General features: G+C 54.9%; 55 protein-coding genes (2 of these 55 cut by a window edge). 28 read left to right on the top strand and 27 right to left on the bottom strand.

Annotated features, from left to right (window positions below; translation table 11 throughout):
- The 8 genes from yccS to ACUVOF_RS20045 all read left to right on the top strand — a co-directional run.
- On the top strand, positions 1-908 hold the final stretch of the coding sequence (gene yccS / locus ACUVOF_RS20080) for a YccS family putative transporter (RefSeq protein ID WP_447046028.1). The gene continues 1,282 nt to the left of window position 1, outside the view; only the last 908 of its 2,190 coding nucleotides appear in the window; its start codon lies off the left edge, out of view; the stop codon is at positions 906-908.
- A 174-nt stretch (positions 909-1,082) separates the two neighbouring features.
- Positions 1,083-3,209, top strand: coding sequence for a type VI secretion system tip protein TssI/VgrG (tssI, locus tag ACUVOF_RS20075; protein WP_447046027.1), 2,127 nt, complete (start codon positions 1,083-1,085; stop codon positions 3,207-3,209).
- A gap of 3 nt (positions 3,210-3,212) precedes the next feature.
- Positions 3,213-3,986 (top strand): DUF4123 domain-containing protein, encoded by a 774-nt coding sequence (locus ACUVOF_RS20070; RefSeq protein WP_447046026.1) that lies wholly within the window; start codon positions 3,213-3,215, stop codon positions 3,984-3,986.
- A 3-nt stretch (positions 3,987-3,989) separates the two neighbouring features.
- Positions 3,990-4,190 (top strand): hypothetical protein, encoded by a 201-nt coding sequence (locus ACUVOF_RS20065; RefSeq protein WP_447046024.1) that lies wholly within the window; start codon positions 3,990-3,992, stop codon positions 4,188-4,190.
- Positions 4,147-4,494, top strand: coding sequence for a DUF3304 domain-containing protein (locus tag ACUVOF_RS20060; RefSeq protein WP_447046023.1), 348 nt, complete (start codon positions 4,147-4,149; stop codon positions 4,492-4,494). Before ACUVOF_RS20065 ends, ACUVOF_RS20060 begins: the two co-directional genes overlap by 44 nt.
- 3 nt (positions 4,495-4,497) lie before the next feature.
- A complete protein-coding gene (locus tag ACUVOF_RS20055; RefSeq protein WP_447046022.1) occupies positions 4,498-5,004 on the top strand; it encodes a DUF3304 domain-containing protein in 507 nt (168 codons plus the stop codon).
- Positions 5,001-6,887, top strand: coding sequence for a DUF2235 domain-containing protein (locus tag ACUVOF_RS20050; RefSeq protein ID WP_447046021.1), 1,887 nt, complete (start codon positions 5,001-5,003; stop codon positions 6,885-6,887). Before ACUVOF_RS20055 ends, ACUVOF_RS20050 begins: the two co-directional genes overlap by 4 nt.
- Before the next feature lie 95 nt (positions 6,888-6,982).
- Positions 6,983-7,360, top strand: a complete 378-nt coding sequence (locus tag ACUVOF_RS20045) for a hypothetical protein (protein WP_447046020.1) — start codon at positions 6,983-6,985, stop codon at positions 7,358-7,360.
- A 35-nt stretch (positions 7,361-7,395) separates the two neighbouring features.
- Here ACUVOF_RS20045 and recG read toward each other — a convergent pair whose 3' ends face one another.
- Both recG and ACUVOF_RS20035 read right to left on the bottom strand, forming a co-directional pair.
- Complete coding sequence (recG, locus tag ACUVOF_RS20040) at positions 7,396-9,474, bottom strand: ATP-dependent DNA helicase RecG (RefSeq protein ID WP_447046019.1); 2,079 nt, start codon at positions 9,472-9,474, stop codon at positions 7,396-7,398.
- Positions 9,471-10,400 (bottom strand): hydrogen peroxide-inducible genes activator, encoded by a 930-nt coding sequence (locus tag ACUVOF_RS20035; protein WP_447046018.1) that lies wholly within the window; start codon positions 10,398-10,400, stop codon positions 9,471-9,473. Before ACUVOF_RS20035 ends, recG begins: the two co-directional genes overlap by 4 nt.
- A 183-nt stretch (positions 10,401-10,583) precedes the next feature.
- On the opposite strand from ACUVOF_RS20035, the gene ACUVOF_RS20030 reads away from it, so the two are divergent.
- Positions 10,584-11,465: an SDR family oxidoreductase gene (locus ACUVOF_RS20030; protein WP_447046017.1), complete on the top strand. Its 882-nt coding sequence runs from the start codon at positions 10,584-10,586 to the stop codon at positions 11,463-11,465.
- 10 nt (positions 11,466-11,475) lie between these two features.
- Here ACUVOF_RS20030 and ACUVOF_RS20025 read toward each other — a convergent pair whose 3' ends face one another.
- The 4 genes from ACUVOF_RS20025 to gmk form a co-directional block, all read right to left on the bottom strand.
- Positions 11,476-11,865: a RidA family protein gene (locus ACUVOF_RS20025; RefSeq protein ID WP_113270167.1), complete on the bottom strand. Its 390-nt coding sequence runs from the start codon at positions 11,863-11,865 to the stop codon at positions 11,476-11,478.
- A 97-nt stretch (positions 11,866-11,962) separates the two neighbouring features.
- The gene (locus ACUVOF_RS20020; protein ID WP_447046016.1) at positions 11,963-14,092 is read right to left on the bottom strand and encodes a RelA/SpoT family protein; all 2,130 of its coding nucleotides are present in this window, start codon (positions 14,090-14,092) and stop codon (positions 11,963-11,965) included.
- Between the two features lie 32 nt (positions 14,093-14,124).
- On the bottom strand, positions 14,125-14,382 hold the full coding sequence (gene rpoZ / locus ACUVOF_RS20015) for a DNA-directed RNA polymerase subunit omega (RefSeq protein ID WP_113270169.1): 258 nt from the start codon (positions 14,380-14,382) through the stop codon (positions 14,125-14,127).
- Positions 14,383-14,499: 117 nt separating this feature from the next.
- A complete protein-coding gene (gmk, locus tag ACUVOF_RS20010; RefSeq protein ID WP_447046015.1) occupies positions 14,500-15,132 on the bottom strand; it encodes a guanylate kinase in 633 nt (210 codons plus the stop codon).
- Between the two features lie 137 nt (positions 15,133-15,269).
- Here gmk and ACUVOF_RS20005 point away from each other — a divergent pair, with 137 nt between their 5' ends.
- Positions 15,270-15,965: an extensin-like domain-containing protein gene (locus tag ACUVOF_RS20005; protein WP_447046014.1), complete on the top strand. Its 696-nt coding sequence runs from the start codon at positions 15,270-15,272 to the stop codon at positions 15,963-15,965.
- Positions 15,966-15,984: 19 nt separating this feature from the next.
- On the opposite strand, the gene ACUVOF_RS20000 is transcribed toward ACUVOF_RS20005, so the two are convergent.
- Entirely contained in the window at positions 15,985-16,236 is a 252-nt protein-coding gene (locus ACUVOF_RS20000) for a hypothetical protein (protein WP_447046013.1), read from the bottom strand.
- 91 nt (positions 16,237-16,327) lie between these two features.
- On the bottom strand, positions 16,328-17,539 hold the full coding sequence (locus ACUVOF_RS19995) for an MFS transporter (protein ID WP_447046012.1): 1,212 nt from the start codon (positions 17,537-17,539) through the stop codon (positions 16,328-16,330).
- A 232-nt stretch (positions 17,540-17,771) separates the two neighbouring features.
- Here ACUVOF_RS19995 and ACUVOF_RS19990 point away from each other — a divergent pair, with 232 nt between their 5' ends.
- On the top strand, positions 17,772-18,383 hold the full coding sequence (locus ACUVOF_RS19990; protein WP_447046011.1) for a DNA-3-methyladenine glycosylase family protein: 612 nt from the start codon (positions 17,772-17,774) through the stop codon (positions 18,381-18,383).
- A gap of 3 nt (positions 18,384-18,386) precedes the next feature.
- Here the strand turns inward: ACUVOF_RS19990 and ACUVOF_RS19985 are convergent, their stop codons facing one another.
- From ACUVOF_RS19985 to ACUVOF_RS19975, 3 genes are all read right to left on the bottom strand, one after another.
- Entirely contained in the window at positions 18,387-19,262 is an 876-nt protein-coding gene (locus ACUVOF_RS19985; RefSeq protein ID WP_447046010.1) for a pirin family protein, read from the bottom strand.
- A 245-nt stretch (positions 19,263-19,507) separates the two neighbouring features.
- Positions 19,508-20,548, bottom strand: coding sequence for a zinc-dependent alcohol dehydrogenase family protein (locus ACUVOF_RS19980; RefSeq protein WP_447046009.1), 1,041 nt, complete (start codon positions 20,546-20,548; stop codon positions 19,508-19,510).
- A gap of 59 nt (positions 20,549-20,607) precedes the next feature.
- Entirely contained in the window at positions 20,608-21,180 is a 573-nt protein-coding gene (locus ACUVOF_RS19975; RefSeq protein WP_447046008.1) for a histidine phosphatase family protein, read from the bottom strand.
- An 84-nt stretch (positions 21,181-21,264) separates the two neighbouring features.
- On the opposite strand from ACUVOF_RS19975, the gene ACUVOF_RS19970 reads away from it, so the two are divergent.
- The 7 genes from ACUVOF_RS19970 (at position 21,265) to ACUVOF_RS19940 (ending at position 30,798) form a co-directional block, all read left to right on the top strand.
- The gene (locus ACUVOF_RS19970) at positions 21,265-22,311 is read left to right on the top strand and encodes a PDDEXK nuclease domain-containing protein (protein WP_447046007.1); all 1,047 of its coding nucleotides are present in this window, start codon (positions 21,265-21,267) and stop codon (positions 22,309-22,311) included.
- A gap of 115 nt (positions 22,312-22,426) precedes the next feature.
- Complete coding sequence (hsdR, locus tag ACUVOF_RS19965; RefSeq protein WP_447046006.1) at positions 22,427-26,035, top strand: type I restriction-modification system endonuclease; 3,609 nt, start codon at positions 22,427-22,429, stop codon at positions 26,033-26,035.
- Positions 26,035-27,192 (top strand): hypothetical protein, encoded by a 1,158-nt coding sequence (locus tag ACUVOF_RS19960; protein WP_447046005.1) that lies wholly within the window; start codon positions 26,035-26,037, stop codon positions 27,190-27,192. Before hsdR ends, ACUVOF_RS19960 begins: the two co-directional genes overlap by 1 nt.
- 157 nt (positions 27,193-27,349) lie before the next feature.
- Positions 27,350-28,489 carry an ImmA/IrrE family metallo-endopeptidase gene (locus ACUVOF_RS19955; RefSeq protein WP_447046004.1) on the top strand — a complete coding sequence of 380 codons (1,140 nt, stop codon included), beginning with the start codon at positions 27,350-27,352 and terminating at the stop codon, positions 28,487-28,489.
- On the top strand, positions 28,486-28,977 hold the full coding sequence (locus ACUVOF_RS19950) for a DUF4411 family protein (protein ID WP_447046003.1): 492 nt from the start codon (positions 28,486-28,488) through the stop codon (positions 28,975-28,977). The genes ACUVOF_RS19955 and ACUVOF_RS19950 overlap by 4 nt, the downstream gene beginning before the upstream one ends.
- Positions 28,978-29,168: 191 nt before the next feature.
- Positions 29,169-29,480, top strand: a complete 312-nt coding sequence (locus ACUVOF_RS19945) for a helix-turn-helix transcriptional regulator (protein WP_447046002.1) — start codon at positions 29,169-29,171, stop codon at positions 29,478-29,480.
- A 19-nt stretch (positions 29,481-29,499) separates the two neighbouring features.
- Positions 29,500-30,798 (top strand): type II toxin-antitoxin system HipA family toxin, encoded by a 1,299-nt coding sequence (locus ACUVOF_RS19940; protein WP_447046001.1) that lies wholly within the window; start codon positions 29,500-29,502, stop codon positions 30,796-30,798.
- 25 nt (positions 30,799-30,823) lie between these two features.
- Here ACUVOF_RS19940 and ACUVOF_RS19935 read toward each other — a convergent pair whose 3' ends face one another.
- A complete protein-coding gene (locus ACUVOF_RS19935) occupies positions 30,824-31,702 on the bottom strand; it encodes a YicC/YloC family endoribonuclease (RefSeq protein ID WP_447046000.1) in 879 nt (292 codons plus the stop codon).
- Between the two features lie 75 nt (positions 31,703-31,777).
- The gene (locus ACUVOF_RS19930; protein ID WP_447045999.1) at positions 31,778-32,821 is read right to left on the bottom strand and encodes a substrate-binding domain-containing protein; all 1,044 of its coding nucleotides are present in this window, start codon (positions 32,819-32,821) and stop codon (positions 31,778-31,780) included.
- A gap of 330 nt (positions 32,822-33,151) precedes the next feature.
- Between ACUVOF_RS19930 and ACUVOF_RS19925 the strand changes: the two genes are divergently transcribed.
- The 6 genes from ACUVOF_RS19925 (at position 33,152) to rph (ending at position 40,112) form a co-directional block, all read left to right on the top strand.
- Positions 33,152-34,135 (top strand): substrate-binding domain-containing protein, encoded by a 984-nt coding sequence (locus ACUVOF_RS19925; protein WP_447045998.1) that lies wholly within the window; start codon positions 33,152-33,154, stop codon positions 34,133-34,135.
- Positions 34,110-35,699, top strand: coding sequence for a sugar ABC transporter ATP-binding protein (locus ACUVOF_RS19920; RefSeq protein WP_447045997.1), 1,590 nt, complete (start codon positions 34,110-34,112; stop codon positions 35,697-35,699). The genes ACUVOF_RS19925 and ACUVOF_RS19920 overlap by 26 nt, the downstream gene beginning before the upstream one ends.
- Positions 35,692-36,690 carry an ABC transporter permease gene (locus tag ACUVOF_RS19915; protein WP_447045996.1) on the top strand — a complete coding sequence of 333 codons (999 nt, stop codon included), beginning with the start codon at positions 35,692-35,694 and terminating at the stop codon, positions 36,688-36,690. The genes ACUVOF_RS19920 and ACUVOF_RS19915 overlap by 8 nt, the downstream gene beginning before the upstream one ends.
- On the top strand, positions 36,687-37,679 hold the full coding sequence (locus ACUVOF_RS19910) for an ABC transporter permease (protein ID WP_447045995.1): 993 nt from the start codon (positions 36,687-36,689) through the stop codon (positions 37,677-37,679). Before ACUVOF_RS19915 ends, ACUVOF_RS19910 begins: the two co-directional genes overlap by 4 nt.
- A 12-nt stretch (positions 37,680-37,691) precedes the next feature.
- Positions 37,692-39,248 (top strand): FGGY family pentulose kinase, encoded by a 1,557-nt coding sequence (locus ACUVOF_RS19905; RefSeq protein ID WP_447045994.1) that lies wholly within the window; start codon positions 37,692-37,694, stop codon positions 39,246-39,248.
- 114 nt (positions 39,249-39,362) lie between these two features.
- Complete coding sequence (gene rph / locus ACUVOF_RS19900) at positions 39,363-40,112, top strand: ribonuclease PH (RefSeq protein WP_447045993.1); 750 nt, start codon at positions 39,363-39,365, stop codon at positions 40,110-40,112.
- A gap of 60 nt (positions 40,113-40,172) precedes the next feature.
- Here the strand turns inward: rph and ACUVOF_RS19895 are convergent, their stop codons facing one another.
- The 11 genes from ACUVOF_RS19895 to ACUVOF_RS19845 form a co-directional block, all read right to left on the bottom strand.
- Positions 40,173-40,517, bottom strand: a complete 345-nt coding sequence (locus ACUVOF_RS19895; protein WP_089701344.1) for a RidA family protein — start codon at positions 40,515-40,517, stop codon at positions 40,173-40,175.
- Positions 40,518-40,559: 42 nt separating this feature from the next.
- Positions 40,560-41,678, bottom strand: coding sequence for an NAD(P)/FAD-dependent oxidoreductase (locus ACUVOF_RS19890; protein WP_447045992.1), 1,119 nt, complete (start codon positions 41,676-41,678; stop codon positions 40,560-40,562).
- On the bottom strand, positions 41,678-43,066 hold the full coding sequence (locus ACUVOF_RS19885; protein WP_447045991.1) for an FAD-dependent oxidoreductase: 1,389 nt from the start codon (positions 43,064-43,066) through the stop codon (positions 41,678-41,680). The genes ACUVOF_RS19890 and ACUVOF_RS19885 overlap by 1 nt, the downstream gene beginning before the upstream one ends.
- On the bottom strand, positions 43,063-43,368 hold the full coding sequence (locus tag ACUVOF_RS19880) for a (2Fe-2S)-binding protein (RefSeq protein ID WP_447045990.1): 306 nt from the start codon (positions 43,366-43,368) through the stop codon (positions 43,063-43,065). The genes ACUVOF_RS19885 and ACUVOF_RS19880 overlap by 4 nt, the downstream gene beginning before the upstream one ends.
- Positions 43,343-44,461 carry an NAD(P)/FAD-dependent oxidoreductase gene (locus tag ACUVOF_RS19875; protein WP_447045989.1) on the bottom strand — a complete coding sequence of 373 codons (1,119 nt, stop codon included), beginning with the start codon at positions 44,459-44,461 and terminating at the stop codon, positions 43,343-43,345. Before ACUVOF_RS19875 ends, ACUVOF_RS19880 begins: the two co-directional genes overlap by 26 nt.
- A gap of 10 nt (positions 44,462-44,471) precedes the next feature.
- Entirely contained in the window at positions 44,472-45,266 is a 795-nt protein-coding gene (locus tag ACUVOF_RS19870; protein ID WP_399841154.1) for an ABC transporter permease, read from the bottom strand.
- 11 nt (positions 45,267-45,277) lie between these two features.
- Complete coding sequence (locus ACUVOF_RS19865) at positions 45,278-46,180, bottom strand: ABC transporter permease (RefSeq protein ID WP_447045988.1); 903 nt, start codon at positions 46,178-46,180, stop codon at positions 45,278-45,280.
- On the bottom strand, positions 46,173-47,237 hold the full coding sequence (locus ACUVOF_RS19860; RefSeq protein ID WP_447045987.1) for an ABC transporter ATP-binding protein: 1,065 nt from the start codon (positions 47,235-47,237) through the stop codon (positions 46,173-46,175). Before ACUVOF_RS19860 ends, ACUVOF_RS19865 begins: the two co-directional genes overlap by 8 nt.
- Positions 47,238-47,330: 93 nt before the next feature.
- Positions 47,331-48,365 (bottom strand): ABC transporter substrate-binding protein, encoded by a 1,035-nt coding sequence (locus ACUVOF_RS19855; RefSeq protein ID WP_447045986.1) that lies wholly within the window; start codon positions 48,363-48,365, stop codon positions 47,331-47,333.
- Between the two features lie 165 nt (positions 48,366-48,530).
- A complete protein-coding gene (locus tag ACUVOF_RS19850; RefSeq protein WP_447045985.1) occupies positions 48,531-49,460 on the bottom strand; it encodes a LysR substrate-binding domain-containing protein in 930 nt (309 codons plus the stop codon).
- Positions 49,453-50,382: a LysR family transcriptional regulator gene (locus ACUVOF_RS19845; protein ID WP_447045984.1), complete on the bottom strand. Its 930-nt coding sequence runs from the start codon at positions 50,380-50,382 to the stop codon at positions 49,453-49,455. Before ACUVOF_RS19845 ends, ACUVOF_RS19850 begins: the two co-directional genes overlap by 8 nt.
- A gap of 102 nt (positions 50,383-50,484) precedes the next feature.
- On the opposite strand from ACUVOF_RS19845, the gene ACUVOF_RS19840 reads away from it, so the two are divergent.
- A complete protein-coding gene (locus tag ACUVOF_RS19840; protein ID WP_447045983.1) occupies positions 50,485-51,597 on the top strand; it encodes an NAD(P)/FAD-dependent oxidoreductase in 1,113 nt (370 codons plus the stop codon).
- Positions 51,598-51,662: 65 nt separating this feature from the next.
- Complete coding sequence (locus ACUVOF_RS19835) at positions 51,663-52,412, top strand: transporter substrate-binding domain-containing protein (RefSeq protein ID WP_447045982.1); 750 nt, start codon at positions 51,663-51,665, stop codon at positions 52,410-52,412.
- A gap of 119 nt (positions 52,413-52,531) precedes the next feature.
- Here the strand turns inward: ACUVOF_RS19835 and ACUVOF_RS19830 are convergent, their stop codons facing one another.
- A complete protein-coding gene (locus ACUVOF_RS19830) occupies positions 52,532-53,299 on the bottom strand; it encodes an exodeoxyribonuclease III (protein ID WP_113270179.1) in 768 nt (255 codons plus the stop codon).
- 141 nt (positions 53,300-53,440) lie between these two features.
- Between ACUVOF_RS19830 and pyrE the strand changes: the two genes are divergently transcribed.
- Positions 53,441-54,106 carry an orotate phosphoribosyltransferase gene (gene pyrE, locus ACUVOF_RS19825; RefSeq protein WP_447045981.1) on the top strand — a complete coding sequence of 222 codons (666 nt, stop codon included), beginning with the start codon at positions 53,441-53,443 and terminating at the stop codon, positions 54,104-54,106.
- On the opposite strand, the gene ACUVOF_RS19820 is transcribed toward pyrE, so the two are convergent.
- Positions 54,107-54,577, bottom strand: a complete 471-nt coding sequence (locus ACUVOF_RS19820) for a tRNA (cytidine(34)-2'-O)-methyltransferase (RefSeq protein ID WP_447045980.1) — start codon at positions 54,575-54,577, stop codon at positions 54,107-54,109.
- Between the two features lie 99 nt (positions 54,578-54,676).
- Here ACUVOF_RS19820 and rep point away from each other — a divergent pair, with 99 nt between their 5' ends.
- A complete protein-coding gene (gene rep / locus ACUVOF_RS19815; protein ID WP_447045979.1) occupies positions 54,677-56,746 on the top strand; it encodes a DNA helicase Rep in 2,070 nt (689 codons plus the stop codon).
- A gap of 89 nt (positions 56,747-56,835) precedes the next feature.
- Here the strand turns inward: rep and ACUVOF_RS19810 are convergent, their stop codons facing one another.
- On the bottom strand, positions 56,836-56,966 hold the final stretch of the coding sequence (locus tag ACUVOF_RS19810; protein WP_447045978.1) for a c-type cytochrome. The gene runs 751 nt beyond the window's last position; 131 of the gene's 882 nt are visible here — the last part of the coding sequence; its start codon lies off the right edge, out of view; it ends in the stop codon at positions 56,836-56,838.

Genomic DNA, 56,966 nt, shown 5'->3' with positions numbered 1-56,966 from the left:
TTGTCTGCCGACCCAACTTTGCTACTACGCGTCGTTTCTTATCACAGCGGATACTGGGCACCGTACTGGGCTTAGTGATGGGTTGGGCATCCATCAGCCTCTTCCCGCAACCGCTGGTACAGAGCATGATCGCCGTGGCCGCTGGCGTGTCATTCTTCGCTAACCGCGAAAAACATTACGTTATCGCCACTGCTTCGATCACGCTGTTGGTGTTGTGCAGCTTCAACCAAGTGGGCGATGGCTATAACCTGATTTTGCCCCGCCTATTCGATACCTTGATAGGTTCGCTGATTGCGGCCTTAGCAGTATTTTTTATTCTGCCCGACTGGCAGGGGCGTAGGCTTTACCGCGAAGCCGCCAATACACTGACTAACCATCGCCGTTACCTGGAGGAGATTATCCACCAGTACGAGGAAGGCAAGCAGGATGACTTGGCCTATCGCCTAGCGCGGCGCAATGCCCATAACGCCGACGCGGCGCTCTCCACCCTGCTCACCAATATGCTCCATGAACCGGGCCACTACCGGAAGCTGGATGCGGATAACGGGCTGCGTTTTCTGGTGCTCTCCAATACCTTGCTGAGCCATCTCTCTGCGCTAGGGGCTCATCGTCATCAGCTGGCAGAGGATGAAGACGACGCTACGCTGGTGCCAGTAGCAAAACGCATTGGGGAACTGTTAGGCCAAATTGCCGAGCGGTTAAACAAGCGCCAATCGGTGGAGGCGCTAACCGATCAAGCCGCTGAGCTGTTAGCCCAGCTAAATGAACAAAACGTGATAGCCGAAGACGAACAGGCGGTTTCGCTCTATCGTCCTATCCAGAGCCAGCTACGCCTGATCACTGAACAGCTAGCCCCGTTGGGCGAAGCGGCGAATCGGCTAACCAATTCGTCTGCGATAAGCAAATAGTTGCCCAAGTGGCTTGTGCGTAAGCATTACTCATCATTTTGTAAGCCATATCTTACAAGCGTGTAAGAGATCCCTGTGACTTGCCCTGCAACCGCCTTTTTGGGGTTGCGCTGCGCTTTGGGCTCGCTACCCTAATCGTTTTTATTAGCATTAGACGATCCACGGAGCGCGGCGATGGCAGACAATACGGGGGCGAGTACTGGCCTGCAGTTCACCCTAACGCTACCCGGCGTTGATGAAATCGCGGTGATCGACTTTACCCACCGCGAAGCGCTCTCCCAGCCTTTTGAGCTGTCGCTTAACCTGGCCAGCAAAGACGGCAACCTTGATGCTGCCGAGCTGCTGGATCGTGAAGCCACCCTGACTATTTGGCAGGACGGCCAACCGCTGCGGCGGGTCCATGGCATTGTTGCTGAATTTGGCCGGGGCGACCGTGGCCACCGCCGCACCTTCTACTCCCTGGTATTGCGCCCGGCGTTATGGCGACTCTCCTTGCGCCAAAACTCACGGATTTTTCAGAAGGTCGATCCGCTCACCATTATTAATACCCTGTGCGACGAACGGGGTATTACCGATGTGAGCTTTGCGGTTAAGCGTGAACTCGCCGAACGCGAGTACTGCGTGCAGTACCGCGAGACCGATCTCGCCTTTATCGAGCGCCTGGCCGCAGAAGAGGGCCTGTTCTACTTCCATGAGTTTGCTGAACGCGGTGAAGGCAGCGATGGCGGTGCCCACCGCTTAATCTTTGCCGATGACCCTCAGGTACTTACCAGCGTTGGCGAACGCCCCTACAACAGCCGCGCCGGGGGTACTGCTCCCACCCGCCATGTACGCAAGCTAAGCCACAAGGCCCGCGTCGCGGCCGCCTCCGCCACGCTGAAGGATTACAGCTTTAAAAACCCCGCCTATGCACAGCTGCATGAGCACCTGGGCCGCGACGTAGAAACCCATGGTCAAAACACCGACTACGAGCACTACGACTACCCCGGCCGTTATAAGCAGAATTCTTCTGGCGACCCCTTTACACGGATTCGTTTAGAGCAGCTGCGCCGCGAGGTTATCACCGCCCATGCGGAAAGCGACCTGCCTGAGCTGGCCCCCGGCCTGCGCTTTACCTTGACCGATCACGATACCGACCGCCTCAACCGGGACTGGCAGGCCATTAGCGTCAACCACCACGGCGAGCAGCCCCAGGCGCTGGAAGAAGACGGGATGACCCAGTGCGATGCTCACCTGCAGGGCCGGGCAGGAACAGAAGCAATGACCCGCTACTATAGCCAGCTCACGCTGATTCCCGGTGATACCCCCTGGCGGGCCACCCCAACCCCCAAACCTAGGGTAGATGGCCCGCAAGTGGCCTTCGTGGTTGGACCCGAAGGCGAAGAGATTCACTGCGACGAGCACGGCCGGGTCAAAGTGCAGTTCCCCTGGGATCGCTACGGCGAACCGAATGAAACGGCGAGCTGCTGGGTACGGGTCGCCCAAGGCTGGGCAGGGGGCGGCTACGGCAGTATTGCCATTCCCCGTATTGGCCATGAAGTGATTATTTCATTCTTAGAAGGCGACCCCGATCAGCCACTAATTACCGGGCGCACCTACCACGCCGTCAACACAGCCCCTTACTCACTGCCGGAACACAAAACCCGCACCGTTATCCGCACCCAGAGCCACAAGGCGGAAGGCTTCAACGAGCTGCGCTTTGAAGACGAAGCTGGCGAAGAGCAAATCTGGCTACACGCCCAGAAAGATTTAGAGCTGTTAACCCTGAACGACCGCACCGAAGAGATCCAGCGCGACAGCCACCTTAAGGTACACAACGACCGCATCAGCGAGGTCGACAATGATGACCACCACACGATGCATCAAAATCGCCACACGAAGGTAGACGGCGACGACAACCTGATGATCGGCGGCACCCGCCATGAGAAAGTCGGCCAGGCGCAGTTGTTAGAAGTCGGGCAGGAAATACATCAAAAATCAGGTGGCAAAACGGTCATCGCTGCCGGAGCAGAAATCACCCTTAAAGCCGGAGGAAGCTTCGTTAAGCTCGACCCCAGCGGCATTACGATTGTCGGAGTGCAGGTGAAGATCAACTCTGGCGGCAGCCCAGGCGTGGGGAGTGGGCAACAAGCCCAAGGGCCAGTGTTACCGGGACGGGCAATATCTGAAGCGCATCAGCATGCAGACGGCGTGACACAAGAGGCTCTGCTGACGACACGCCTTAAGGTGCCGGAGGTATGCGAGGAGTGCTGGCAGGCGGCGCTGGCCTCGGGGCAAACAATGATTCAGGCAGGGGAATAGCCGATGGTCGAGGTCGCTCATATCCCCTCCGATTGGCAACTCACTCCCTGGCCAGCGGATAAGGCATTAAAACGCACGGCCCTGATTGAGCTGGGCCTTCTTAAACCGGCGCTACGTACTGCACTATTCGAAACAGATGGCGTCTCGGCCTGGCCGTTGCTGCGGGATGATCAGCAGCCACATCTGACCACCGAAGGGCCTTGGCTTTTCGAGATAACATTCGATGCGATAACCGAGATAGCAGCGCAGGCAGCGCAGGCAGCGCTTGGCTGCGCTCTGCATGCCTGGATTGAGAGCCGTACAACAACCCAGCAGTTGGCCACTCAGTTAGCCCCCGCCATGGTAGCGTGCCCTGTGGATGAGCCGCCTTCCCTGCTACGTTTTTACCTGCCCCGGGTGATCACGCAATTACATGCCGAGACCCACGCTGACTGGCACCGCTCACTTTTCGGTGGCATCGAACAGTGGTGGCGACCAGACGCTGAACAGGGCTGGCAGACCCTGGGCGCCATGCCGACTCAGGCCCCAGATGAATCTCCATGGCAGTTGACACTGTCCTCCTCGCTTTACCATGCGCTGCAAGGCGACCCCGAGGTTAGCTCCTTTACCCGGCTGCTGACCCAGCAACACCCAGAGCTGTTTGCTGGTGTATGCACCTGCACTCGACCACAGCGGGTGGAGGCCGCGCTCCTGGCCACAACTGAAGCGGGCCTGGTTGAAACGGGCGAGCGGCTGGCCTATGTGTATCGTCGATTGTTAGCCCGCAGCCAGGAGTAACCCATGCTGGTGAGATGGATCTGGAACTGGTTGTTTAATCAAATGTGGGACGGCCTGCCCAAGAAAGCACGCTGGGTCCTAGCGGTGCTTTTAGCGGGTTTCCTTATATGGCTGTTCTTTATGCCCAACCTGCACCCAATGCCCACGGATACCTCCATACGTGGGCATAGTCATATTGATCGGCCTGTCTCGTTTCTGGGTTAATGAGCGTGGTGGAGGAAACCTAGGAGCTTATGGAGGCGGGAGCACAATATGCTGCCAGCGAATCATCAGTGATACCGCCGAGGTGGAATGGGTTTATGGGCGAACCGTAGAGGGGTTCGAGCGTGGCGATGAGCCTGAGAGTCACAGTGTCACACTGCCGATGCCCGAACGTAGCCGGGAAGACCGTTACCTGCATGTGCATTTTCTGCCCAATAACGAAGTCAAGCTGGGCTGGAGCCCAAACCTAGTATCGCCCTATGACCATTTGCCAAAGCGCCTCGATGTGGCCCGCTATCAGGAGTAACCCATGCTGGTGAGATGGATCTGGAACTGGTTGTTTAATCAAATGTGGGACGGCCTGCCCAAGAAAGCACGCTGGGCCCTAGCTGCGTTTTTAGCGGGTTTACTTATATGGCTGCTCTTTATGCCTAACCTGCACCCTGGCCCAACTAGTGCTTCCATCGTAGGCCATAATCACACGGAACGACGAATTCATAGTTTTCGCGTTAACGACGCTGCTGGTGGAGACTTAGGGCCTAATAGCGGAGGTGGAAGCATTGTTTGCTGTCAGAGAGTTGGAGGAAAGACTGCTGAGGTGGCTTGGACATATAGCAGAACAGTGGAAGAGTTTGAACGTGGCGATAGTCCAGAATCTCACACAGTAAATCTATCTATGCCTGAGCGTGAACGTCAGGAACTATACTTACATGTACATATTTTATCGGACAAAGAAGTGAAATTGGGGTGGAGCCAAGGCTTGGAGTCACCTTACAGCGAGACTTCATTGGCCACTGTCGGGGGTGAAACTCAATGACAGAGCAAGAAATCATAGCTAACTGTGAAGCATTGAACGCGATTAACGAAGATCTCACGCAGGAAACCAGTCTTGTTTGTCAGAGCACATTGGAAGTCGGTATTTTTTTCGATGGCGTAGGGCGAAATCTATTTCATGATGAGACCGAAGGACGCCTTAGTAATATCGCGCGACTACACCGTGCATTTCCTGGCCCTGAGTATGATGGAGCGGGTAAGCGTTTTCGTAAACTCTATCTTCCCGGTCTAGGTACGCAGTTGGAGATCGATGCGTCCGAGAGCATGGCCACCGTGGGGCGTATGGCCCCCGGTGAAGCCCGTAGCACGCTCGAAGGGCATATCAGTGGTAGCGCCCGCGAAGCGGTGGGACGCGGGCTGCTTGAAGAGAGCGGACGAGCCTGGTGGGAGACCTCTCGACGCACCCTGGCGCAGCAGTTCAGTTCGCTCAAAGGGTGGGTAAAGGCACCCCGCGACGCCGTTTTACGCCTTGGCATAGAGTCATGGTCGCCGCTACGGGACACCCCCTTGATGACCACACTACTGACCAGCGGGGCGGCCTCACGTCTAACCAAAGCAATGAGTGATTTTGAGCGTTTGGTGGCGCAAGCAAATTCAGGCGATATGCCGTTACGCACGATTCGTGTCTCGGTATTCGGCTTCGATTTTGGCGCCGCCCTGGCCAAGGCTTTTATCCGCGAGCTGCTCGATGAAACCTGTGACCGCGAGGGTGACACCTACCGCTACCAGGGTGCGGAAATAGTCGTCGCCTTTGCCGGGCTGTTCGATTGCGTGCACCGCACCCACCCGGATATGGGCCCGCTGGAAGCCCTGACACCGGCCGTCACGGAAATTGATGACGGCGGCCCGCTGCATCTCGCCTGCCGCCGTGCAGTGCACCTGATTGCTGCCCACGAACGCCGGATTACCCGCCGCTGCCGCCCCCTTGGCGGGGAGCAGGCCAACTGGCGCGAGGAGTTGCTGCCTGGCATTAGTGAAGATGTAGGCGGTGGCCTAAAGTCCGGCGAGCAGAAGGTCAGCGCCGAGCTATCGCGCTATGCATTGCACCGGATGTATCGCATGGCACATCGAGCCGGTGTGCCCATTCCAAACCTGGAACAACTCTACCAGCGCAACCCTGATGTGGCGGCATATTTTATGGTTGATGATTTAATAGAAGACCATACGCTCCCTTCACTGGCTCAGGCCTATGCAGAGGCAAGCCAGGGGCACCGGACTCCAAGTGTCGAGAACTTCCGCTTTCATAGCGAGCTGTACCTCACCTGGCTGGCCAAACGCTACCTGATGTACCGGGATACCAAGGCTGCGTTGGAGGCCCGGTTCGACGAGCTGCCCAGCCGACCGAGCGGCGTATTGGGCGTTCCCACGGCCTCGCTGACCCGGCCTGCCGAATGGGGAGATATCACCGCTACTACCGAGGAAGTTGAACAGGCGTTGGCTGAACTGGAAGCGCAATGGGGCTGGTTGAAAGAGGTCAGCCAAGAGGCGCGCACGCTAATTAGCCAGCACTATGGGGCGCCCAATGAGATAGCTAGCCACGCCCAGCGGCACTTGGCCACCGAAGGCAAGTGGGCAGAACTATGGATGGCCCGAACCAGCGGCGAGTCCGCGCGTAGCGAGATGGAAGCAACCTTCGAGCACAGCCCTGGCGTCGCCTATCTGTTCCGCTATGGCATCCATGACCGCCATGCTGAAGATCAGGCGCGGAGCTTTCAGGCCGGGGGCGCGAACGCCAGCGTAGGTAGCCGACACTACCGCTATTTCGCCTGGCGCGGCGTGGATATGCCTAGCGACGCAACCAGCTCATCAACGGAACAGCCTTCCCAGCACCCCAGGGAGGCCATGGCAGGTTGGACTATGCGTTGAGCGGGCGTTTACTGCTCGAATGCTTCATTCATTAACGGTTACCGCTGCCTGAGCTGGCGCGGATAGAAAAGAAAACGAATTATTAGGAGATATCCATGCGTCATTTCATCGCCATGACATTTGGTGGCCTTTCACCGCGTTATTACCTTCGCCAGCTACTCTTCGGAGCTGGCTTGTCGGCATTACTTCTGTTTACTGTGGTACAAGGGGGAGGGCAAATACGAATAGATCAAGTTGTATTGCTGCTCGCCAATGCCATGCTTTATCCCTACTCACGCTTTGTCTATGAAGAAGTGATAGGCTTCCTAATGGGTAATAACGTGTTCTTTGTCAACGCTTTATTCATGCTGATAGTGAAGTTATTCACCATCACGCTTTGCTGGGGGTTTGCCATTTTTATTGCACCACTAGGGCTTGCTTACCTGCTTTTTTATCATCGCCGTGCACAACGTAACGACGGTATCGAAGGCTAGGAGATGACCCGGTTGGCCTGGACTTTGCGCCGACCCTAAACCTGCCCATAACGCCCTGCTGCCTCACCTAACCAGCGGCGCACCAGCACGGCGGTGACGTCGGCGTTGCCCTGTAGCGTTTGGGCAAGCGCTGTTACCCGCTCTAACAAGTTAGCATCCCGCTCCAGGTCGGCGATTTTCATCTGCGCCAAGCCGGTTTGGCGGGTGCCGAGCACTTCGCCCGGGCCGCGAATTTCCAAGTCTTTCTCTGCAATACGGAAGCCATCGGTGGTTTCGCGCATGACGGCCAAACGCTGGCGCGAGCTTTTGGACAGCGGCGGATGATAAAGCAGCACGCAGAAGCTTTCCGTGCTGCCACGCCCTACTCGCCCGCGTAACTGGTGAAGCTGCGAAAGCCCCAGGCGCTCGGGGTTTTCGATAATCATTAAGCTGGCGTTGGGCACATCGACCCCCACTTCAATCACCGTGGTAGCCACCAGCAAATCCAGTTCGCCCGCTTTAAAGGCGGTCATTACCTCGGCTTTCTCGCTCGACTTCATGCGCCCGTGCACCAGCCCTACCGCCAACTCAGGAAGCGCTACGGTTAGCTCATCCCGGGTGACCTCGGCAGCCTGACACTGCAGCACTTCGGATTCATCAATCAGCGTACACACCCAATAGGCCTGACGGCCTTCGCTACAGGCCAGCCGAATACGCTCGACCACTTCCGGGCGCCGCTCGTCGGGCACTACCACGGTTTTCACCGGCGTACGCCCGGGGGGCAACTCGTCGATCACCGAGACATCCAGATCCGCGTAGGCGCTCATGGCAAGAGTACGTGGAATAGGGGTAGCGGTCATGATCAGTTGGTGCGGAGTAAGCCCTCCGGCTTCGCCCTTCTCGCGTAGCGCCAAGCGCTGGTGCACACCAAAGCGATGCTGTTCATCAATAATCGCCAGCCCTAAACACTGGAAGTGGACATCATCTTGAAATAGCGCATGGGTGCCGACCACCATGCGGGCACGGCCATCGGCTATCGCCGCTTTGGCATCCAGCCTCGCCTTGCCTTTGAGTTTGCCCGCCAGCCACGCCACTTCGATGCCCAGCGGCTCAAACCAGGCTTTGAACGAGCGGTAGTGCTGCTCGGCGAGAATCTCTGTGGGCGCCATAATCGCCGCCTGGCAGTTACCCGCCAGGGCGCTCAGCGCAGCCATAGCGGCAACCACGGTTTTACCAGAACCCACATCGCCCTGGATCAGCCGCAGCATGGGTGCCGGGCGGCTTAAATCGTGGCTGATTTCCTCCAACACGCGACGCTGAGCACCAGTTAGCGCAAACGGTAGTTGGGCCAAAAAGCGCGCCTGCAGGCTGCGTCCAGACGGTAGCGTTGGTGCGCCATCGGCCTGAATGCGCAGGCGAACCTCGCGCAGGCTGAGCTGATGGGCAAGTAACTCTTCCAACGCTAGCCGCCGTGTAGCCGGGTGCTGGCCACTGGTCAGTTGTTCGATATTCACATCGGGCGGAGGTTGGTGAAGCAAATGTAAGCTGGCGTGAAGGCCAGGTAACTGAAAGCGTTGGAGTAGCGTATCGGGAATCACATCGGGCAGCGCCTCGGGGGCGTTATCCAGCAGCCCGAGTGCCTGCTGCGCAAGGGCACGTAGCCGCGGTTGGTTGAGCCCTTCGGTAGTGGGGTAAATAGGCGTGAAATACTCTTCTACCGGCGTTTCGCTGCCGCCACTGAGCCGGTATTCGGGATGATAAATCTCTAACCCGGTGGCACCGGCGCGCGCTTCGCCAAAGGCGCGCACCGTGGCGCCAGGGCGCATCTGTTGCTGCTGCGCGGGCGAAAAGTGAAAAAACCGCAGACTCAAGATACCGCTGGTATCGCGTAGGCGTACTAACAGGCTGCGGCGACGTCCTTTTACCACATCGCAGGCGGTCACTTCGCCCTCAATGACCGCTTCTTGGCCCGATCTCAGCAGGCCTATTGGCGTCAGCCGCGTGCGGTCCTGATAGCGCAACGGCAGGTGAAACAGCAGATCGCTGACCCGCTCGATCCCCAACCGGCCAAGTTTCAGCGACAGCGCTTCGCCCACGCCTTTCAGCGCCGTAATGGGCGCGGCGAGATCGCTCATGGGGCGCTTTTCACGGCCTGAGCAGGCTGCTGACAGTGGCTGATCGCCTGGATGAGCGCTTCAATGGCTTTGGGCCGCGGAAAACTCGCCCGCCAGGCAATCGCCACGGTACGCGATGGCGCCGGGTTAACAAACGGCCGACTCACTAACATGGCATTCTCATACTGATTAGTGCCCAGCGCCGACTGCGGCAATACCGTAATGCCCAACCGGGAAGCGACCATATGGCGAATGGTTTCCAGCGAGCCGCCTTCGGCAATCAAGGTGTTGTTGGGGCTGTTAAGCTTTTGGGTAATCGCCGGACAGGCTTCCAGGATCTGATCACGGAAGCAGTGCCCTTCACCCAGCAGTAGCAGGCGCTCTTCGAGTAAATCCTCTTTATTGATCGCTTCGCGTGAAACCCAGGGGTGATTGGCGGGCATCAATACTTCAAAAGCTTCATCGTAGATCGGCTTGGTGACCACATCGGTTTCGGTAAAGGGTAACGCCACAATGATGACATCCAGCTCACCGCTTCTTAGCTTGGCGCGCAGGGTGCCGGTCATGCCTTCTTCAATATACAGCGGCATCTGCGGCGCTGCGCTGGCCAGCGCAGGAACCAAATGGGGAAACAGATAAGGACCAATCGTATAAATCGCACCAATGCGCAGTGGGTTGGCCAGTTGATCTTTACCCGTGCTGGCCAGCTCAAAAATCAGCGTGCTCTGTTCCAGCACACGCTGCGCCTGGGCAACAATCTTTTCCCCCAGCGGAGTAACCTGTACGGTGGACTTGGAGCGCTCAAACAACGGCGTTTCCAGTTCCTCTTCCAACTTTTTCACCGCGACGGAGAGCGTGGGTTGTGAAACGTGGCAGCGTTCCGCCGCACGGCCAAAGTGACGCTCCTGGGCGAGGGTTACGATGTAGCGAAGTTCTGTTAAAGTCATAGCGGTGCCAGTGGCATCCTCTCGTAGCAGCTCGTGACTAATATCATGGCGGTCAGCGGGATGGAAAAGGACAAGCAAGCTCTGCCGACGGTTTTCTCATCTGACGTGTTCTAAAACGACAATGTCACATTAGGTAGAGACTTTGCATCTAATAGGGAATATTAATCAAGAGGAGTGAGCACGGTGAAGCTAACCGTACTGATTATCGGCTGTGGCGATATTGGGATCAACCTTGGGCGTGAGCTGCTTGAGGAAGGGCACCAGGTGATTGGCTTACGTCGCAATGTCGAGGCTTTGGAAGGCACCGGTATTAAACCGCTAAAGTTGGATTTAAACGACCTCGAAGACGCCGAATCCAGCAGCCTTCCCCAAGCTGACTATGTCGTCTATACCGTCAGCGCTGATCGTTTCGAGGAGAGCGCCTATCAAAGTGCCTACCCCGAAGGCTTAAAGCGTGTGCTGCATATTATGGAACAGCATAAAACGCCCCCCCGGCGGGTATTTTTTGTCTCATCGACCAGCGTGCATGGCCAGCAGGAAGGCGAAGTGGTCAATGAAGAGAGCCCGACGGACCCCAGCAGCTTCTCGGGCACACTGATGTGCGAAGCCGAACAGGCGCTGATCAAACACTCATTGCCCGGCACGGTCGTTCGCTTTTCTGGCATCTACGGCCCAGGCCGCGACCGGCTCATTCACCAAGTCGCTGAGGGACGCGTGGCCGCGATCACCCCGGTCATCTACTCCAACCGCATTCACCGCGACGACTGCACCGGCATCATTGCTCACCTGATTCGCTATCAGGAGAGCGGCGAAACGCTGGCGGACATTTACTTAGGTAGCGACTGCGAGCCCGTTACCATGCATAACGTGATGATGTGGCTTGCCAAGCAGCTGAACGTAGAAGCCTCTGAAACGATGCAGTCTCCATTGCGCCGCCGGGCCAGCAAGCGTTGCGATAACCAGCGCATTGTTAGCACTGGCTATCAGTTCCGCTTTCCCAGCTATCGCGAAGGGTATGCACAGGTGCTGAAAGAAGGCGGCTTTTTAGCCCTCAATAACGTGTAACCCGACCCGATTAATCGCCGATCACCATAACCGCTTCAGCTTCCACCTGGCTGCCTTTGGGGAGCGCTTTTACACCGACAGCAGCACGGGCGGGGAAAGGAGCGGTGAAGAACTCTTCCATGACTTGGTTAACGATCGCAAAGTTATCCAAGTCCACTAAATACAAATTCAGCTTCACGATATCGCTTAACGAGCCCGCCGCTTCTTCACACACTGCTTGCAAGTTAGTGAAGACTTGGCGTGCTTGAGCTTCGAAATCCTCAGAGACAATCGCCATGGTCGTGGGATCTAGCGGGATCTGCCCGGAAAGATAAACCGTGTTACCTGCTTTAATGGCCTGGGAGTAAGGGCCAATCGCAGCGGGGGCTTTGCTGGTGTTGATAACGGCTTTATTGCTCATGCGGTGTTTCGCTCCTTAATGGGTATTGCTTAATTTCTTAATATTTATGAATAGCGTGCACTGCCGATTTTTTATCAGCATGTCGTTGTGTACGGTGTTAGTTGGCGAGTCGGGTAATTTTGCTAACGCTGGGTAAATTACGGATGCGTTTAATGATCCGTGCCAAGTGCACACGGCCTTTCACTGACAGTGTTAGATTGACGGTGGAAAGGTGGGCATCGCGCTCTTCAATGCCAATCCGTTCAATATTGGCATCGGCATCAGTAACCAGCCCGGCAAGCTCGGCGACCAATCCTCGGCGGCTCTCAATTTCGATACGCAGCGCAACCGGAAAATCTTCATCAATAGTGTCCGACCACTCAAGCGTGAAGAGTTTATCGGGATCGTTCTTATCAGTAACGTTCTTACACTCGGCGCGGTGAACGACCAAGCCTTTGCCCACAGAAAGATGGCCCACCACAGGGTCGCCTGGCAGTGGATGACAGCAACGGGCAAAACTAATCACCATGCCTTCGCTACCACTGATCACTACCGCCCGACTCCCCTCACCCTCATTTTGCTGTTCGTAATTGTCGCCGTGCGCGGCATCCACTAACCGACGCGCCACGACATGAGTCATGCGGTTCCCTAAGCCCAGCGACTCTAACAGCGACTCTTCAGAGGAGACGTCCAACTGCTTAAAGGCACGTTTGAGTACACTCTCATCGAGTTCTTCCAGACTGGTGTCGAACGGCGCTAACGCTTTATTGAGCAACCGCCGTCCCAGCATGACCGCTTCGGTCTGCTGCTGATGTTTAAGAGCATGACGGATCGCCGAGCGCGCCTTCGCCGTAGTGACAAAGTTAAGCCAGGCGAGATTAGGTCGTGCGCCGGGAGCGGTGATAATTTCCAGCGTCTGACCACTCTCTAAACGCGTTGAGAGTGGCGCCAAGTGGCGATCGATACGACAAGCAATACAGTTGTTGCCAATATCGGTATGCACGGTATAGGCGAAGTCTATTACGGTAGCTCCCTGAGGAAGTTCCATAATGTCGCCTTTGGGCGTAAACACATAGATATCGTCGGGAAAAAGGTCATTTTTAACGTGTTCGATAAACTCTAACGAGTCACCGGCATGGCGCTGCATTTCCAGTAGGCCCTTCACCCAGGCACGAGCACGGGCATGGCTACCCTCGGCAATCGGATGAGAGGTCTGGCCCGCCTTATAAAGCCAGTGGGCGGCAATGCCGTTATTGGCCATCGCCTCCATTTCGCGGGTGCGTATTTGCACCTCAATGGGCATTCCCCGGGAACCAAACAGGGTGGTATGCAGGCTTTGATAACCGTTGGCTTTGGGAATCGCAATGTAGTCTTTAAAACGTCCCGGCACTGGCTTATAGAGGTTATGTACTACGCCCAGAATACGGTAACAACTGGCCACGTCTTCGGTGATGATGCGAAAACCAAACACGTCCATAATTTCGGCAAAGGGCTTACGCTGGTCGCGCATCTTTTTATAGATCGACAGTAGATGCTTTTGACGCCCAATCACCGTGCCGTTGAGCGCGTCGTCATCCAGACTCTTTTGCAATGACGATTGGATTTCGCGCATCGTGCTGCGCCGATGCCCTCGCGCTTTAGCAACCGCACGCTTAATGCGCTCTGAACGCATCGGGTGAATCGCTTGAAAGGAGAGATCTTCGAGCTCAATGCGGATGGTGTTAATACCCAACCGACCGGCAATGCGAGCGTAAATTTCCAACGTTTCACGGGCGATGCGGCGCTTCTTATCTGGCCGCAGCGCACCCAGCGTGCGCATGTTATGCAACCGATCGGCAAGTTTGACAATAATGACGCGTATATCGCGCGACATCGCCAATACCATCTTCTGGAAGTTTTCTGCCTGAGCAACGGCTTTGTCTTCAAAGGTGATTTGGGTAAGTTTGGATACCCCATCGACCAGCTCGGCCACCGGTTTGCCGAACTGGGCCTCAAGGGCTTTTTTGGAAACGCCGGTATCTTCGATAACGTCATGCAGCATGGCAGCCATCAGGCTTTGATGATCCATGTGCATGTTGGCAAGGATATTCGCTACCGCGAGCGGGTGGGTAACATAAGGCTCGCCGGAACGCCGCCGCTGGCCATCGTGGGCCTGCTCAGCGTAGTAAAAGGCACGTTTGACCTGCTGGATTTCATCCGGTGGTAAATAGCCGCCGAGTCGATCGGCCAGGTCATCAATGGTGAACATCTACCGCGCCTCTATCGGTGTCGTTGTAAACGTTAGTCGTCGATATGAGTTGGTGCCATCGCGGGGCGCGGACGGACAGCGGCTTCAACGGGCTCGTCCAGCACCGTATGATCAACCAAGCCTGCGGCAATTTCACGCAGTGCCATCACCGTGGGCTTGTCGTTTTCCCACGGCAGTAGCGCATCACGGGAGCCGCGTGCTAGCTGGCGAGCACGCTGAGTGGAAATCATCACCAGCTTGAAACGGTTTTCAACATTATCAAGACAATCTTCAACGGTTACGCGAGCCATGGGAGCCTTCCTGTTATGACGGAACCGGGCCGACACCGTTATAAAAAAGCCAACGGAGCCGACCCAGCGAAAAAACGCATTTAAAACTGTACTAAAAACACAGTAGAACCGAATAGATTACTCGACCGCAGGCGCCTGTGACAAGAGCGCAGCTAATAGCGGCGCGTGACGCTCGCTCATTACCGGGCGGCTTAAGCGTCGGCTGATCACCAATGACTGTAATTCCTGCAACGCCGTGGTGAAGTCATCATTCACTACCAAGTAGTCATATTCATGATAATGGGCCATTTCACTCACTGCATCGCGCATACGTCGGGCAATCACCGCATGCTCATCGGTGCCACGGCTCGCAAGGCGTCGTTCCAGTTCATCGCGCGAAGGCGGTAAAATAAAAATCGACACGGCTTCAGGCATTTGATCACGTACTTGCTGGGCGCCCTGCCAGTCGATCTCTAGTATGACGTCTTGCCCTGCTGCCAATAATGCCTCTACTGCCTTACGCGAGGTGCCGTAGTAGTTATCAAAGACATTGGCATATTCAAAAAACTCACCACGCGCGATCATCGCTTCAAACTCAGCCACATCAGTGAAGTGATAATTCACACCATTCACCTCGCCCTCGCGCTTGGCGCGCGTGGTGTGCGACACAGAAACCTGAATCCCATCCAGGCTTTCAATTAGCTCGCGTACCAAGCTAGTCTTGCCTGCACCCGACGGGGCAGAAACGATAAAAAGCGTACCTTGGGACATGAAGCGCTTTCCCTTCAGTTAGCGACAATAAGCCATGAAAATAAGTAGAGCGACTGCAGCAGAGCAGCAAGGCTGCGCAGTATCGCACACCCATCGCGATGACTGTAGCGTTGGCGGTGACATACACGGAGGTAGACATGCGCAGTACGCTTTTTATTTTAGGCCTAATTGCATTGGGCGTAGCCCTACAAAAAGGCATTATCGAGATTCCCCGCCACTGGGCGCCCTGGGCACCGCTGCACATTGATGACCCCATCACGCCCGTCACTCAACTCAAGCTAAACCGCTTGGCGGATGATCGTGCTGGCTGTTTAGCTGCGTTAGATACGGTTCCCGAAGAGGAACTGCGTTACACACCATTGGCGGATTACTCACCTACGACAAGCTGCCCGCTGTCCAACATCGTGCGCATGGAATCTAGTGGCGTTGCATTTAATCAAAGTTTTGTAGCGTCCTGCCCTATGGCGCTGGCATGGGTAATGTATGAGCGGCACGCATTACAGCCTGCCGCAGAGGAAATAATGGGCAGCCGGGTGAGTCAGGTCAACCATGTGGGCAGCTTTGCCTGCCGCAATGTCTATGGCCGTGAAACAGGTAGGCGTAGCGAACACGCCACCGCCGAAGCGCTGGATATCGTGGGGTTTATGTTTGAAAACGGCCAGCGCGTTACCCTGATCAATAACTGGGATGATGAAGGCGAAACGGGGGAGTTTTTACGGGCCGCACGTGATGGTGCCTGCAATACCTTTGGCAATGTATTAGGGCCGGATTACAACGCCGCGCATGCCGATCACTTCCACATGGGCATGCGCGGGTTTCGGCTATGCCGCTAACGAATCAACCAGCATTTACTTAGTCGAGGCTAATATCGTCTTCATCCGTGGCGGCGCCTGTGGCAGCACCTACACCACCACCAATAACGGCACCTTGGGTTACGCTACCGCCAGTTGCTGCGGCAGCACCCGCGCCGACGGCAGCGCCAACACCGGCACCGCTAGCGGTACGTTCACCTGTCGTTGAGCCGCAGCCCGACAAACCGACGGTTAGCGCCACCAACGCGCCTAGAGTCACTATACGTGTCGTTTTTAATAAATGAGTGTGCATGATCATCTCCATATGGGTTGCAACCCTTACACACTAGAAAGAATTCGACATAATTGCCACGTTAATTATCACTGTTCGATAACTAAAAAAGCTAAGCACGCTGTGCCACAGCACTGTCAGTGCGCTTTTCCAGCCAGCGACCACCCGCAAAAATCACCAACCCACAGAGCGCTAAGCCAGCACCGACTAACCCCGTACTCGACCAGCTAAAACCAGCGCTGATCGCCAGCCCCGCCAACCACGCGCCTAAGGCATTCGCTCCGTTAAAGGCCGCATGATTGAGCGAGGCCGCCATCGTTTGGGCATCTTCGGCCACATCCATCAAACGGGTTTGCAGTGAGGGCGCCAACGCTATGCTGGTCCCCACTAAGCCGACAAACAAAAGCCCCGTCCAAACGTTATTCGCGGCAAAGTAAAACAGCCCTTGAATGACCCCGCACCACAGCAGAATAATCGGAATGGCGCGCATCAAATTTTTATCCGCCATGCGCCCGCCGATTAAGTTACCGGCGATAGAACCCAAGCCAAAAATCACCAACACCAGCGGCCCCAGCGCCTCACTCATGCCTGCCTGCAGGGTTAACGTTGGCATCACGTAGCTAAAAATAGCAAACATTCCGCCGCAGCCGATGCAGGCGAGAGCCAACGTGACCAACACACGCTGTTTAAGCAGCGCGGACAGCTCACGCATGGGACTGGCTAGCGTATCAACTGGCTGGACCGGCACATAAAACCTGATCAATAGTGCGGTGAGTAGCGCAATGCCCCCGACCCCCACAAACGCAATTTGCCAGCCAAATAGATTTCCGGTCCAGGTGCCCAGCGGTGCTCCTATCAGAATCGCCACCGTTAAGCCCATCATCACTCGTGAGATAGCCCGTGCCCGCTGGTCGACCGGCACCGCCCCCGCCGCCACCAGCGCGGCAATGCCAAAATAGGCGCCATGGGGTAAGCCCGCCAGAAATCGCAGGCCAACAAATGACCAGAACCCCGGCGCCATAGCACTGGCAATATTGCCGACCGCAAACACCAGCATCAGCACAATTAATAGCAACCGCCTGGGGGCTCGCGCGGCCAGCGCTGAAATCAATGGCGCCCCCGCTACCACACCCAAGGCGTAACTACTGATGGCATAACCCACCTGGGGCACTGTCACGGCTAAATCACCCGCCACACGGTTCATCAAGCCCATGATGACAAACTCGCTAGTGCCAATCCCAAAGCCACCCAGCGCCAACACAAATTCTGCCAGACGCGGGTTACGCGCCAGCCCTTGAGTCGACGAAGCTGTCGAATCCTGCATGCTTATCTCCTTGGGATACCGTACTTGTGGGTATCTCGCTTAGCGCTAAATGATCGCAGGATTAGACGAAAGTAGAAACATGCTGCGTTTAAAAAGTTAGCAAGCAAAATGCATAGGTCCCCTAAACCAAGTACCTGGCCGTCATTGAGCTTTCTCAACGAGTCTGGGCACAATGCTCACTCAATATGCGGCTCACTTAACACACTGTTTAACAAACCAGCACGAGGTCGCCATGACGCCAGAAACAATCGAACAGGCCATGCTGGCGTTAGCCGAGGCCGACCCCGATATCGCCCGCGCTCTACCACTGGTGGGCGCCCCCGGCCCGCGCCAGCGTGACCAAGGCTTTGCTACCTTTTTTGGCACCATCGTTAGCCAGCAGATCTCTACCGACGCCGCTCGCGCCATTATGGGCCGCGTCAATACGCTGCTACCGGCATTGCATGCCAAAGCGGTCATGGAAGTGGAAAGCCAAGCGCTGCGCGATGCGGGGCTCTCCTGGCGCAAGATTGAGTACGCCAAAGGGCTTGCAGAGGCGGAGCTGGCAGGCACCTTTAGCGCCGATGGGCTTGAGCACCTTAGCGATGAGGAGGTGATAACGGCGATTACTGCGCTACGCGGTTTTGGTCGCTGGAGCGCCGAAATCTATCTGATGTTTTCACTCAAACGCCCGGATGTCTTCCCCGCGGATGACCTTGCCCTGCGAGTAGCGCTGGGCCGCCTAAAAGGCATGGACGACAAACCCACGCCCAAACAGGCGCGCCAGCTAGTCGAACACTGGGCGCCCTGGCGTAGCGTGGGTTCGCTGTTTCTGTGGCACTACTATCGCGGCGAGCCGCTTTAAATATTAAGCATCCAGTCCGCCAAATTTGCCGTTCTGGTAATCGTCGACCGCTTGAACGATCTCTTCGCGGGTATTCATCACAAACGGTCCGTGGGAGTAGACCGGCTCGTCGATTACATCACCGTGACCAAACAGCAGACGCGCATCGCTGCTGGCTTCGATATCTAGGCGATCGCCGTCGCGATCTACTTCGATCAGATGGTGGGGCTGCACCGGCTCACCGCCCACCTCAACGTCCCCCTCTACCACGTAGAGAAACACCTGCCGCCCGGGGGCAACGGACAGCTGTTCATGGGCGCCGGCAGGCAACCTTAGCGTCGACATGAACACGCCGGTGAGCGTCTCGATAGGGCCAGCCTGGTCCTGCCACTCACCGGCGATCAGGTTCAGCTCACCGCCGCCAAGTAGCGCAATGGCAGGTATGTCCGCCTGCTGCAGCCCCACATAGCGCGGCTCACTCATCTTCAAGCGCGATGGCAGGTTGACCCACAGCTGAAGAATTTCCAGCGGGCCACCCTCGCGCAGAAACTCGGGCGGAGAGATTTCCGCATGCACAATGCCGCTGCCCGCGGTCATCCACTGCACACCGCCCGCATGGATCACGCTTTGATGGCTGGCGCTATCCGCATGAGCCAGCGAACCTTCCAGAATAAAAGTGACCGTCTCAAACCCCCGGTGCGGGTGCGGACCAAACGGCAACCCTCGGTTATTGGCCGGATACGTCTGTGGTCCGTGATGGTTAAGAAACAGAAACGGATCGAGCTGTTCAAGCTGCGGCCCCGGCAGCGGGCGCCGGGTAACTAAATCGCCGATATCATCGCGCTTGGCTGGATGCTGGGCGATCACGCGGCGTGCTGATTGAATAGTGTCTGATGGCATAACTTACTCCTTATCAATACGCCCAGCGTAAAACCTCAACCCGCAGATGAGGAGCGAATAATTTGCCTCGTTTCGTTGAAGGAAATTGTTACCAAGCGTCTCAAAGAGGCTCTGATTAACGTGATGAGCGCAGACCAGACAAGGCAAAAATCAACGAAGAAGCGGAGTTTACGGGTTGTAAATGAGCATTTTGAGGCGATTTTTAACGCCGTATGGTCAAGCGCAATAGTTAATCAGCGGTTTCCTCAAAACTCGGTCACCACCGTCACGCCCGCCCCTTCAACTTTATCCATATTCATCAGCGCATCAATCGACTGCTCAAGGGAGATGCGTTTGCCGATTAGCTTTTCAGGCGCCAGCTTTCCTGACTGGATCATCGCCAGCATGGCGTCATAGCGATGCGCCTGCATACCATGACTGCCCAGTATTTCAAGCTCGTGGGCAATGACTTTACTCATGGGAATGGCCGGTGTGCTGTTCTCAGCCAACATCAGCCCAACCTGAACATGCTTGCCACGTTTACGTAGGTTACTGATGGAGTTAAAGCAGGTCGTCGGGTGCCCTAACGCATCCAGGGATACGTGAGCGCCTCCCCGGGTTATTTCCGCAACCGCTTCAACCACATTGGCCACCTTGGCGGCATTCACGGTGGCAGTGGCGCCCAATTGACGGGCCAGATTCAGCGCGTCTTCCGAAATATCGATGGCGACAACGTTAGCGCCGATAGCATTGGCAATCATCACCGCCGATAGACCTACACCGCCACAGCCGTGAACGGCCACCCATTGGCCTGGCGATGTTTTGCCTTGATCGACCACAGCCCGAAATGAAGTAACGAAACGACACCCCAAGCTGGCCGCCGTCGCAAAATCGAGCGTCTCGGGTAGAGCGACTAAATTGACATCGGCGTAGTGAATACTCACATACTCGGCAAACGAACCCCAGTGAGTAAACCCGGGCTGAAACTGACTATCGCACACCTGATGATTGCCAGAGTGGCACTCTGGGCAAATGCCGCACCCACCCACAAATGGCACCGTGACGCGGTCACCAAGGCGCCACTTTTTGACGTCTTTACCCACGGCTTCCACAACGCCAGCAAGCTCATGCCCCGGCACATGGGGAAGCTGGATATCCGTGTCATGCCCTACCCAGCCGTGCCAGTCGCTGCGGCAAACGCCGGTCGCCCTGACGTTCACTACCACCCCATGCGGCTCTGGGGCGGGATCAGGTAATTGCTGAATGCGGGGAGGGGCGGAAAATTGCTCAAATACAACGGCTTTCATAACGAATCCCTCACCTAAATCTTTTTACTTTATAACGGCTCCTGCGGAGAAGACGCAACTTACTGGCCGCTAACGCTTAATCGCCCCACGACCCGAAACGAATCATCCGCTGGACGCACCACGATCATCTCCCCCGAACCAACGCCGCCTCCAATCAGTGCGGTGATATTTACCTGATGAGTGACCAGCAACAAATTACCCGGCCCCTGCCAGGCGGCAATCTGCTCTTGGGCGGTTTGGGTGATGGACGCCTGATCACCGCGCCCACTAAAGAACGAGTCCAGCCAGCGGGTAGGCGTTACAGGCCCCAGCGCCATCAGCTCAGCAGTATCCAGCGCCCGGCACCAGCGCGATGAATACACTGCCGCAATGGGAATATCCCGCGCACGAAACGCACGCCCGGCGGCGTGTGCATGGGCGCGACCCTGGGCCGAAAGATTGCGCTGGGTATCATATTGGGAAATCTCAAAACCCGGCGGGTCACCAATGCCAGGGGCCAGGGAGTGACGCATAAGAATCACCAAGCCGCCTTCTTGGAGTGCTTGCCAAGTGGTGGGGTTGGCTTGAGCGATGGGGAGCATACCCAGCACACCGAGCAACAAGGTTAAAGTGAGATGGCGTAGGGTGGGCATGGGGAGGCGTCCTTAAATCGGCAAAATTTGATATGGTTAAGCCTAAGCCAACTGACATTACTCTATGACGCCAAGGGTAAGCTTATGACCGAGCAGAGCCCAATCGCCTTTAGCAGCCTTGTTAGCGCGATTACCCAACAGATAGAGCAAGCACGCGGGCAGGTTCGCCAAGCCGTCAATACGGCTATGGTACAAAGCTACTGGGAAGTAGGCCGTTTGATTGTCGAGCACGAACAGCAAGGCAATCGTCGTGCAGAGTATGGTAAGCAGCAGCTTAAGCAGCTTTCGAAACAGCTTACCGAGCGGCTGGGAAAGGGATTTGATGTCACCAACTTGCGCAATATGCGCCAGTTTTATCACGCCTTTCCAATTCGCGACGCAGTGCGTCTCGAATTGAGTTGGACTCACTATCGCACCCTTCTGCGAATAGAAAACGCCCAAGCCCGCGCCTGGTATTTGCAAGAAGCGATCAACCAAAGCTGGAGCGCCAGAGCTCTAGAACGCCAGATTAGCACCCTCTACTACGAGCGCCTGCTGACCAGCCAGGACAAATCCCTGGTTGAACAGGAAGCCAAAGAAAACACTCAGCCACTGGCGGAAAGCGCCAAAGACTACCTGCGTGATCCCTACATTCTGGATTTTCTTAATCTGCAGGATAAAACCTATCAGGAAAGCCAGCTAGAGCAGGCCATTATCAGCAACCTGCAGCAGTTCTTACTTGAGCTGGGCAAAGGCTTTGCCTTTGTGGAGCGCCAGCAGCGCATCCGCTTTGATGACGAGGATTTCTATATAGACCTGGTGTTCTACAACTTCAAACTGAAATGCTTTTTACTGGTGGATCTAAAGCTCGGCAAGCTCAGGCATCAGGATATCGGCCAGATGGATACCTACGTGCGCTTATACGATGAGCAGCGCAAGGGCAGCGACGATAACCCCACCATCGGCTTGGTGCTGTGCAGTGAAAAAAGCGAAGCCGTGGTGAAGTACTCAGTGCTGGCCGAGCAAAAACAGCTGTTTGCGGCGAAATACCTGCCCTATTTACCCTCAGAAGATGAGCTGAAACGCGAGTTAGAGCGTGAACGGGCTCAGGCAGTGGAACAGCTTCAGCAGCAAGAGCTAAGCGATGAGTGATAAATAGCACGCCCCCAAAAGTAGACTTAGCTAAGCACACTCTATTTCATTAGTATGGATGGTGATGAAGCAGCCGCGACAAAGCCAATTGGCAAAGATGTGGAGAGTAAATGTAATGACATCGACCTATCCTCCCAGCAACTTTGGCTTTTTAGCAGAGCATGATGCGCTATTTGTCGAACTGGCCACCGCTGCCGAACACGCCTTTGTTAGCGACCCCAACACCACCTTAATTAAGCTGCGCCAATTGGGAGAAGCGCTTGCCCAGCATATGGCGGCAATCTCCGGGATCGAGTTTGATAACCAAACCAGCCAAGCCGACTTACTCTACCGTTTAAATCGCGAGCTGCGCCTCGAACCTCAAGTAAAAGAGCTATTCCACACTCTGCGTATCGAGGGCAACAAAGCCACCCACCAGTTTCGCACCCGCCACAAAGAAGCAATGGATGGCCTGAAGCTTGCCCGCGAACTGGCGATCTGGTTCCACCGTTCGTTTGGCAAGGCAGGCACTGCCTTCAAGCTTGGCCCCTTTGTACCACCCGCTGACCCCAGCGCGCAGTCGCGCCAGCTTCAGGCCGATATTGAAAAGCTCCGCCACGAGCTTCAACACGCCAACAAGGCATTGGACAGTAGCCAGCAGCTTAGCCGACTGGTCGAGCAAGAAAAACAGGAATACGAGGCGCTGGCCTTGGCCATGGATGAAGAGTCCCGGGCCCTGGCAAAACAGGCACAAAGCCACGAACAGGCACTAGACCAGCAGCAACAGGCTTACGAAGCCAAAATCCGCACCCTGCAAACACAACTCACCACCCAGAGCGAAAGCAGCGTTAATCAGCAGCGCCAGCAGGTCGCCAGTAAAACCAAAGCCGCCAGCGATATATTAGTGCTGAGTGAAGAGTTAACACGAATACTGGTTGATCAGCAGCTCAATGAAGCAGGCTGGGAAGCCGACAGCCAAGAGATTACCTATCAAAAAGGGGCTCGCCCCGCGAAAGGCACCTACCGCGCTATTGCTGAATGGCCCACTCAGCCAGCGCATCAAACCAATGGCCCAAAGGAACGAGCAGATTACGTGCTTTTTTGCGGCTTAACGCCGATTGCCGTGGTCGAAGCTAAAAAAGAGAACACCAATGTGGCGGGCAAGATTGATCAATCGGAGCGCTACAGCAAAGGCCTAAGCATTGAACCACCGCTGGTCGGCGCCTGGGAACTTGCCGGGCGAACCATTGCATGGCCTGCGGATGAAGAAGGACACTTTAAGGTACCTTTCGTGTACTCCTGCAACGGACGCCCCTATCTACCACAGCTGGCAGAACAGTCGGGCACCTGGTTTCGAGATACACGAGAACCCAGCAACACCCGCCGCGCCTTACCCCGCTTTCATACTCCCGGTGGCCTATTAAACCTGCTGGAACGTGACAGGGAAAACGCCGACAAGCTGCTCAAACAAGAGCCTTTCGGTTACCTGCGGCTCAGGGAGTACCAGCAAAAGGCGATTCTGGCGACGGAACATGCATTGGCCCACGGCACCCGCTCTGCGCTGCTAGCCATGGCCACCGGTACCGGCAAAACCCGCACTATCATCGGCCTGATGTACCGTTTTTTAAAAACCGAGCGTTTTCACCGCATTCTATTTCTGGTTGACCGAACAGCCCTTGGCGATCAAGCCATTGACGCCTTCAACGAAGCCCCGTTAGAGCAGAACCAAACCCTAAGCAAGATCTACAACGTGGCGGAACTGGGCGATATGGCAGCGGAAGCGGAAACCCGTGTGCAGGTGGCCACCGTGCAGGCCATGGTGAAGCGCATTTTTATGAGCGACCAGCCGCCGCCCATTGATCAATTCGACTGCATCATTATCGACGAAGCCCACCGCGGCTACACGCTAGATCAGGAAATGACCGAAGGCGAGCTGGCCACCCGCGACGCTAGCCAGTACCTTTCCAGCTATCGCCGGGTACTTGATTACTTCGATGCGATCAAAATCGCGCTCACCGCTACCCCGGCCAAGCACACCAGCGAGATTTTCGGCAAACCGGTGTACACCTACTCCTACCGGGAGGCGGTGGCGGACGACTGGCTGATCGACCACGAGCCGCCCATCCGCTATGAAACCCTGCTGACCCAAGAAGGCATCCTGTTTGAGAAAGGTAAACCCATCGAGATCATCAACACTCAAACCGGCGAAGTCGATACCACCGAATTAGAAGTTTCGGGTAACGGTCTTGGTTTCGGCGTTATGTTGCATTACGAATGGGATTTGCGACACGATATTGATGTGTTGGCTCGTCATGATGCACTCTTTAATTACTCTGGGTTGGCAGAATTTCAAGTCCGTATAGAACCTATTGGTCGTATCTACGTTGCGGTTCGTCAGGGCGGTGATTGGTTTCCATTGGATGATGAGAGCAACATCCCAATACCCCAGGTAGTGGGTTACGCCTCTGGCTTGAACGAGAATCTGCAGCGCAGTTTCATGAAGAATGCAGTACAACAATTCGAAGTTCGCCGTGTCAGTGCAAAGCGACAAAAGGAGCTCTCTGGCAAGATTGATGAGAAAAGAAGAGCTGATATTAATCAACAATATGTAGAGAAGTACCCGCACATTTTCAGTTCAGTGTCTGGTGAAGCTTTCGATCAAGGGGGATACCTTGACGTGATAGAGATGAGCCAGAAAGCCAGTCAACTTATTTATATCGATTATGACAACATGGGTCTTCTACTGTTAAGCCTTGCAGTTCTGGAGCACCAAGCAGTACAGAATTTATTCAGTGAAGTGGCCTTCAATCGGCTGCACAAAGCGGTTATCCGCTATGACCTTCGCACTGGGATAATTGAAGAGGATGCAATCCGTGATGTGAAAATGTTGATTCGCATTGCAGGTGAGGAGCGAGTCCACCGTATTGGGCAGCCAACTACTGATGCCCAATATGAAGTATATGAACTGAACTATCTTGCAGGAGAAATTACGCTTGATCTTTTTGACCAAGAATTATTGGAAAAGCTGAGAGAAACGAATTACAGCGATCCACTAACCTTTTTCAAGCGGCTGTATAATATCCAGCAGCTTGGAATTAAAAATTGGGGCTATTCGGTACGGCAAGAGCTTCGCAGGTGTGATTTTTTTGGGGCTGTTAAAAAGCCTCTGAAAACAAAATTGCCTTTGAGTATCGTAGAATTATTACTGGAAGATAACAGTGGGAATACGGTAAGCCTGGATGATCTTTCGGACGGTGAAGCCCAACTAATGCAGATTATGGCTGCTGCTTTTATTTTCAGCAGGTCTCAAGCACTTTTCCTGTTCGATGAGCCAGAGACGCACCTTAATCCCTCATGGCGCACATATTTCCATAGCCATCTCACAAGAGCTATCTCTTTAGGAGACAAAACTGATAGGCCGTCACAGATTTTTCTTTCAACTCACTCGCCTTTTATGATTTCATCGCTTAAACGGGAAAATGTAAGGTTCTTTGAGCGCGACAGTGACAGCTTAATTTCGATGGTGCCTGCTTTTAGTCAAACATATGGATCACCGTTTGATGTGCTAATTAAAGAGTACTATGGGCTTCGCTCCTTGATATCCCAATCAGTAGTTGAAGATATTAGACGGCGACTTCCGGCGGATAACCGATCAGATGACGCTGCTAAAGCTAGTCGCTGGATTGAGGAAAATTTAGGGGACTCCATGGAAAAAGCATATTTATTAAGGAAGTTAAAAGAATAATGTTATTTCCACTTCACCCCCAGACTCCCCTTTGTAATGTATTTATTTTGCTAAACAATGAGTTCTTACACTTCTTGCAGGAATCTATTCAAGGCAATGTGTTCTCGGAAGCTCTATTCACAGAACACACCTGCCCGGATGGTAACGTTCGTAGTGTTTGTTGGACTAATCTTGAAACACGTGAAAAATTTCATGATCTTTGGAGCGTTTTACCGACTGGGGTGGATGCACGGAGAAATTTATATAATTTGGTAAGGCGATGCCAGAACATCGAAATCTTTTTTGATGACATCGACGAAGACTTACCTTTGATTGAGCCAGAAGAGCTATTTAGCGCCGTAAAAGCATTAACTACACATCTGTTCTTACGAACCAAAAGTCTTTCTGAAGCAAAACGACAGTCAGGTAGCTCTATTGAGAGGCACTATCAAGATTTTTTGCGCATCAACAATAACAGTTTACTTTGCTATGTATGTGGTACTGAATATCTTTCTCAAAACCGAACCAACTTAGCCGATGAAGACCAATGGCGAGCCGACTATGACCATATTTTGTGTAAAGATAAATACTCGATATATGGTGCCCATCCTGGAAACTTTATACCTACATGCCATACATGTAATTCAAAGGCTAAAGGTGCTAGGAACCTGCTAATTAATAGCGAAGGTGAAAGACGAAAAGCGTTTTACCCGCTCCCACCTTCCCTAGAGAGTTGTTATTCTTATGCCAAAGTAGAAGTTCAACCAAAAACTTTAGAAAGGCTAAAACTTAATCCTATCGATGCCCCTATTGAAGAAGTTGTTGTTAATTTTCCAGACGCCCCTGCAGAACTGCTTAATAAAATCAGTGTCTGGCGAGAGGTTTATCAAGTGCCTTCTCGTATTGAAAACCGTGTCGCTGTCAGTTTTTGTGAAACTATCACTTCACGCCTACTCAACCCTGGAGATTTTAATGATTTCCGTGTTCAGTTGGGTCGCTTTGCTGGTCGTATGCCACTTGATTACCGAACATCGGAAGGGAGCTTTTGGTGGTACCGCGTCTGCGAACACTTAGCAGCGCAGGATGCGGAATTTCTTCGAGATATATGGACACTGTTAGATTGGAAGCGCCAACAAGCTGACAAAAACGATATGGAAGCCACATTTGGCAGAATATGACGACTTAAGTTTTATTTAGATGCTTAAAAATATCTACTCCAAGACAAAGTATGACCTCTTAACTCATTACCCTATTGGGCGCTATGCACGGTGCTGCTAGACTCAGCTTAATCATTCCTCAATACACGAATAAGATTGATACACAGGAAAACCCCGTATGGCCAAGGCAAATATCAACACCCAGATGCTGACCTGGGCGCGCGAGCGCTCCGGCATCCCGGTGGCTGAATTTGCACATAAGTGTGGGGTGAATGAAGAAAAACTGCTGGCTTGGGAAGCGGGTGAACAGCCCATCACCTTCCGTCAGGCGATGCAGTTTGCCGAAAAGGCCTATGTTCCTTTTGGCTACCTGTTTCTCACAGAGCCGCCCGAAGAAGTGTTGCCCATACCTGACCTTAGAACGCTGGGAGGCCAAGGTGTCACTCGCCCGAGTGCTGAGCTTTTTGATCTGATCAAGCTAATGCTTCAGCGCCAGGAGTGGTACCGAGACTACTTAAAGCAGCACTTTGCAGAGCCCAACCCACATGTTGGCCGCTTTTCTGCTAATCACTCTGTCGATGAAATCGTCGCCGACATGCGCTCCCAGTTAGGCGTTGGGGATCACCCAAAGCGTGGCAAATGGGATGACTATTACCGCGATTTAACCCAGCGAATCGAAGCACTGGGCATCCTGATGATGCGTCAAGGCGATATGGGCCACTACACACGCCCTTTGCGCGTTGAAGAATTTCGCGGGTTTGCCATTGTTGATGACTATGCGTCTATCATTTTCGTCAATCATGGCGATGCGCTAGGTGCGCGCTTATTCACCCTGATCCATGAGCTTTGTCATGTTTGGATTGGGCAATCTGGCATTTCCGACGGAAAAGCTAATACGCACCGCCAACAAGAAGTGCTTTGTAATGCCGTTGCGGCGGAGTTTTTAGTACCAGAACGAGAATTCAGCTCTCTTTGGCAACACGATTTAGTGCACTGGCAAGATAACTTACCGACGTTGGAAGCCCACTTTCACGTCAGCACCTGGGCATTGGCGCGCCGAGCCCTAACGCTCAATTTTATCTCTCAAGCGCAATACGGTCGTTATATTGCTGAACAGCAGGCGCAACATAAAGCAAATGAGAGCAGTGGTGGGCCAACCTACTACCAGACTAAAAAAGCCCAAATCAGCCAATCATTTTCTAGGGCGGTCGTCAGTGAAGCGCTGAGTGGTCAGTTGATGTTACGTGAAGCGAGCGACCTGCTGGGCGGAGTCAAACCGAATAAAATAGAGCGCTTCGCTAAGGAGCTGGGCATTTGAGATATTTACTGGACGCAAATACCTATATCGAAGCGAAAAACCAGTACTACGGAATGGATATTTGCCCCGCTTACTGGGACTGGCTGGATAGGCAGTTTGCGTTAGGTACCATTGCCAGTGTCGATATGATTGGCCGAGAGCTAAAAGAAGGTAACGATGAGCTGGCTAACTGGGTTCGAGAGCGGCCAGACCACTTTATCAGCAACGATGATGGGCTTACCCAAACACTTTTTGCAGATATCGTTCAGTTCGTTGTGGAAGGCGACTATAACCCCGGCAATCGCGACAACTTCCTGTCAAAAGCCGATCCATGGATTATTGCCAAAGCAAAAGCTATCGGTGCCAGTGTAGTAACGCATGAAGCTGTCGCTGCCGCTAACACCCGTAAAGTTAAAGTCCCAAATATATGCCAGCAGTTCGAAGTACCCTGCCTCAATACCTTCAGGTTTCTGCGGGAATTAGAAGCTCGGTTTTTTCTTGGTCAATGAGAACCGGCTCATTGATTAAAATTAGCCACATTCCCATTAATATCTGCCGTGAATAGAAAATTTAATAAGCCTCTCGTTAAAATCTCACACCATCCCTCTTCTACAGCGTCATCCTATGTATTGCTTTTAGAAAAAATAGCAACTAATATGTTGCTATTAAATAAAAAAGCAACTTATTAGATGACATCGCCATGCCGTTACTGAATCAAATCAAAAAGCGCCGAATAGCGCTAGGCTTCAAACAAAATGACATGCAGATGCGGGTGGGGATGTCGCGCCAGCAGTATCAACGGCTTGAAGCCAGTGGCAACCCGCGCCTTAACACCTTAGAACTGGTGGCTAAGGGATTGAACAGTGAGATTATGTTGATCCCCCAAGAGAAACGCGATGCGGTTTTGGCTCTGCTCACAGGCCATACAGCAGACACACCTGCTCCCAGTAAGGGAGATACCAGCGATAGCCTCATTGATGACCCGTGGAAAGGCTTATTAGGGGATGATTAACCATGCAAAGGCGGGCTAAGTGGATCGACTAAGCATTCTGCAGCTCTCTCTGCATGGGAACGTGGTGGGACATCTTGCGGGTTACTCCCATGGCAAGAATATCCTGCTGTTCGATGATGAGTTTCGCCACGTCCCTGAGCGGCCAACGCTCAGCCTGATTACTCACCCTAATTTCCCTAAATCTGAAGAGATTTTAGCGAGAGACTGGTCGAGGCACCAACGGTTGCATCCTCTGTTATCTAATCTGCTGCCTGAAGGTGTGCTGCGTGAACTGCTTGCGCATAGTTTGAAAACCCATATTGACCATGAGTTCTCTCTTCTAGCATGGCTTGGTCTTGACCTTCCTGGTGCCCTCATCGCACGCCCACTCTCCCCAGACAGCATTCCGGCGCCGGTACTGGCTCGGTTGCCATATGCACGACCTGAAACCATTGAATATCCGTCGATACTAGCGCCTGGTAATAAATTCTCGCTGGCTGGCGTACAGATGAAGTTCTCCATGAAGGAGAAAGATGGCCGTTATAACTTAGTCCATAGCGCCGTTAATGATGGCAATGGGGAGTTGGGTGAGTGGATTATCAAAACGCCCTCCACCCAGCACGTTTACGTTCCCTTAAACGAATTTTCGTCAATGAAACTGGCAGCCCTGGCAGGCATCGATATGCCGGAAACACGCTTGGTCGCGCTCGATACGTTAGACAATCTGCCTGCTATCCGTTTGCCAGAAGAGCCTATGGCGTTTGCTATCAAGCGTTTTGATCGCCAGCGCGGCGTGCACGGTACCGAGCGCGTTCATATGGAAGATTTTGCTCAAGTCTTGGCGAAATATCCCCATGAAAAGTATGGCTCGGCTAGTTATGATCAGATCGGTCGTATTCTGTACCAGTTTTCCGGTGATCCCATTACGGATTCCCAGCAGTTTGCCCGACGCCTGCTGGTAAACATTTTGCTCGCCAACGGCGATGCTCACTTAAAAAACTGGAGCCTTTTGTATTCTGATCGCTACACGCCAAGGCTATCACCCGCTTACGACATTGTGACTACCAGCGTATATATGGAAAACGAGCGTACTACTGAGCTCAATTTGGCGGGCCAAAAAGCGTGGTATCAAACCTCCATGGAAAGCTTTCAGCAGTGGGCCAAAAAAGCCGACATTCCTTGGCGCTTAATCAAGCCTCACCTAGATGACACACTTGATAAAGCCCGCACCTTATGGCCTAAAGCACTGGTAGAGCTGCCTATGCATGAGCCCCATAAGCAGGCACTTAGAGAACATTGGATGCGCCTACATACTGACTTTCGCCTGTCTGACGGTTAACGGCGATTTTTAGTATCTAAAAACATCACTCAATATTTTGAATCTGCTCCCGCATCTGTTCGATCAGCACCTTCAACTCCACCGCGCAGCGTGTCGTCTCAGCCACCACGGATTTTGACGACAGCGTGTTAGCTTCGCGGTTAAGCTCCTGCATCAGGAAGTCCAAACGGCGGCCTTTGGGGCCTTTCTGGGCTAGTTGGTGGCTTACTTCTTCGATATGCGCAGTCAGGCGATCCAGCTCTTCGTCTACATCGGCTTTTTGCGCTACCAATACCAGTTCGGCTTCCAGGCGCTGGGGGTCGAGCTCAGTCTTGGCGATTTCTAAACGTTCCAGCAGTTGAACGCGCTGGCGTTCTAGAATCTGTGGCAACAGGCTGCGCACGATGGCGGCCTGTCCACTTACCGCCGTCAGGCGGGTGGTGATCATCTCGGCGAGCTTTTCGCCTTCACGGGCACGGGCGTCAATTAGCTCATCCAGCGCTTGGTCAAACAGCGCTTTGGCGGCGGCCTTGATGGCGTCTTGATCGAGGTGCTGGGTTTCCATCACGCCAGGCTGGTTGAGCAGTGCCAAGGTTGTCGGCGGCACGGCGCTGGGCACCTGCTGCTGGATGGCGCTTAGCGCATCAGCAATGGCGGCTAGGCGAACGCTATTAACAGCGGGGGCTTGGGCGGTTTCGGCGCTCTCAAACCTTACGCTGCACTCCACTTTTCCCCGGGCCAAGCGGGTGCGTAGCGCTTCACGCAGCACTGGCTCTAGGTCACGCAGGCTTTCATGCAGGCGGAAGTGGGGCTCTAAATAGCGCTGGTTGACCGAGCGGATCTCGACCTGCAGCGTGCCAAACGGGGCAGCCTGCTCGGTGCGGGCAAAGGCGGTCATGCTGTGTACGCGGCTGGAAGTGGCCATGTTTCATCCTGGTAGTGAATAACGGTGTATAACGCATTGCCAACAGGCCCTAAATGGCTAGCCTATTCATTCGATTCAGTAAATGCTGTGCGAAAGAGCCTCTCTAACACCCATTATTTCTGGCTGAACCTCTATGAGCAGACGTGGATCCTGCGGTGGCGTATCAATCAGCTCAAAGACGCGGTCGATCATCTCGATCACATTTTGCCGAACCATCATCAAACGCGGATGAAAAGCAGCGGCTAGTGGATCCCAGTCAAAACAGCCGAAAATAATATCATCCAGGTAATAGCCATTTAGCTGTAGTCCGCGAACAATGCCTTCAAGGGAAATCGTGGAGTTGACGAACATAGCGCTGGGCGGGGTAGACCGCTTAAGCATATACCTTTCAAGGGCAGTCTGAGCCTTATCGGCAGCATAATCACAGGGGAGAATATTCTCTTCCGCCGTCGCTAGCCGCACTTCCTCTCTCGCTTGCTTGAAGCCGGCAATACGCTCGCGGGTATTGTGATCTTCATCACGGCCGCCAATAAAGAGTACAGGGTCGTCACTGCGCTTCTCTTCAGCAAGGCGGTTGAGGATGGCATGGGTGAGTTGCCGCGCGCCCTCACGGTTATTGGAAATCACCGACGGTGCCTTACTGCCAGGAAGGTCGAGATTAATGCTTTGTACGCCGCTCTCTGCACACATCTGCGCAATCGTATCGGGATCCGTTGCGCCGGTGCATACCAGGCACTCGACACGGTAAGCAAGCATCATACGGGCAGCTTCGCACTCTTGCTTGGGATCTCGATTCGTACACGAAACAATCGCAAACAACCCCCGACGCCGTGCTTCTGATTCGAAGTGTTGGGCTATTGAGCTGAAATAGCGGTTGTCGTACAGCGGCAAAATCATGCCGATAATACCTGAGCGCTCACGCCGCAAGGCACGAGCCTGCATATTGGCCGAATAGCCCTCAGCCTGCGCAAGCGAAAGAATTTTGCTGGCAAGTTTCTTGCTGATGCGACGGCGCTGCCAAGTGCCGTTGAGCACGGCACTGACGGTACTGGGCGACGTTTCTGCCAACCTTGCCAAGTCGTAAATAGTCAGCCGCTTGGCTGAAGAGTCGCTAACCACCGGGCAGCTCCTTGCGATTAGATAAAAGTAGCATTGACGTAATGCAGCAATAGATGAATCCTACACGTTGCACAACCGATTGTGCATACTAGATTAAATGACAATAACGATAGCGATAACGCATCGCTTAGGTACCACTCAACGTATCCAGCACTGTGTAAAGTTCCTATGCATTAAGTTCTTATGCATTAAATTCCTATGCATTGTGAGGCTCGGAAGCGTTTGCGCCATTTCATTTGACCATGACGCAACGTACAGCAGCACTATTAAAGCGCTTCAATGCACGCGATTCCACTGACTGGGTCAGCCAACAGCAAGCAGGAAATCACAATGAAATACAAAGCACTTCTTACCGCAGCTACGCTAACAGGCATTATCGGCAGCACCGGCGCCATGGCTCAGGAGTCTCCTACGATTGCCGTGGTCGCCAAGGTGGGTGGCATCCCCTGGTTCAATGCCATGGAAATGGGCATCGAACAAATGAGTGAAGAGCTAGGAGTAGAAGCCTATATGGTAGGCCCTACCAGTGCTGATCCCGCCCTGCAGGTGCGTGCGATAGAGGATCTGATCAGCCGTGGCGTTGATGTCATTGGTGTTGTCCCGAATGATCGCGAGGTTCTTGAGCCGGTATTGGAACGGGCACGTGATCAGGGAATTATCGTACTGACACATGAAAGCCCCGAATCGGTCAACATCGACTACGACTTTGAAATGATTTCAGCGCAGCAGTTAGGTGAAGAGCACGCCAAGCTACTGGCTGACACCACCGGCTGCGAAGGCTCTTATGCCGTTTACGTTGGCGGCCTCAGCGTGCCCGCTCACAACGCCTGGGCAGATGCTGCCGTGAGCTGGCTCGATGATAACTGCTCGGGCTTGACCCAGGCCGCTGATCGTTTCGGCGTTGCCGAAAGCGTCGATGACAGCCGCAACACCACCCTGGACTTGCTGCGTGCCCACGAAGACTTGGCTGGCATCATGTCGTTTGGTAGCCAGGGAACCATCGGCGCAGCTCGGGCCGTGAAAGAGCGTGGTCTGGAAGGGGATGTGGCCGTTATGGGCCTGTTCTCTCCGGGCCAGGGGCGTCGCTTAGTGCACGAAGGTGTGATTACCGGTGGTTTCCAGTGGAGCCCTCTTGAGGCGGGTAAAGCGTTCGTTGCCCTGGGTGAGATGCTCTATAACGGCGAAGAGATTACCGATGGCGCCGACTTGCCGGTACTGGGTGAAATTACCCTCGACGGCAAGACGATCTTTGCTTCACAGCCACTCAAGCTGAGCAAAGATACCGTGGATGAGTTGGCAGAACTCGGCCTGTAAAACCGCGCTTATTGATCGCGTAGAGACTGCCGTGCTCCTGAAGAGCGCGGCAGTGACGTTAAGAGAGGAGCCTCCAATGGGCGATATCGCGATTCGAGCGCGCCACGTCAGCAAGATTTTCGGTCAAAGCCGGGTGCTCGATGATGTCGAATTCGAACTTCGCCGGGGTGAGGTGCTTTGCCTTTCAGGTGAAAACGGTTGTGGCAAAAGCACCCTCATTAAAATTATCAACGGTGTTTACAAGCCTGAACCAGGCATTGAGTTCACGTTTGGCGATGAAACCCTCTCTGCTATTAGCCCGAAAGAGGCACGCAGCCGGGGTATTCATGTTATCTGGCAAGACCTCGCGCTGTTCCCGCACCTGACCGTCGCGGAAAATATCGTCTTCGATGACTACGTTGCCAAGCCTTGGCGGCCTATTTCCTACAAAGATGCGCTGACGCAATCCCGCGAGATTATTCAGCAGTTTGGTTTGAAACTAGATCCCACGGCCCGTGTTGAAGACCTTTCGATTGCCCATCGTCAACTCGTTGCAATTTGCCGCGTGCTGCAAGCAGGGGCCAGTATCATTTTTATGGATGAGCCCACCGCCTCGCTTACCTATAAAGAGGTACAGATGCTGCTGGGCATTACCCGCTCACTGGCGGCAAAAGGCATTTCCATTGTGTTGGTCAGCCACCGGCTGGTGGAAGTGTTGGAGGTGTGCCAACGCGTCACCGTGCTCCGCAATGGGAAGCTGGTCGGCACCTACCCCACCGAGGGGATGACCCAGGCACGACTTTCAACCCTGATGACCGGGCTTGAACTTGAACTAACCCCTCGTGCTGAAACACACAAAGGCGCCCCGGTACTGGAGCTTAAAAACTTAAGTCGTGAAGGGGAATTCGAGAACGTCTCTTTCACCCTGCATCGCGGTGAAATTCTCGGACTTACGGGTTTGCTTGGCGCAGGGCGTACCGAAATAGCTCACACAATTTTCGGGATGACTCAGCCCACTTCAGGGCAGTTGCTAAAAGAGGGTCAACCGCTGAAGCTAAACTCCAACCGCGATGCCGTGCGCCACCGAATTGCCTACCTCTCTGAAGACCGACTCAATCTTGGCCTGGTGCAAAACCAATCCATCAATATGAATACCGCAGTGACCGTATTACCAAGGCTGGAAAAACCGCGCTTTTTTCTCTCCCCTCAGCGCATCAAGGCACTGACCGCCCACTGGATTGAGCAGCTTAAAACCAAGGTGAGTGACGCCGAGCTTGCGGTCTCATCATTATCCGGCGGTAACCAGCAACGCATTGCACTCGCCAAATGGCTAGCCACTGAACCCGACGTTCTCATTCTTGACTGCCCGACAATTGGCGTCGATGTAGGCGCCAAAGCCGGTATTTTCGACATCATCAGGAATCTTGCTGATCAGGGCATGGCCATCATTCTGATTTCGGATGAGGCAGGAGAAATCTGGATGAACGCAGATCGTGCGCTGGTATTGCGCGAGGGGCGCATCTACTCCGAGGTCATACCTGCGGAGACCTCGGAAGAAGCGCTGGAGGCGATCATCAATGCATAAACGACTGCTAAACAGAAGGATCGGTACTGAAGGCACTCTATTGAGTATCCTCATGTTGCTGTGCGTAGTGTTGGCACTAGCAACTGACAGCTTCCTCACCTTACAAAACCTGTTCGACCTGCTTAACAATCAGTCGGTCAATATCATCTTTGCAGTGGGCCTGGTCGTTGTCTTGATCGCGGGAGGGATAGATATTTCCTTCGCCGTGGCGGCATCCGTGGTGCAGTACGTGGTGCTGTCACTTCTGATGGATTATCTGGGCGGAGGCAACTGGTTGCTTGGCATCCTGCTTTCGATGCTGGTTGGCATGCTACTGGGGCTCTTCAATGCGCTGCTGATTCATCGCTTCCGAATCGTTTCGATCATCGTCACCATCGGCACCTTTAACCTGTTTTTCGGCCTCTTGATGTATTTCACCAGCGGGGTGTCCATCTACGATATCCCCGATTGGCTCTACTACTCAGTTCCGCTGCTTGACCTACCCGCCGAACGCGGATCAGCCACGCTCTACTTACCCGCCGCAGTCATGGTGGTGATGGTAATACTCACCTGGTTCATTCTGGCCCGTACCGGTTTTGGGCGTGCTATCTACGGCTTCGGTTCAAGCCCCGAGTCCGCTCGCCGCTCTGGCGTGAGCGTCTGGAAGATTCATGCCTTTGCCTACGGCTGGCTGGGGCTATGCGCGGGTATGGCAGGACTCATGCAGGCACATATCGTACAAGAGGTCGTGCCCAACGCCTTGATAGGCCAGGAGTTGCCCATACTAGCGGCTGTCGTGCTAGGCGGCGCCACCCTGGGTGGTGGGCGCGGCTCAGTGCTCGGCGCCGTACTGGGCGTGCTGCTTCTCGCCGTTGTCCAAAATGGCCTGAATCTGCTGGGCGTGACTCCTTACGCCTTCCGCATGATTGTCGGGCTGATTATCTTGATTGCGATCACCACCAGCAACCTTGGCAACCTGTTGCCCCGCACCACCAAGGCGAGGAACGTATGAATAAGCGCCTGAATAAGCAGCCCTCCACGGCCGGGCTCCGCCTGGGGGGCGATACCATTGAAGTGGTCGCCATGACGGCTCTGCTAATCGGCAGCATTGGACTCTTCTCACTACTGGCACCGGGCTTTCTGACCGCCACTAATTTTGGCTCGATGTCGATGCAGTTGCCCGAGTTGGGGTTACTCTCACTGGCGATGCTGCTGCCCATTATTTCCGGTGGTCTGAACCTCTCAGTTACCTTTACCGCCAATATCGCAGGGCTGATGACAGCCTGGCTGGTACAGGGGTTACTGGCAGGCATGGGCCTGCTAAGCGTTCCCTTGGCGATTATCGCCGGACTTGTCGTTGGCGCAGCCGCAGGCTTTTTAATCGGCGTTATCGTCGCCTATGTGGGTGCGCATCCCATTCTGGTGTCGCTAGGTGCGATGATTTTTCTCCAGGGGGTAGGTGAGTTTTTAACCCGCGGTGGCGGTATTTCAGGCATGCCGGAGGTATTTCAAACCATCGGCAGTGGCAGTTTTCTGGGCATCCCCATCCCCATGCTGATCTTTCTCGCCGCTGCCGCAGGGTTGATCTACATCATGCACTTCACCCGCACTGGGTTTTCGATTTATATGCTCGGCTCCAACCCCCGCGCGACGGAGTACTCGGGCATTAACGTCAAGCGCGTGCTAATCACCGTCTACACAATTTCCGGCATTTTGGCAGGGTTGGCGGGCATGGTAATGCTCGCCCGCTTTAACTCGGTACGCGTAGGCCACGGCGAGAGCTACCTACTGATTACGGTTTTGGCCTGTTTTCTGGCCGGGGCAAACCCCTTCGGTGGCTTTGGCCGCGTGCTACCACTGGTGCTGGGCTTGATGAGCCTGCAGGTCATCGCTTCGGGTATGAATCTGATGGGCGCCAGCCAGCATCTAGCCACCGCGGTATGGGGGGCTTTTCTAATTATTGTAATGGCACTGCGTATGCCGTTTATTAAACAGTCATGAGTAAGGTTTTCCATGAGTCATCAAGAGCATGTTCTAGGTATCGATATCGGCACTGGCAGCGCCCGGGCGGGGGTTTTCACGACTGATGGCGTGATGCTTGCCGAAGCAAAAACACCGATTGCAATGCATCGCCCTGCCGAGCATCACGTGGAGCAGAGCTCAACGGATATCTGGCGCGCGGTATGCAGCGCAACCCAGCGCGCCCGCGAGGCTGCTGGTGTGACGTCCAATTCCATCACCAGTATGTCGGTGAGCGCCACCTGCTCGTTGGTTCTCCTGGATAAGCAGAATAAGCCGCTAGCGCTCTCACCGGGTGATGAAGCGTGGAATATCATTGTGTGGATGGACCACCGGGCAACCGCAGAAGCCGCTGAGTGCACGGCTACCCAGGCAGCGCCGCTGCGCAACCTGGGTGGCGTCATGTCTCCCGAGATGCAGATGCCTAAGCTCATGTGGTTGAAGCGGCACCAGCCCGAGCTCTATACAAAGATCGGCTACGCGGGTGATCTAGGCGATTGGCTGGGCTTTAAATGCACCGGCTCTCTTGAACGCTCGGTCTGCATGCTCTCCTGCAAGTGGACGTTTGACCCACGCCCTGGTCATGGCTGGGATCATGACTTTCTAACGCAGATCGATATGCAGGATGTACTCGAGTGTGCCCGCCTGCCCGAACAAGCCCTTCCTGTGGGCGTAGCACTTGGGCAGTTGACCGAAGAAGCCGCCGATGACTTGGGACTGACGACTCGATGTACCTTCGCAGTAGGCATGATTGATGCCTATGCCGGTGCGCTTGGCACGCTAGGCAGAAGCCTCGCTGACACTTCCGAGCGTCGGCTTGCCGTGATTGGCGGCACTTCCACCTGCCATATCGGCGCCCAGCCCGAACGACGCGAGGTACCCGGTGTGTGGGGCCCCTATCCAGGGGCGCTATGCGACGGTTTTGTTGCCAACGAAGGGGGGCAAAGCATTACCGGTGCCCTTCTAGATCACCTGGCGGCACTATTTTCAGCCAGCAGTGAATTCGGCGACGATCTTCACGGCGCGTTATCAGACCTTCTACTCGAGCGCTTGGCATCCGGCGACCCCGCCCCTGACACCCATGTTTGTCCTGACTTCATTGGCAACCGCTCGCCCTTGGCTGACCCGGAAATTCGCGGCGCCATCACGGGATTAACCCTTGATACTCCTCGCGAGAGCTTCATCAAGGTCTATTGGGCGGCAGCCACCTCGCTGGTTTACGGCACCCGCGCCATCATAGAGCGTATGAATGCCCATGGTTACGCCATCGATACCCTGCACCTCAGCGGAGGGCATGGACGTTCAGCACTGCTGCGCAAGCTCTATGCCGACGGTACCGGTTGTCGGGTTGTGCTGGCGGATGCGCCGGAACCCGTACTACTTGGGGTAGCCGTGGCGGCACTGGCTGCTCAGGCCAATGGTGAGATGCTCAGCGTTGCCAATGGCCTCGCCCCAGGCGAACAAACATTAGAGCCCGACCAGGCAATGCAGGCGCTGCACACTGCGCGTTATGCCGCTTTCAAGAAACTTTACGAAGGGCGTCTCGATTGACGCAATCAACCTACTTCATGACGCTAGCTGGACGTTAAGCCGATCAGCTTGCGCCCAGACGTGTACAATGGACGGCTTTTCCTTGTAATGCGTTTATTGTGAGAGGTGCTATTTGTGAGCAGTGCTAAGCGTCCTGACGTTGTTCGCCCTAGTGGTCGCCAGCCTGACCAGCTTCGTGAGATTCGCCTGACCCGCGATTTTACCCGCCATGCGGAAGGCTCCGTGTTGGTGGAATTTGGCGATACTAAGGTGTTGTGTAACGCCAGTGTAGAAGCCACTGTGCCTCGCTGGCTGCGCGGCAAGAATCAGGGCTGGGTAACGGCTGAGTACGGCATGCTGCCCCGCGCGACGCATTCGCGTAGCAATCGAGAAGCGACCAATGGTAAACAGGGTGGTCGTACGCTGGAGATCCAGCGCTTGATTGGTCGGAGCCTACGCGCCGCGGTCAATTTGAAAAAGCTGGGCGAATTCACCATTACCGTGGATTGCGATGTCATCCAGGCCGACGGCGGTACCCGTACCGCAGCGATTACCGGTGGCTGCGTGGCGCTGATCGATGCGATCCGTTACCTGCAGCGTGAGAAGAAGATCAAAGCCGACCCCTTCAAGCAGTTGGTGAGCGCTATTTCAGTAGGTATTTACAAAGGTGTGCCGGTGCTGGATCTGGACTACCCGGAAGACAGCAAGGCAGATACTGACCTGAACGTGGTGATGACCGAAAGCGGCGAGCTGATTGAAGTACAAGGCACCGCCGAGGCGGGTGCGTTCACTCGTGCCGAGCTAAACGCCATGCTCGATTTGGCCGAGAAGGCAGGCGATGCGCTTCGCGACCATCAGCGCGAGGCGCTGGGTATTCGAGGTTAGTAGATAGAGCAATCAAGCACTATTGCTGGCGTAAAAATTCGCCAGCAATAGTGTTAGCAATTACTTAACCGCAGTCACTACTAATTCTAAAAGTACATTCTCGCCAAGGTCAGCAACACCTAATGTCGCTCGAGCTGGCAGATGGTCAGCATCAAACCATTGAGTCCATACATCGTTCATACCTTTCTTAAGGTTCAAGTCAGAGACATAGGCAGTTGCGGTAACGATTCGCTTATTATCTGTACCTGCTTCAGCTAGATAGCTTTCCAGTTTATCAAGCACTTGGCGTGTTTGACCTGCCATATCAAGCGTAAGATCATCAGCAATTATTCCACCAAAGAAAACAAAGCCATTCGCTTCTACAGCGCGATGCATAATAGGTGTTTGGATATGTCGTTTAATCATAATACTCTCCAGTTTGCCTTAATTGGCGTACGTTAACTCGTCCTATTCAGGACAAGGTGTTTGAAATCTTTGAATAGAGAAAGGAGTGATGGGGAGCTTGGGCTCTCGCTCCATGGCAAGGTCGGCGACTATTTCTCCAGTAATGGGACCTAACTGATAGCCGTGAGCTGAGAACCCAAAAGCGTGAATAACATTGTCATGCTGACTGCTGAGACCTATTACAGGAATGTGATCCGGCATGACTGCTTCGACGCCTGCCCAGGTTCGCATGATGCGTGCCTCTTTCATGAACGGAAACAGGCTGACGACGGTATCGGCATTCTCCGCCAACCCATCCAAGCGGGTTTCGGCCACATGGCGAACAGTATCCACGTCACCGCGCACCCCTCCTCCAATCAAAACAGTACCGTTCTCAAACTGCTTAAAAGATAATGGCCGCGATGTGGCGCCCACTACTGTCCCTAAAAATGGCGATAGTCGCTCAGTGATCATTAACATGGGCGCTTCAGCAGTGAGAGGAACCGGCTCTCCAAACCATTTGCAAAGCTCTCCTGCCCAAGCGCCAGCACAATTGACAAGCAAATCGGCATCGAAATGCTCTTCGCCGCCGCTCAGCCGCCAGCCGTTTCCCTTGGGCTCGATGGCGGTTATCTCGATACCTTCACGGAAGCGGGCACCCTGGCGTTCGGCCTCTCGACGCCAGGCGGTAACGGTGCGATAGGGATTGGCAAAACCATCGCCATCGCACGCCAGCGCTCCCGGGCAGTGGCCGGCCAATGCCGGCAACCGCCGGTGCAACTCGTCACGGCCGATCAGGACTTCATGGTGAAACCCCAGGTCGCGTACCTGGCGCTCGCGGTCGGCAAGGATGGCCATGTCCTCATCGTTTTCGGCCACCTTGACCTGCCCGACGGGGCGAAACCCGCAGTCGTCACCGACGATGTCGGCCATGTGCTGCCAGCGCTCCCAGGCGGCCAGCGCCAGCGGTATCTCTGCCGGGTGACGGCCGAGCCTACGCACTCCGCCGGCATTGACGCCCGAGGCATGGCGCCCGGCATACGCCTTGTCGATGACAGTGACGTGGTTTCCCTGCTGGCTTAGCCGCAACGCAGCGCTGCAACCATGAAATCCGGCGCCCACGATCACCACCCGACGAGCCATCAACTCTCCTCCGCCGCCTTGGCAAGCTGGCCGAGGGTGATCGGCTTAAAGGGAGGCCGAAGGCGGTAATAGCCGGTCTCCTCGACGCTCTGGTGATTGGCATCCGCCAGCAATTCGCTCACGGTAATACCGCACATGCGGCCCTGGCATGGCCCCATGCCGCAGCGGGTAAAGGATTTGGTCTGGTTGGGCCCACGGCAGCCCATCTCGGCCATACGCCGGACCTCTCCACCGGTCACTTCTTCGCAGCGGCAGGCCAAGGTGTCGTCATCAGGCAGCCGCCACTGTTTTGCTGGTCGGTACAGCGTATCCAGGAAAGGCCTTATTGCAGTGTCACGGGCAAGCGACTGTCGCACTGGCCGCGCCTGGCGGGTCACGTCTTCCAGGGATGACTTGCTCAACGCCAGGGCGGCTCCCAAGCCGGCCAGCCTTCCTTGCATAGCGGCCGCCTTGGCTCCTACGATACCGCCGCCATCACCCGCTACGGCAATGCCTTCTATCTCGGTGTTGAGCCACTCATCAAGGCTTGGCCGCCACGCGAGTTGCTGCTCGTCCCACACATGGCGGCAATCCACCGCTCGGGTAATTTGGGTGTTGGGGATAACGCCTTGATGAAGCAGCAGGGTGGGTGTTTCCAACGTTTGCCAGGTGGTGCTGCCCCGTTGCTGCCATCGCACACGTTCCAGCTGGCCATCGCCTTCGGCGCGCAGGGCGCTTACGCCCTTGATGTGACGAACACCGGCACGGCGCAGTTCACGCAACAGCCCCACCCCCTTGAACAGGGTGCTGGTATTGCGTAACGCGCCAGGCAAATGTTTGATTGCGGCGCGATAGCGATCCCGCGGCGTGGTATCGAGAATGGCCGCTACCTCGGCACCCGCACGCAGGTACTGAACGGCCAACAACAATAGCAGGGGACCGCAGCCTGCCAGTACAACGGGGGCCTGGGGCACGGCACCGGCGCTCTTGAGCAGGATCTGACCACTGCCGGCCGTCATCACGCCAGGAAGCGTCCAGCCGGGAATCGGCATAGGCCGCTCCATGGCTCCTGTGGCAAGAATAATATGGCGCGCCCGGATCATCTCGGCGGCGTCATCGTGCAACAGGCCAATCTCCCGCTGCCGGGTCAGCTGCCACACGGTGGTGGCGGGCCGATAGTCGATACGAGGATCGGCAAGCCCCTTGACCAGCGGCTCACCGGACCAGTAATCCTCGCCGAGGATCTGCCGATCCCGCAGAGGGGTACGTTCCAGGGCACGATAAATCTGACCGCCTGCGAAGGGCTGCTCATCTATCACCACGGGTGAGATGCCATGCTCGAGGGCGGTTGCCGCCGCAGCCAGTCCTGCCGGACCAGTCCCTAGGATGACGAGATCATGCGTGATCATGGGATCAACCTCCTGGCGCCCTGTTGCGCATGGATACGCATTCCCTCACGCACCTCGACCTGACAGGCCTGGACATTGGGGTTGCCATCGATGTCCACCAGGCACTCGAAGCACACCCCCATCATGCAGTAAGGGGCACGTGGGGCATTGCTGACCGGCGTGGTGCGGCAGACGCTGATACCCGAGGCCAGCAGCGCTGCAGCCACTGTATCGCCAGGGCGAGCGGTCACGGTCTGTTCACCGAAACGGAACGTCACCACCGGTTCGGTCGTGTTTTCAAGCGGGGACAGGCGTTTGAACATGGAATCTCTCCGCGGTAAAAGGGCTGATTTCGGCGGGTGGTTCAGCACCTGCGAACCAGGGCGCCAGACATTTCGCATGGGCGGCAGCCAGCGTCACGCCGCTATGGCAACAGGCGACAAAGGCCCCGGGGTGGCTCTCGGATGCTTGATAAAGCGGATAGCCATCGGGTGTCATGACCCGTAACGCTCCCCAGCTGCGAACCACTCGGGTATTGCCAAGCGCCGGCAATGCGCGTACGGCACGCTGGGCGATTTGAGCCAGCACCGGCGTTTCGGTGCCGTCATCGAAGCCTACGTCTTCATGGGAATCACCCATCAGTATCGAGCCCTCACCGGTTTGGCGCAGATACGTGGTGGGCAGGTCAAGCAGCGGCCGCACGCGTTCGGTGACCAGGATTTCGCCTCGATTGGGTACAAGCGGTGCATCGAGGCCGACTTGCGGGGCCAGCTCTCGATTGCCGAGCCCGGCTGCCAGGATGACCCGTCCAGCGGTGAGGGTCTGGTGATCACGCTCGATCACGAAGCTATCGCCGTTGCGCCGAATACGATGGACTTTACTGCCGGGCACAAACCGCCCGTCGTAGTGACGAATCCCATCGTGCAGGGCTCGCAACAGATAGAGAGGATTGGCGTGGCCATCCCAGCTTGACCATGAAGCACCGGTAACGCTTTCGCCGATCTCGGGGATCAAGTCGCGTAGCTGGTCGTGATCCAGCATGTCGAATGTGAATTGACGACCGGTCGCCTGGGCTAGCGCATCGAGTTCCACCTCGCGATTCGCCAGCTCCGCCTGGCTATAGCAGAGATGGACGCCGCCGGGGTTGTGATGCTGGGTGGCGACTCCCGTCAGCTCGAAGAGCTCCTGGGAAAGTGCCGCCCACAGGGAAGCCGAGCGCATGCTCCAGCGTGAATAGAGAGGGATCTCCTGTCCCTTGCCTTGCACCCATACCAACCCGAAATTGCCTCGCGAGGCACGATAGGCCACATCACCTTCATCCAGGACGCTGACCTGATGACCTTGGCTGGCCAGCCCATAGGCGATTGCACTGCCTACTAGCCCTCCGCCGATCACGGCGAAATCACACTGCTGCATAGCTGGCTCCTTAGCCCTTGCCGATGAGAACTTTGTCGATTCCGTAGAGCCGATCGAGCAACACCATGAACAGCACCGTCAGCACGATCAGTACGGTAGAGACCGAGGCGATCAGCGGATCAACGGTGTGAGCGATATGGTTGTACATCTGTACAGGTAGCGTGGTCGTGCTGGGCGAGGCCACGAATATGGTCATGGACAATTCATCGAAGCTGGTGGTGAACGCCAGTATCCAGCCCCCCGCGACGCCAGGAAGGATCATCGGCATGGTGATACGTCGGAACGTCGTCCATTGGGAAGCACCCAGCGACAAGGCGGCCTTTTCAGCGCTACGATCCATGCCGAATACCGATGCCATCACCAGGCGCATGGTGTAGGGCATGACGATGATCACGTGGGCCGCAATCAATGCCCAGAAGCTACCGTAAATGCCTATCTGGGAGAAAAAGCTCAAGAATGCCACCCCGAGAACGACATGGGGGATCATCAGCGGCGACAGGAATAAACCGACCAACGCGTCACGGCCACGGAACCGGTAACGAACAATGGCCAGCGCTGCGGGCACTGCTAGCAAGGCCGAGAAACTGGCGGCAGCAATGCCGAGATACAGGCTATTCCAGAAAGCGCGGATGAAGTCGTGGTGTTCGAAGATTGCCGTGAACCAGCGCAGCGAGAACCCATCCGTGGGGTAGGAAAGATAGCCATGCGGTGTGAAGGCCACCAGCATTACCACCACCAGGGGAGCCAGCAGGAAAATAACGAACAGCGTGTGAAACGCCAGGGCGAGTTTACTATTACGTAGCATCGTGATGTCTCCTAGCCCAGGGTACGGCGGAAACGCCGTTCCATCATGCGGTTGTAGCTCATCACCACGGCGACATTGGCCACCAGCAGCACGATAGCTATTGCCGCCCCGAGCGGCCAATTCATGGTGCTGAGATATTCGTCGTAAGCAGCGGTGGCCGCTACCTTGAGACGCCGCCCACCGATGATGGCTGGCGTGGCGAAGGCGCTGGCGGACAAGGCAAAAACGATCAAGCTGCCGGAGAGGATGCCGGGCAGTACCTGGGGTATGACCACTCGACGAAAGACGGTGACATGGCTGGCGCCCAACGACAGGCCGGCATGTTCGACGGCAGGATCGAGCTTCTGCAGGGCGGCCCAAACCGAAATCACCATCAGCGGCACCAGCACATGAACCAGCGCGAGAATCACTCCCGTGTGGGTATACATCAAGTTACCAGCACTGGACTCGGCAATACCGCTTCCTTCCAGAAACTTGCCAAGCAAGCCGTTGCCGCCGATCAACAGGACCCAGCCAAGTGTCCGCACGACCACTGAAATCAATAGCGGCGCCAGGGTGATGACCAGAAACAGCGAGCGCCATGGACTGCGCATACGCGAAAGAATATAGGCCTCCGGCACGCCGATCAGGATACACAGCACCACTACCGCTATGCTGATGCCGTAGGTGCGCAGAAATATCTCGTGGAAATAACTGTCTTGCAGGACCTCGATATAGTTTTCGAGGCCGAATGACGAGACGATGCCGACCGAATAATCAAAGCTGTTGAAACTGAGTATCAGCGTCATGATCAGCGGCATGCCCAGCAGGGCGAGAAAGAAAACGGCACCTGGGGCGCTCAACAACCACGGCACCGGATTAAGCGGCCGCGCCTGGGGTGACGAAGAGGGAAGATGGGAAACAAGCTCAGCCATTTGCTTGCTCCCCCAAGACACGTACCGCCCCGTCTTGCCAGCAAATACCGACATCATCGCCTACCGCCGCCCCTTGGGTGCCCAGGTTCGGCTGAGTGATCAGCAGCTCGCCAGCACTACTGTCGACTTGGTACAGCCAGTGGTTACCCAGGAACAGTCGTGTCCGCACACGCCCCTGTAACTGACCGGCCGTATGCTGAGTCAACTCCAGCTTTTCCGGGCGAATCGACAGCTGAACCTTGTTCCCCTTGATCTCATCGGGCATAGCAATCTCAAGCCGGCAGTCGCCGAGCTTGACGTGGGCCTGGCTGCCTTCACGCTGGTCTATGTGGCAATCAAACAGGTTGGTCTTGCCGACAAACGAAGAAACGAAGTTGTCTCTGGGGTTCTCGTAGGCTGCAAAGGGTTCATCCACCTGTACCACCTTGCCCTGATTCATCACTACGACACGATCACTGAGCGAAAGCGCTTCCGATTGGTCATGGGTTACCATCAGGGTCGTGGTGCCGACCTGCTGCTGGATATTTCGCAGCTCGATCTGCATGTTTTCTCTCAATTGCGCATCGAGGTTGGAAAGCGGCTCATCAAGCAGCAGCAACGGTGGCCGAATGACCAGCGCTCGGGCCAGGGCCACCCGCTGGCGTTGGCCACCCGACAGCTCGCGGGGATAACGATCTTCGAGGTGATCGAGACGTACCAACTCCAGTGCTTCACTGACCTGCTGGCGGCTTTCGCCGGCAGGAAACTTGCGCATTTCCAGGCCGAAACGAACGTTTTCCGCCACGGTCATGTGGGGAAACAGGGCATAGCTCTGGAATACGATACCGATGCCCCGCTGATTGGGCTTGCTGGACGTAATGTCCTCACCCTTCATCAGGATACGTCCGCGAGTGGGCTCAACGAAGCCGGCAATCATTTGCAGTGTGGTAGTCTTGCCGCAACCCGACGGGCCGAGTAACGAGACGAACTCGCCCTGGTCGATATCGAGGGTGATGTCTTGCACGGCAGTATTGCTGCCGAAGCGCTTGGTCAGCGACTCTAAACGAAGGAAACTCATGGCAGGACTCCTCCACACCCTTGCCCATCGAACGGGGAGGCAAGGATGTGGTGTCTTTAGTGGATATCAACGAGGAACGGGGTTGACGCGTGCCTAGCGCTCAACCTGACGGTTCCAACGATTGGTCCATTCGAGACGGTTGGGATTGATGACATCCCAGTCCACGGCCACTAGCTGGTCGATCTTTTCACCATAGGGGAGCACGCTTGCCAACTCGTCGGATAGTTGAGCATGCCGCTGTGCGGGGCCCCAGCCCTGGGTGTCAGCCAGCAGCTCCTGAGATTCCGGTGCCAGCAGGTGTTCGATAAAGGCCTCGGCCAGCTCGCGCTCCTCACTGCCTTCGATGACACAGGCAGCTACCATCAAAGCGACGGCACCCTCTTCGGGGTAAGCAAAGGCGCCTGGGAAGCCTGTGCTGGCCAGCGCACGCAAGCGTCCACTGCCCCAGACCGACAAGGCGATTTCTTCATTCTGGAATAGCTCGGACATCTTGCCCGCCGAAGGCTCGAAAGAGAGGATATTAGGTGCGACTTGCTCTTGCATGAATTCGAAACCGGGATCGATATCGCTTTCGCTTCCCCCGTTGAGACGCGCCGCCATTACCAGGGCATGCACACCATAAGTGTTACTGATGGAAGGAACGACCAGCTTGCCGGCGAACTTTTCATCGGCCAGGTCTTTCCATGAGGAGGGCGGCTCCCAGCCATTACGCTCGAACATGTCGGCATTGTAGGCAAACCCGGAAGCGACAAGGCCAACCCCGACGGCCTTGTCATCAGGGAAACGCGCGATGTCGTAGACGTCATCCAGCATGGCGGTGTCTTGCATCGGCGAGCAGAAACCCAGGTTAACAGCTTGGTACATGGGGCCATCGTCCATTAGCACCACATCCAGCTCCTGGTCGCCACGCTGAGCTTGTAGCTTGGCCAGGGTATCGGTGGAGTTACCTGCCACGTAGATGATTTCCGCGTCATGCTCTTCGAGAAACGCTGGAATGATCTCATCGCGCATGGCTTGCTCGGTAGAGCCTCCATAGGAGCCGACATAAAGCGGTTCAGCGAAAGCGGTATTCATACCGAGAAACAGCAGTCCCGCCATAGCAGTCGTTTGGCTAGTCATTTTTTTCATGCTTGCAGTGTCCTGTCATTGATGTCGATGTTTTGCTTGTTGTTATCAATGGCCGCCACCGCTTCTGTTATTGCTAGAAAACGGTCAGAAGGCGTGGGCAGTGCGACCTGGAATTTAAGCTAGCATCGCTTTGGTCATCAGGGCTAATGCCTTTTGTTAGCCATCCTATTCGCTAATGTTATGGATTAATGGCGTGGACGATGCGGCAAGCTGATCGGCAAGATATCGTTTCAACTCATCGAGAAACTCCAGCACCAATCGTGACGGTGGCCGGAAAGCAGGAAGTACAGCACTGTAATGAAAGGGAATTTCGGGGGTAAAGGGACGCGACACCAAGCCTCGCGAAAGGTAGCTATCCGCGGTGATCGGGTCGATCAACGATACCCCGGCTCCCGCCAGGACCAGCTCGCACGCCACACTCGACAATTGGGTCTCTATACGCATTCGGCGCTTGATGCCCGCCTGCTGGAAGACCTGGTCAATAAGCGGCCTGACATCCTGGGTTTGCCCGAGAGAGACAAAAGACTCCCCCTCGAGATCATCAATGTGCACAACAGGCTGGCTGGCAAGGGGGTGGTCGGGCAGCATCACTAGCCGCAACGCACCACTGGCAATTGGACGAATGGTGACGGAGGGGTCGACCAGTTGCATACCTATCAGGCCGGCATCGCACTGTTGTGTCGCCACCCACTCCAGCACCCGCTGGGAGCTATGCACCTGCAGGGAAATAGTGATGCCGGGATGACGCTCGGAGAAAGCGTTGATCATCGTCGGCAGGGCATTCAACGCCAAAGCGGGCATGCAGCTTAGCAGCAATCGGCCGGTACGAAATTCACGAATTTCGCGAGCCGTATCGGTAATTTTATCCAGGCCGACAAAAGCTCGCTCCACGTCTTCATAGAGGGCCAACGCTTCCGGCGTGGGAATTAATCTACCTTTGTGACGCTGGAAAAGCGCAAATCCTACATGGAATTCTAGATCCCCGACCAAACGACTGACGGCAGGCTGGGAAACATGCAGTGTCTGAGCGGCACGCGTCACTGTCTTGTGGACCATTACCGCCCGAAAGGCTTCTATCTGGCGAAGATTAATCATCTTTCTGACGCTCCCATGTCAGTCGGGTGGCTTTTGAGAAGCGTTGGCGAAACACGCCGATAAACTCCTGGGCGAGCTGAGATACGGGTTGGTCACGTGGCGTTAGCAAAGCAAAATCCTCTCCTAACAAGGGAGAAAAAGGCCTTAATACCAAGTTCATGTCGCTGAAAGCTCTGGCGCTGATGGGGTCGAGGACCGCGATGCCCACCCCTCGGCCGACTAGCCGGACCGCTTGCAGGGCCAGCGAGACTTCCAAGCGCCGTCTGGGGCGTAACTGTCTTGCTTCCATCAACCGCTCCAGGTCGAGGCGCAAGGGGTCCTGCGGCTCGAAGCAGATCAGGGTCTCATTGGCAAGATCATCCACTTCCACCGTGTCACGTTCCGCAAGGGGATGGCCAGAGGGTAGCGCGCATAGGCTGTCGAGATGAAATACGTCGCTGTTCATGCGGTCATCGATGGCAGAAACAATAGCAAAGCCTAAGTCACAGCGCTGGGTGAGAACGTCTTCCACTACCTGGTCTGAGCGGAAAGTGGCCAGCTCGATCCTGGCATCGGGATGGCCAGGCACGAAGTCCGCCAGTACATCGGGTAGGAAGGTCATTCCCAGCAAAGGCATGGCACTGATGCGTAACCCGCCGACTTCACGTTCGCTGATCCGCCGTGCGGTACTGCGCAAGTGCTCCATGCCGCTCCATACCTTCTGTACCTCGCGATGAAATAGGCGCGCCTCCGGTGTCGGCACCAGACGCCCCCGAACACGCTCGAAGAGCGTGAACCCTACGTCATGTTCCAGTTGCTTGAGCAGGCGCGTGACACCCGGTTGTGCAATCAGCATACGCCTGGCGGCACCGGAAACAGTACCGATCTCCATGACATGCTTGAAAGCAAGAATCTGGCGGTCGCGCAAATGAAGAGAGGGCATGGGCATAACTTTTACGCATGAAGTGGACAATTATTGGTATTGGATCGTATAGCCTATCCCTACCTATAGTCGAGCTTACTTAAACTAGATTGAGCTAGCGGCATGCAATTTGACTTCTTAATTATTGGTGGTGGCGTAGTAGGCATGGCTGTTGCCTATGGCCTACTGCGCAGAGGTCAAAAAGTTATCATGCTAGACGAAGGAGATGATGTTTTACGCGCATCACGAGGTAATGCCGGACTAACATGGGTACAAGGAAAAGGTATAGGCATGCCTCGTTATGCCGAGTTGAGTCTACAGTCGAGCGATGCATGGCCTTTCTTTGCTAGTGAGCTTAGCGAGCGCAGTGGTGTACCACTTGAATACTCTCGCCAGGGCGGTATTGATATTTGCTTTGACGTTCAGGAAGCCGAAGCACGTGTGGCCAACTATCGTAAACTTCAGGCTTCATCACCCTATCTCGCACGCTATTTTCAATGGGAATACTTAGATAGACAGGCTCTGTTAACCCATCTCCCTGGCTTAGGTGAAAGCATTCACGGGGGCACTTTGTCTCCCCATGATGGTCATTGCAATCCGCTATTGCTTCTGCGCGCACTTTTAACAGCTAGCCTTAAGATGGGTCTTAGCTATCACCCAGGCTGCTCGGTTCAGCGCCTCGAATCAAATATCGTTGGCTTCACTGCCAATACTCTAGGCGGTAACTTTTCAGCCGAGCGTATTATCGTAGCTGCAGGCCTAGGAGCAAAGCACCTCTCCCCCATGTTGGGCCTGAGCGGAGAAGTGTTTCCCTTGCGAGGGCAGATCCTCATAACGGAAAAAATGCCTCTGATATCGCAACTTCCTACACCTCAGATAAGGCAAACCGGTAACGGTAGCTACTTGATCGGTGACACCCATGAACATGCAGGTCTAAACCGGGATGCGACTACCAGCATCATGGCGAAATTAGCAGCTCGTGGGGTGCGTATTTACCCGCACCTGAAGAACGCCAACATAGTGCGTGCTTGGGGTGCATTACGAGTAATGACACCTGATGGGTTTCCACTGTATGAATCGTCCAGAGCCTACCCAGGTGCCTATAACATCAATTGTCATAGCGGAATTAGTTTAGCTGCTTTCCACGCCGAAGAGCTGGCTCAAGCCTTGCTGCATGACCGATTGAGCCATGAATTTAGCGAATTTTCCAGTGCGCGCTTTAGCAAGATTAACTAACAAAAACTTTATACCGAGAGTACGACGCCTCACACAACCATCGATAAAACCAAGAGGAATGCGAAATGCGTCAAGCCACCTGCTGCTTACTTTTCACGACAGTATTAATCGGCGGCCTCGCCCATGCTGATAGTAAACCACTACGTATTGGGGTCGATGTGCCCTATGCGCCTTATCAATATAAAGAGCCTGATGGCACCATCACAGGGTTTGAAGTTGAATTAGTCAATGCTGCTTGTGAACGCATGCAGCGCGAGTGCGAATGGGTAGAACAAGGTTGGGATGGGATTATTCCTGGGTTAATGGCGCGCAAATACGATCTTATAGCATCAGCAATGAACATCACGGAAGAACGTTCACGGCAAGTTAGCTTCTCGGCTCCCTACTACCAAGTACCATCCGTTTGGGTTAAAAACATAAATAATGAGTACGATTTAGAAGGTGACTTGGCAGATGTAGCAATCGGTGTGCAGCAGGCCACTATTCAAGATGAATATGTTACTACCTACTATCCTGATGCGGATATTCATCGATATGGTGATTCAGGCTCTGTAGTTACCGACATGCATGCTGAGCGCCTTGACCTTGTTTTCACTGCCTATTCTCTTGCTCAAGAAACGATGCTTCAGGACGAGCGTTTTATACAAACGGGGGACTTAATTACCGGCCCTGAGTCGATTTATGGCCCCGGTATTGGTGCTGCTTTCCGCCCACGAGATGAAGCGCTGATAGAAGCTTTTGATAATGCGATGCAAGAAATTAAAGAAGATGGAACATTCGACAATATTTATAACGATTATTTTAAAGATCAGTAACCTAATGGTTATTTAGATTCTTCCCTAGGCGCAACGCAACAAGCCGACTCAAGAGTCGGCTTGTTGCTTATGACTACTACTGACAGACGGCGACGCGGGAAAAGTGCGTTGTCTAGCGCTTAAAGCGCTAGGTCGTACTCAATGATCAGCGGTGCGAACTCGGAGAAGGTCGCATCGTAATCAATCCACGCGTCAACCACGTGACGGCGGAAGTTGGGGCCGACTAGCTGATAGTCGATCCGCCAGCCTTCTTGGCGCTCACGAGGCACGTCTTGGTCAAGCTTCGGCCACCAGGTATATTCACCTGCATCGCGGTTAATTTCGCGGAAGGTATCAATAAACCCGGTGGGGCCAAGCACCTGATCCATCCAGGCGCGCTCTTCGGGGCGGAAGCCTGAGGTCAGTTGATTGTCCGACCAGTTGGCCAAATCGACGGTTTTATGGGCAATATGCCAAGTACCACAGAGGATGTATTCGCGGCGTTTACGCGACATCTTCGTCAGGTACTCTTGGTACTGATCCATAAATGCCTGTTTGGCTTTTTGGTCACTTCCGTCAGGCATCAGAAAAGAGACGATACTGAAGCGTTCATAATCCGCCTGCAGGAAACGTCCTTCATGATCACACTGAGGGAACCCCAGGCCATACATAATCGCCTTGGGGATTTTACGGCAATAGAGTGCCACACCGGAGAAACCATCCTCTTCGGCATCCAGGAAGTAGCCTTCATAGCCGTCCGGATACAGAATATGGTCACCTAGTTCAAAACTTTTTGCCTTGATGTTCTGCACGCAGACCACGTCGACATCCTGCTGAGCCAGCCAGTCCAGGAAGCCACGATCAACGGCATCACGAATACCATTGACATTGATGCTGGCAATTTTCATAAATCGTCCCTTTTGCGTCGCTGCTGTATGATACCCGACGTTTAGACGTTTGGGTAAAGGCGCTTACTAAAACTTGCCATTTACCCTCCATTTATTGTTGCTTTCGTGCCGTTTTAAACCTAACGCCTAGTGAGGAATGCTGTGGCCACTACTCTACAACCCTATCAGCGCGATTTCATTGCCTTTGCTATTGAGCAAGGCGTGCTTAAGTTTGGCGAGTTTACGCTTAAATCCGGCCGCGTTAGCCCCTATTTTTTCAACGCCGGGCTGTTTCAAACCGGGCGTGCGCTGGCCAAACTGGGGCGTTTTTACGCCCAGGCGATTGTCGATAGCGACTTAAACGCCGATGTCCTGTTTGGCCCGGCGTACAAAGGCATCCCCCTGGCAGCGGTGACCGCAGCGGCGCTGGCGGACCATCACGACCGCGATATGCCCTACGCCTTTAACCGCAAAGAAGCCAAAACCCACGGCGAAGGCGGCAACATTGTCGGTGCACCGCTTGCTGGCGATATTTTAATTATTGATGACGTGATTACCGCGGGCACTGCCATTCGCGAAGTGATGAGCCTGATCGAGCAAAGCGGCGCCCGCGCCGCAGGCGTCATTATAGCGCTTGATCGCCAGGAGCGCGGCCAAGGCGAGCAAAGCGCGATTCAGGAAGTACAAGCACAGTACGCCATGCCGGTCGTCAGTATCGTCACCCTAGAGCAAGTACTCACTTACTTGGAAGAGCACGTTGGTGGAGAAATGCTCGCCTACGCCGAAGCCATCAGGGCTTACCGTGACCGCTATGGGATTGCTAGTTGATTAGCTCGAACCTGCGCCAGCAAAGCCTTGCTGGCGCCACGCTTCGTAGCTCACAATAGCCACGGCGTTGGAAAGGTTCAGGCTACGGTTGTTGGGTTGCATGGGCAGGCGCAGTTTTTGATCAGCGGCTAGCGCTTCGTGTACGTATGGCGAAAGCCCGCCGGTTTCAGAGCCGAACAGCAGTACATCGCCTGGGGCAAAGCCGGCATCGCTGTAGGTGCGTGTTCCTTTGGTGGTGATCGCCCAGATACGCCGCCCCTGCATGGCCTGCTGAAAGGCGGCAAAATCCGCGTGGCGAGTCACGTTTGCCAAGTCTCGGTAGTCCAGCCCGGCTCGACGCAGCTTCTTCTCTTCCAGGTCGAAGCCAAGCGGCTCAATCAGGTGTAAACGGCAGCCATTGTTGGCGACCAAGCGCATGATATTACCCGTATTGGGCGCCATGCGCGGTTCAAAAAGCGCTACTTCGAACATCTCCACCTGCCTGTTATTTATGCCTTCGCCAAGCGGATGATTGTACTTGAAACCGTACTTGAAACCGACTAGCAACACTCGTAGAGGACCACCGACGCCATGACGCCTGCCACGCCAAAGAGCATTCTTAGCCGAATTAAAGGGCTAAACCCGCGCCAGCAGGAAGCCGTACGCTACATTGATGGCCCTTGTCTGGTGTTGGCGGGCGCTGGTTCGGGCAAAACCAGCGTTATCACCACCAAGATTGCTTACTTGGTTCAAGAGTGCGGGATGAGCGCACGTAAGATTGCCGCGGTGACCTTCACCAATAAAGCCGCTCGTGAAATGAAAGAGCGTGTGGGCCAAATGCTCCACGGCAAAGAGGGCCACGGGCTAACGGTTTCCACCTTCCATACCCTGGGGCTGAATATTATCCGCGGTGAGCTTAAAACCCTTGGCTACAAGCCGGGCTTTTCGCTGTTTGACCCGGAAGACGCCAAAGCACTGCTGCGCGATTTGATGAACAAAGATGCTCAGGTGGACGCCGAGCAGATCAATGCCGTGCAGAGCAAAATATCCACCTGGAAGAACGATTTGGTGCTGCCCAGCGATGCGCTCTCGTTTGCCGGGGATGACGATGAACATTTTGCCGCTCGGGTGTACGAAGCCTACGTGCGCCATTTAAAAGCCTACAACGCGGTGGATTTTGACGACCTGATTCTGCTACCGGTGGTACTACTGCAACGTGATCCTGAAGCGCTGGAACGTTGGCGGCGCAAAATCCACTATATGCTGGTGGACGAGTACCAGGACACCAATGTTTCTCAGTACCTGCTGGTGAAGCTATTGATGGCGGAGCGCTCCACCTTTACCGTGGTGGGCGACGATGACCAATCGATTTATGCTTGGCGTGGCGCCCGGCCTGAAAACCTGATTACCCTAGGCGAAGATTTCCCGCGCTTGAAAGTGATCAAGCTGGAGCAGAACTACCGCTCTACTGGCACTATCTTGCGCGCAGCCAACACGCTAATTGCCAATAATCCCCACGTTTACGACAAAACGTTGTGGTCGGATATGGGCGACGGCGCGCCGATTCGGGTAGTTGTGAATCGCCACGAAGAGGCAGAAGCCGAGCGAGTCGCTAGCGAAATGCTCACGCGACGAATTAAGGAAAAAGCCGAGTGGCGCGACTTCGCCGTGCTTTATCGGGGCAACTTCCAGGCGCGGCTGTTGGAGCTGAAACTGCAGCACTATCAGATTCCTTACAAGCTCTCGGGAGGTACGTCGTTTTTCTCGCGCAACGAAATTAAAGACGCTATGGCTTACCTGCGTCTGCTGATTAATCCCGCCGACGACAACGCCTTTTTACGCATTGTGAACGTGCCGCGCCGTGAAGTGGGCCCTGGCACCGTGGAGAAACTCGCCAACTACGCCACTGAGCGCTCGATATCGCTGTTTGCCGCCTGCCACGAGCTAGGGTTAGAACAAGTACTGCCGACCCGAGCTACGGAGCGCTTAAGCCGCTTTACCCACTTTATTGACGGTGTGCGAAAACGCATGGACCAGGGCGATGCGATTGCCGCCATTCGCGATATGCTGCGGGATATGGATTACGAGGCCTGGCTTTATCAGAACGCCAGCGCGCCCACCGTCGCCGAGCGGCGCATGGCCAACGTGTGGATTTTAATCGACCAATTGGAGAAATCGCTCAATCGCGACCCGGAAGATGCCACCGACTCCACCGATACCGAAACCGACAGCGTGGAAGCGGCTATATCACGCTTGGTGTTGCGGGATATTCTGGAGCAACAGGCGGAAGAGGATGACTCGGATAGAGTGCAGCTACTTACCATGCACGCCTCAAAAGGCCTGGAGTTTCCGCACGTCTATTTGCTGGGTCTGGAGGAAGATCTTCTACCCCACCGCAACGCCATTGAGGTAGGCACTGTGGAGGAAGAGCGGCGCTTGGCCTATGTGGGGATTACCCGGGCACGGCGAACATTGACGCTTACCCTGGCGCGTCAGCGCAAAGCTTACGGTGAGTTAATGGACTGCCAGCCGAGCCGCTTTTTAGACGAGCTGCCCGCGGAGGATTTAGAGTGGGAAGGCCGTGCGGATAAAGAGGACCCTGAGAAAAAGCAGGCCCGTGGTAAAGATGCCATTGCTGGACTGCGTTCACTGCTTGGGTGACGATAAAACTGAGGTTATAAAAAAATATCCACAGGGCAATTTTAAAAACACCCTGTGGATAAATTATAACTGCGCCGTTAAGAGTCGATTTACTCGGCTTCGGCCATTAAGTAGTCGACGACAGCCATCACTTCTTCGTCAGCGAGGTTGGGGTTGCCGCCTTTGGGAGGCATCGCGCCAATGCCGTTAATGGCACTGGCATACAGCTCGTCCGCGCCTT

Source organism: Vreelandella sp. H-I2 (assembly GCF_052959335.1).
The sequence above is the reverse complement of the archived record's forward strand: the minus strand, read 5'-3'. Positions and strand labels throughout refer to the sequence as shown.

What these genes read in the sequence shown, in the direction of transcription:
- tssI (WP_447046027.1), top strand. Translation starts at nt 1,083, where the DNA reads ATGGCAGACAATACGGGGGCGAGTACTGGCCTGCAGTTCACCCTAACG.
- ACUVOF_RS20070 (WP_447046026.1), top strand. Translation starts at nt 3,213, where the DNA reads ATGGTCGAGGTCGCTCATATCCCCTCCGATTGGCAACTCACTCCCTGG.
- ACUVOF_RS20065 (WP_447046024.1), top strand. Translation starts at nt 3,990, where the DNA reads ATGCTGGTGAGATGGATCTGGAACTGGTTGTTTAATCAAATGTGGGAC.
- ACUVOF_RS20055 (WP_447046022.1), top strand. Translation starts at nt 4,498, where the DNA reads ATGCTGGTGAGATGGATCTGGAACTGGTTGTTTAATCAAATGTGGGAC.
- ACUVOF_RS20050 (WP_447046021.1), top strand. Translation starts at nt 5,001, where the DNA reads ATGACAGAGCAAGAAATCATAGCTAACTGTGAAGCATTGAACGCGATT.
- ACUVOF_RS20045 (WP_447046020.1), top strand. Translation starts at nt 6,983, where the DNA reads ATGCGTCATTTCATCGCCATGACATTTGGTGGCCTTTCACCGCGTTAT.
- recG (WP_447046019.1), bottom strand. Translation starts at nt 9,474, where the DNA reads ATGAGCGATCTCGCCGCGCCCATTACGGCGCTGAAAGGCGTGGGCGAA.
- ACUVOF_RS20035 (WP_447046018.1), bottom strand. Translation starts at nt 10,400, where the DNA reads ATGACTTTAACAGAACTTCGCTACATCGTAACCCTCGCCCAGGAGCGT.
- ACUVOF_RS20025 (WP_113270167.1), bottom strand. Translation starts at nt 11,865, where the DNA reads ATGAGCAATAAAGCCGTTATCAACACCAGCAAAGCCCCCGCTGCGATT.
- ACUVOF_RS20020 (WP_447046016.1), bottom strand. Translation starts at nt 14,092, where the DNA reads ATGTTCACCATTGATGACCTGGCCGATCGACTCGGCGGCTATTTACCA.
- rpoZ (WP_113270169.1), bottom strand. Translation starts at nt 14,382, where the DNA reads ATGGCTCGCGTAACCGTTGAAGATTGTCTTGATAATGTTGAAAACCGT.
- gmk (WP_447046015.1), bottom strand. Translation starts at nt 15,132, where the DNA reads ATGTCCCAAGGTACGCTTTTTATCGTTTCTGCCCCGTCGGGTGCAGGC.
- ACUVOF_RS20005 (WP_447046014.1), top strand. Translation starts at nt 15,270, where the DNA reads ATGCGCAGTACGCTTTTTATTTTAGGCCTAATTGCATTGGGCGTAGCC.
- ACUVOF_RS20000 (WP_447046013.1), bottom strand. Translation starts at nt 16,236, where the DNA reads ATGCACACTCATTTATTAAAAACGACACGTATAGTGACTCTAGGCGCG.
- ACUVOF_RS19995 (WP_447046012.1), bottom strand. Translation starts at nt 17,539, where the DNA reads ATGCAGGATTCGACAGCTTCGTCGACTCAAGGGCTGGCGCGTAACCCG.
- ACUVOF_RS19990 (WP_447046011.1), top strand. Translation starts at nt 17,772, where the DNA reads ATGACGCCAGAAACAATCGAACAGGCCATGCTGGCGTTAGCCGAGGCC.
- ACUVOF_RS19985 (WP_447046010.1), bottom strand. Translation starts at nt 19,262, where the DNA reads ATGCCATCAGACACTATTCAATCAGCACGCCGCGTGATCGCCCAGCAT.
- ACUVOF_RS19980 (WP_447046009.1), bottom strand. Translation starts at nt 20,548, where the DNA reads ATGAAAGCCGTTGTATTTGAGCAATTTTCCGCCCCTCCCCGCATTCAG.
- ACUVOF_RS19975 (WP_447046008.1), bottom strand. Translation starts at nt 21,180, where the DNA reads ATGCCCACCCTACGCCATCTCACTTTAACCTTGTTGCTCGGTGTGCTG.
- ACUVOF_RS19970 (WP_447046007.1), top strand. Translation starts at nt 21,265, where the DNA reads ATGACCGAGCAGAGCCCAATCGCCTTTAGCAGCCTTGTTAGCGCGATT.
- hsdR (WP_447046006.1), top strand. Translation starts at nt 22,427, where the DNA reads ATGACATCGACCTATCCTCCCAGCAACTTTGGCTTTTTAGCAGAGCAT.
- ACUVOF_RS19960 (WP_447046005.1), top strand. Translation starts at nt 26,035, where the DNA reads ATGTTATTTCCACTTCACCCCCAGACTCCCCTTTGTAATGTATTTATT.
- ACUVOF_RS19955 (WP_447046004.1), top strand. Translation starts at nt 27,350, where the DNA reads ATGGCCAAGGCAAATATCAACACCCAGATGCTGACCTGGGCGCGCGAG.
- ACUVOF_RS19945 (WP_447046002.1), top strand. Translation starts at nt 29,169, where the DNA reads ATGCCGTTACTGAATCAAATCAAAAAGCGCCGAATAGCGCTAGGCTTC.
- ACUVOF_RS19935 (WP_447046000.1), bottom strand. Translation starts at nt 31,702, where the DNA reads ATGGCCACTTCCAGCCGCGTACACAGCATGACCGCCTTTGCCCGCACC.
- ACUVOF_RS19925 (WP_447045998.1), top strand. Translation starts at nt 33,152, where the DNA reads ATGAAATACAAAGCACTTCTTACCGCAGCTACGCTAACAGGCATTATC.
- ACUVOF_RS19920 (WP_447045997.1), top strand. Translation starts at nt 34,110, where the DNA reads ATGAGTTGGCAGAACTCGGCCTGTAAAACCGCGCTTATTGATCGCGTA.
- ACUVOF_RS19915 (WP_447045996.1), top strand. Translation starts at nt 35,692, where the DNA reads ATGCATAAACGACTGCTAAACAGAAGGATCGGTACTGAAGGCACTCTA.
- ACUVOF_RS19910 (WP_447045995.1), top strand. Translation starts at nt 36,687, where the DNA reads ATGAATAAGCGCCTGAATAAGCAGCCCTCCACGGCCGGGCTCCGCCTG.
- ACUVOF_RS19905 (WP_447045994.1), top strand. Translation starts at nt 37,692, where the DNA reads ATGAGTCATCAAGAGCATGTTCTAGGTATCGATATCGGCACTGGCAGC.
- ACUVOF_RS19895 (WP_089701344.1), bottom strand. Translation starts at nt 40,517, where the DNA reads ATGATTAAACGACATATCCAAACACCTATTATGCATCGCGCTGTAGAA.
- ACUVOF_RS19890 (WP_447045992.1), bottom strand. Translation starts at nt 41,678, where the DNA reads ATGGCTCGTCGGGTGGTGATCGTGGGCGCCGGATTTCATGGTTGCAGC.
- ACUVOF_RS19885 (WP_447045991.1), bottom strand. Translation starts at nt 43,066, where the DNA reads ATGATCACGCATGATCTCGTCATCCTAGGGACTGGTCCGGCAGGACTG.
- ACUVOF_RS19880 (WP_447045990.1), bottom strand. Translation starts at nt 43,368, where the DNA reads ATGTTCAAACGCCTGTCCCCGCTTGAAAACACGACCGAACCGGTGGTG.
- ACUVOF_RS19875 (WP_447045989.1), bottom strand. Translation starts at nt 44,461, where the DNA reads ATGCAGCAGTGTGATTTCGCCGTGATCGGCGGAGGGCTAGTAGGCAGT.
- ACUVOF_RS19870 (WP_399841154.1), bottom strand. Translation starts at nt 45,266, where the DNA reads ATGCTACGTAATAGTAAACTCGCCCTGGCGTTTCACACGCTGTTCGTT.
- ACUVOF_RS19865 (WP_447045988.1), bottom strand. Translation starts at nt 46,180, where the DNA reads ATGGCTGAGCTTGTTTCCCATCTTCCCTCTTCGTCACCCCAGGCGCGG.
- ACUVOF_RS19860 (WP_447045987.1), bottom strand. Translation starts at nt 47,237, where the DNA reads ATGAGTTTCCTTCGTTTAGAGTCGCTGACCAAGCGCTTCGGCAGCAAT.
- ACUVOF_RS19855 (WP_447045986.1), bottom strand. Translation starts at nt 48,365, where the DNA reads ATGAAAAAAATGACTAGCCAAACGACTGCTATGGCGGGACTGCTGTTT.
- ACUVOF_RS19850 (WP_447045985.1), bottom strand. Translation starts at nt 49,460, where the DNA reads ATGATTAATCTTCGCCAGATAGAAGCCTTTCGGGCGGTAATGGTCCAC.
- ACUVOF_RS19845 (WP_447045984.1), bottom strand. Translation starts at nt 50,382, where the DNA reads ATGCCCTCTCTTCATTTGCGCGACCGCCAGATTCTTGCTTTCAAGCAT.
- ACUVOF_RS19840 (WP_447045983.1), top strand. Translation starts at nt 50,485, where the DNA reads ATGCAATTTGACTTCTTAATTATTGGTGGTGGCGTAGTAGGCATGGCT.
- ACUVOF_RS19835 (WP_447045982.1), top strand. Translation starts at nt 51,663, where the DNA reads ATGCGTCAAGCCACCTGCTGCTTACTTTTCACGACAGTATTAATCGGC.
- ACUVOF_RS19830 (WP_113270179.1), bottom strand. Translation starts at nt 53,299, where the DNA reads ATGAAAATTGCCAGCATCAATGTCAATGGTATTCGTGATGCCGTTGAT.
- ACUVOF_RS19820 (WP_447045980.1), bottom strand. Translation starts at nt 54,577, where the DNA reads ATGTTCGAAGTAGCGCTTTTTGAACCGCGCATGGCGCCCAATACGGGT.
- rep (WP_447045979.1), top strand. Translation starts at nt 54,677, where the DNA reads ATGACGCCTGCCACGCCAAAGAGCATTCTTAGCCGAATTAAAGGGCTA.